The organism is Mesorhizobium newzealandense, from assembly GCF_042682145.1.
Lineage (GTDB): Bacteria > Pseudomonadota > Alphaproteobacteria > Rhizobiales > Rhizobiaceae > Mesorhizobium > Mesorhizobium newzealandense.
Window position 1 is genome coordinate 55,167 of the sequence record NZ_JBHUGZ010000029.1, and the last position, 56,636, is coordinate 111,802.

The 56,636-nt window shown below is 62.6% G+C and carries 49 protein-coding genes and 1 pseudogene (2 of these 50 cut by a window edge); 29 read left to right on the top strand and 21 right to left on the bottom strand.

The genetic code is table 11. The features are described 5' to 3' along the window. Together ACFSOZ_RS33560 and ACFSOZ_RS33565 are read right to left on the bottom strand one after the other, a co-directional pair. Nucleotides 1–518: the 5' portion of a PAS domain S-box protein gene (locus ACFSOZ_RS33560; protein WP_379105297.1), read on the bottom strand. It extends 1,570 nt beyond the left edge of the window; 518 of the gene's 2,088 nt are visible here — the first part of the coding sequence; it begins with the start codon at nt 516–518; its stop codon lies beyond the left edge, outside the window. Between the two features lie 79 nt (nt 519–597). Next, nucleotides 598–1,371, bottom strand: coding sequence for a response regulator (locus ACFSOZ_RS33565; RefSeq protein ID WP_379105299.1), 774 nt, complete (start codon nt 1,369–1,371; stop codon nt 598–600). A 45-nt stretch (nt 1,372–1,416) separates the two neighbouring features. Here ACFSOZ_RS33565 and ACFSOZ_RS33570 point away from each other — a divergent pair, with 45 nt between their 5' ends. Continuing rightward, the gene (locus ACFSOZ_RS33570) at nt 1,417–2,103 is read left to right on the top strand and encodes a winged helix-turn-helix domain-containing protein (protein ID WP_379105300.1); all 687 of its coding nucleotides are present in this window, start codon (nt 1,417–1,419) and stop codon (nt 2,101–2,103) included. Nucleotides 2,104–2,173: 70 nt separating this feature from the next. Here ACFSOZ_RS33570 and ACFSOZ_RS33575 read toward each other — a convergent pair whose 3' ends face one another. Together ACFSOZ_RS33575 and ACFSOZ_RS33580 are read right to left on the bottom strand one after the other, a co-directional pair. Next, nucleotides 2,174–2,341 carry a hypothetical protein gene (locus tag ACFSOZ_RS33575; RefSeq protein WP_379105302.1) on the bottom strand — a complete coding sequence of 56 codons (168 nt, stop codon included), beginning with the start codon at nt 2,339–2,341 and terminating at the stop codon, nt 2,174–2,176. A 64-nt stretch (nt 2,342–2,405) separates the two neighbouring features. Further along, a complete protein-coding gene (locus ACFSOZ_RS33580; protein WP_379105303.1) occupies nt 2,406–2,708 on the bottom strand; it encodes a hypothetical protein in 303 nt (100 codons plus the stop codon). Between the two features lie 352 nt (nt 2,709–3,060). Here ACFSOZ_RS33580 and ACFSOZ_RS33585 point away from each other — a divergent pair, with 352 nt between their 5' ends. Continuing rightward, nucleotides 3,061–3,522, top strand: a complete 462-nt coding sequence (locus tag ACFSOZ_RS33585) for a L,D-transpeptidase (protein ID WP_379105305.1) — start codon at nt 3,061–3,063, stop codon at nt 3,520–3,522. Between the two features lie 202 nt (nt 3,523–3,724). On the opposite strand, the gene ACFSOZ_RS33590 is transcribed toward ACFSOZ_RS33585, so the two are convergent. Both ACFSOZ_RS33590 and ACFSOZ_RS33595 read right to left on the bottom strand, forming a co-directional pair. Continuing rightward, nucleotides 3,725–6,808 carry an efflux RND transporter permease subunit gene (locus ACFSOZ_RS33590; RefSeq protein WP_379105307.1) on the bottom strand — a complete coding sequence of 1,028 codons (3,084 nt, stop codon included), beginning with the start codon at nt 6,806–6,808 and terminating at the stop codon, nt 3,725–3,727. Continuing rightward, entirely contained in the window at nt 6,805–8,157 is a 1,353-nt protein-coding gene (locus tag ACFSOZ_RS33595) for an efflux RND transporter periplasmic adaptor subunit (protein ID WP_379105309.1), read from the bottom strand. Before ACFSOZ_RS33595 ends, ACFSOZ_RS33590 begins: the two co-directional genes overlap by 4 nt. Nucleotides 8,158–8,302: 145 nt before the next feature. Here ACFSOZ_RS33595 and ACFSOZ_RS33600 point away from each other — a divergent pair, with 145 nt between their 5' ends. Further along, entirely contained in the window at nt 8,303–8,869 is a 567-nt protein-coding gene (locus ACFSOZ_RS33600) for a TetR/AcrR family transcriptional regulator (RefSeq protein ID WP_379105310.1), read from the top strand. Here ACFSOZ_RS33600 and ACFSOZ_RS33605 read toward each other — a convergent pair. The 6 genes from ACFSOZ_RS33605 to ACFSOZ_RS33630 all read right to left on the bottom strand — a co-directional run bounded on the left by ACFSOZ_RS33605 (nt 8,860) and on the right by ACFSOZ_RS33630 (nt 14,940). Further along, nucleotides 8,860–9,948 (bottom strand): ABC transporter ATP-binding protein, encoded by a 1,089-nt coding sequence (locus tag ACFSOZ_RS33605; protein WP_379105312.1) that lies wholly within the window; start codon nt 9,946–9,948, stop codon nt 8,860–8,862. The genes ACFSOZ_RS33600 and ACFSOZ_RS33605 overlap by 10 nt on opposite strands. Then, nucleotides 9,935–10,873: a PfkB family carbohydrate kinase gene (locus ACFSOZ_RS33610; protein WP_379105313.1), complete on the bottom strand. Its 939-nt coding sequence runs from the start codon at nt 10,871–10,873 to the stop codon at nt 9,935–9,937. The genes ACFSOZ_RS33605 and ACFSOZ_RS33610 overlap by 14 nt, the downstream gene beginning before the upstream one ends. Next, nucleotides 10,873–11,895, bottom strand: a complete 1,023-nt coding sequence (locus ACFSOZ_RS33615; protein WP_379105315.1) for an SIS domain-containing protein — start codon at nt 11,893–11,895, stop codon at nt 10,873–10,875. The genes ACFSOZ_RS33610 and ACFSOZ_RS33615 overlap by 1 nt, the downstream gene beginning before the upstream one ends. Continuing rightward, nucleotides 11,892–12,737, bottom strand: coding sequence for a carbohydrate ABC transporter permease (locus ACFSOZ_RS33620; RefSeq protein WP_379105317.1), 846 nt, complete (start codon nt 12,735–12,737; stop codon nt 11,892–11,894). Before ACFSOZ_RS33620 ends, ACFSOZ_RS33615 begins: the two co-directional genes overlap by 4 nt. Then, entirely contained in the window at nt 12,737–13,621 is an 885-nt protein-coding gene (locus tag ACFSOZ_RS33625) for a carbohydrate ABC transporter permease (protein ID WP_379105319.1), read from the bottom strand. The genes ACFSOZ_RS33620 and ACFSOZ_RS33625 overlap by 1 nt, the downstream gene beginning before the upstream one ends. A gap of 80 nt (nt 13,622–13,701) precedes the next feature. Then, nucleotides 13,702–14,940, bottom strand: a complete 1,239-nt coding sequence (locus tag ACFSOZ_RS33630; protein WP_379105321.1) for an extracellular solute-binding protein — start codon at nt 14,938–14,940, stop codon at nt 13,702–13,704. A gap of 210 nt (nt 14,941–15,150) precedes the next feature. Between ACFSOZ_RS33630 and ACFSOZ_RS33635 the strand changes: the two genes are divergently transcribed. From ACFSOZ_RS33635 to ACFSOZ_RS33675, 9 genes and pseudogenes are all read left to right on the top strand, one after another. Next, nucleotides 15,151–16,365: an ROK family transcriptional regulator gene (locus tag ACFSOZ_RS33635; protein WP_379105322.1), complete on the top strand. Its 1,215-nt coding sequence runs from the start codon at nt 15,151–15,153 to the stop codon at nt 16,363–16,365. A 44-nt stretch (nt 16,366–16,409) separates the two neighbouring features. Then, a pseudogene (locus ACFSOZ_RS33640) lies at nt 16,410–16,709 on the top strand (SDR family oxidoreductase); the annotation flags it as partial. 85 nt (nt 16,710–16,794) lie between these two features. After that, nucleotides 16,795–17,559, top strand: a complete 765-nt coding sequence (locus ACFSOZ_RS33645) for a phosphodiesterase (protein WP_379105324.1) — start codon at nt 16,795–16,797, stop codon at nt 17,557–17,559. A gap of 154 nt (nt 17,560–17,713) precedes the next feature. Continuing rightward, the gene (locus ACFSOZ_RS33650; RefSeq protein WP_379105326.1) at nt 17,714–20,266 is read left to right on the top strand and encodes a patatin-like phospholipase family protein; all 2,553 of its coding nucleotides are present in this window, start codon (nt 17,714–17,716) and stop codon (nt 20,264–20,266) included. 262 nt (nt 20,267–20,528) lie between these two features. Then, the gene (locus tag ACFSOZ_RS33655; protein ID WP_379105328.1) at nt 20,529–21,857 is read left to right on the top strand and encodes an NAD(P)H-dependent oxidoreductase; all 1,329 of its coding nucleotides are present in this window, start codon (nt 20,529–20,531) and stop codon (nt 21,855–21,857) included. Nucleotides 21,858–21,859: 2 nt separating this feature from the next. After that, nucleotides 21,860–22,888, top strand: coding sequence for a thiamine pyrophosphate-dependent dehydrogenase E1 component subunit alpha (locus ACFSOZ_RS33660; RefSeq protein WP_379105330.1), 1,029 nt, complete (start codon nt 21,860–21,862; stop codon nt 22,886–22,888). Then, entirely contained in the window at nt 22,888–23,886 is a 999-nt protein-coding gene (locus ACFSOZ_RS33665; RefSeq protein WP_379105332.1) for an alpha-ketoacid dehydrogenase subunit beta, read from the top strand. The genes ACFSOZ_RS33660 and ACFSOZ_RS33665 overlap by 1 nt, the downstream gene beginning before the upstream one ends. 3 nt (nt 23,887–23,889) lie before the next feature. Then, a complete protein-coding gene (locus tag ACFSOZ_RS33670; RefSeq protein WP_379105334.1) occupies nt 23,890–25,257 on the top strand; it encodes a pyruvate dehydrogenase complex dihydrolipoamide acetyltransferase in 1,368 nt (455 codons plus the stop codon). Nucleotides 25,258–25,521: 264 nt separating this feature from the next. After that, entirely contained in the window at nt 25,522–25,890 is a 369-nt protein-coding gene (locus ACFSOZ_RS33675; protein WP_379105336.1) for a hypothetical protein, read from the top strand. A 15-nt stretch (nt 25,891–25,905) separates the two neighbouring features. Here the strand turns inward: ACFSOZ_RS33675 and ACFSOZ_RS33680 are convergent, their stop codons facing one another. Beyond that, entirely contained in the window at nt 25,906–26,877 is a 972-nt protein-coding gene (locus tag ACFSOZ_RS33680; RefSeq protein ID WP_379105338.1) for a sugar-binding transcriptional regulator, read from the bottom strand. A 261-nt stretch (nt 26,878–27,138) separates the two neighbouring features. Here ACFSOZ_RS33680 and ACFSOZ_RS33685 point away from each other — a divergent pair, with 261 nt between their 5' ends. The 6 genes from ACFSOZ_RS33685 to ACFSOZ_RS33710 all read left to right on the top strand — a co-directional run bounded on the left by ACFSOZ_RS33685 (nt 27,139) and on the right by ACFSOZ_RS33710 (nt 34,365). Next, nucleotides 27,139–28,125, top strand: a complete 987-nt coding sequence (locus ACFSOZ_RS33685) for an ABC transporter substrate-binding protein (RefSeq protein WP_379105339.1) — start codon at nt 27,139–27,141, stop codon at nt 28,123–28,125. A 96-nt stretch (nt 28,126–28,221) separates the two neighbouring features. Continuing rightward, complete coding sequence (locus ACFSOZ_RS33690) at nt 28,222–29,925, top strand: ABC transporter permease (RefSeq protein ID WP_379105341.1); 1,704 nt, start codon at nt 28,222–28,224, stop codon at nt 29,923–29,925. Beyond that, nucleotides 29,913–30,992, top strand: coding sequence for an ABC transporter ATP-binding protein (locus ACFSOZ_RS33695; protein ID WP_379105343.1), 1,080 nt, complete (start codon nt 29,913–29,915; stop codon nt 30,990–30,992). The genes ACFSOZ_RS33690 and ACFSOZ_RS33695 overlap by 13 nt, the downstream gene beginning before the upstream one ends. Beyond that, complete coding sequence (locus ACFSOZ_RS33700) at nt 30,992–32,158, top strand: MBL fold metallo-hydrolase (protein WP_379105345.1); 1,167 nt, start codon at nt 30,992–30,994, stop codon at nt 32,156–32,158. The genes ACFSOZ_RS33695 and ACFSOZ_RS33700 overlap by 1 nt, the downstream gene beginning before the upstream one ends. Beyond that, nucleotides 32,155–32,910, top strand: a complete 756-nt coding sequence (locus tag ACFSOZ_RS33705) for a 5'/3'-nucleotidase SurE (protein WP_379105347.1) — start codon at nt 32,155–32,157, stop codon at nt 32,908–32,910. Before ACFSOZ_RS33700 ends, ACFSOZ_RS33705 begins: the two co-directional genes overlap by 4 nt. A 264-nt stretch (nt 32,911–33,174) precedes the next feature. Continuing rightward, nucleotides 33,175–34,365, top strand: coding sequence for a DUF930 domain-containing protein (locus ACFSOZ_RS33710; RefSeq protein ID WP_379105349.1), 1,191 nt, complete (start codon nt 33,175–33,177; stop codon nt 34,363–34,365). A 4-nt stretch (nt 34,366–34,369) separates the two neighbouring features. Here ACFSOZ_RS33710 and ACFSOZ_RS33715 read toward each other — a convergent pair whose 3' ends face one another. After that, nucleotides 34,370–35,044 carry an HAD family hydrolase gene (locus tag ACFSOZ_RS33715; protein WP_379105351.1) on the bottom strand — a complete coding sequence of 225 codons (675 nt, stop codon included), beginning with the start codon at nt 35,042–35,044 and terminating at the stop codon, nt 34,370–34,372. Nucleotides 35,045–35,123: 79 nt separating this feature from the next. Continuing rightward, on the bottom strand, nt 35,124–35,765 hold the full coding sequence (locus ACFSOZ_RS33720) for a hypothetical protein (protein WP_379105353.1): 642 nt from the start codon (nt 35,763–35,765) through the stop codon (nt 35,124–35,126). A 193-nt stretch (nt 35,766–35,958) separates the two neighbouring features. Between ACFSOZ_RS33720 and ACFSOZ_RS33725 the strand changes: the two genes are divergently transcribed. From ACFSOZ_RS33725 to ptsP, 5 genes are all read left to right on the top strand, one after another. Further along, nucleotides 35,959–36,396, top strand: coding sequence for a transcriptional regulator GutM (locus tag ACFSOZ_RS33725; RefSeq protein WP_379105355.1), 438 nt, complete (start codon nt 35,959–35,961; stop codon nt 36,394–36,396). A 52-nt stretch (nt 36,397–36,448) separates the two neighbouring features. Beyond that, the gene (srlA, locus tag ACFSOZ_RS33730; RefSeq protein ID WP_013892733.1) at nt 36,449–37,210 is read left to right on the top strand and encodes a PTS glucitol/sorbitol transporter subunit IIC; all 762 of its coding nucleotides are present in this window, start codon (nt 36,449–36,451) and stop codon (nt 37,208–37,210) included. Between the two features lie 16 nt (nt 37,211–37,226). Continuing rightward, nucleotides 37,227–38,231: a PTS glucitol/sorbitol transporter subunit IIB gene (gene srlE, locus ACFSOZ_RS33735; RefSeq protein ID WP_379105357.1), complete on the top strand. Its 1,005-nt coding sequence runs from the start codon at nt 37,227–37,229 to the stop codon at nt 38,229–38,231. 129 nt (nt 38,232–38,360) lie between these two features. Further along, the gene (locus tag ACFSOZ_RS33740) at nt 38,361–38,741 is read left to right on the top strand and encodes a PTS glucitol/sorbitol transporter subunit IIA (RefSeq protein ID WP_379105359.1); all 381 of its coding nucleotides are present in this window, start codon (nt 38,361–38,363) and stop codon (nt 38,739–38,741) included. Nucleotides 38,742–38,797: 56 nt separating this feature from the next. Beyond that, nucleotides 38,798–40,780, top strand: coding sequence for a phosphoenolpyruvate--protein phosphotransferase (gene ptsP, locus ACFSOZ_RS33745; protein WP_379105361.1), 1,983 nt, complete (start codon nt 38,798–38,800; stop codon nt 40,778–40,780). 75 nt (nt 40,781–40,855) lie between these two features. Here ptsP and ACFSOZ_RS33750 read toward each other — a convergent pair whose 3' ends face one another. Next, entirely contained in the window at nt 40,856–41,692 is an 837-nt protein-coding gene (locus ACFSOZ_RS33750) for a hypothetical protein (protein ID WP_379105362.1), read from the bottom strand. A gap of 120 nt (nt 41,693–41,812) precedes the next feature. Here ACFSOZ_RS33750 and ACFSOZ_RS33755 point away from each other — a divergent pair, with 120 nt between their 5' ends. Further along, nucleotides 41,813–42,838 (top strand): sugar-binding transcriptional regulator, encoded by a 1,026-nt coding sequence (locus ACFSOZ_RS33755; RefSeq protein WP_379105364.1) that lies wholly within the window; start codon nt 41,813–41,815, stop codon nt 42,836–42,838. 90 nt (nt 42,839–42,928) lie between these two features. Next, nucleotides 42,929–43,282: a cupin domain-containing protein gene (locus ACFSOZ_RS33760; RefSeq protein WP_379105366.1), complete on the top strand. Its 354-nt coding sequence runs from the start codon at nt 42,929–42,931 to the stop codon at nt 43,280–43,282. A 78-nt stretch (nt 43,283–43,360) separates the two neighbouring features. Here the strand turns inward: ACFSOZ_RS33760 and ACFSOZ_RS33765 are convergent, their stop codons facing one another. Beyond that, nucleotides 43,361–46,507, bottom strand: coding sequence for an efflux RND transporter permease subunit (locus ACFSOZ_RS33765; protein WP_379105368.1), 3,147 nt, complete (start codon nt 46,505–46,507; stop codon nt 43,361–43,363). After that, entirely contained in the window at nt 46,504–47,667 is a 1,164-nt protein-coding gene (locus tag ACFSOZ_RS33770; RefSeq protein WP_379105370.1) for an efflux RND transporter periplasmic adaptor subunit, read from the bottom strand. Before ACFSOZ_RS33770 ends, ACFSOZ_RS33765 begins: the two co-directional genes overlap by 4 nt. 48 nt (nt 47,668–47,715) lie before the next feature. Between ACFSOZ_RS33770 and ACFSOZ_RS33775 the strand changes: the two genes are divergently transcribed. Beyond that, nucleotides 47,716–47,946, top strand: a complete 231-nt coding sequence (locus ACFSOZ_RS33775) for a cysteine rich repeat-containing protein (RefSeq protein WP_379105372.1) — start codon at nt 47,716–47,718, stop codon at nt 47,944–47,946. 87 nt (nt 47,947–48,033) lie between these two features. On the opposite strand, the gene ACFSOZ_RS33780 is transcribed toward ACFSOZ_RS33775, so the two are convergent. Beyond that, entirely contained in the window at nt 48,034–48,648 is a 615-nt protein-coding gene (locus ACFSOZ_RS33780) for a cytochrome b (protein ID WP_379105374.1), read from the bottom strand. Nucleotides 48,649–48,809: 161 nt separating this feature from the next. On the opposite strand from ACFSOZ_RS33780, the gene ACFSOZ_RS33785 reads away from it, so the two are divergent. Beyond that, the gene (locus tag ACFSOZ_RS33785; protein ID WP_379105376.1) at nt 48,810–50,741 is read left to right on the top strand and encodes a tetratricopeptide repeat protein; all 1,932 of its coding nucleotides are present in this window, start codon (nt 48,810–48,812) and stop codon (nt 50,739–50,741) included. A gap of 134 nt (nt 50,742–50,875) precedes the next feature. Here the strand turns inward: ACFSOZ_RS33785 and ACFSOZ_RS33790 are convergent, their stop codons facing one another. Next, nucleotides 50,876–51,763 (bottom strand): metal-dependent phosphohydrolase, encoded by an 888-nt coding sequence (locus ACFSOZ_RS33790; protein ID WP_379105378.1) that lies wholly within the window; start codon nt 51,761–51,763, stop codon nt 50,876–50,878. Between the two features lie 713 nt (nt 51,764–52,476). Between ACFSOZ_RS33790 and ACFSOZ_RS33795 the strand changes: the two genes are divergently transcribed. Both ACFSOZ_RS33795 and ACFSOZ_RS33800 read left to right on the top strand, forming a co-directional pair. Next, the gene (locus ACFSOZ_RS33795) at nt 52,477–54,390 is read left to right on the top strand and encodes a B12-binding domain-containing radical SAM protein (protein ID WP_379105483.1); all 1,914 of its coding nucleotides are present in this window, start codon (nt 52,477–52,479) and stop codon (nt 54,388–54,390) included. A gap of 160 nt (nt 54,391–54,550) precedes the next feature. Next, nucleotides 54,551–56,338: a S9 family peptidase gene (locus tag ACFSOZ_RS33800; protein WP_379105485.1), complete on the top strand. Its 1,788-nt coding sequence runs from the start codon at nt 54,551–54,553 to the stop codon at nt 56,336–56,338. Nucleotides 56,339–56,382: 44 nt separating this feature from the next. Here the strand turns inward: ACFSOZ_RS33800 and ACFSOZ_RS33805 are convergent, their stop codons facing one another. Further along, nucleotides 56,383–56,636 carry the 3' portion of a SagB/ThcOx family dehydrogenase gene (locus ACFSOZ_RS33805; RefSeq protein WP_379105380.1) on the bottom strand. Its footprint extends 301 nt past the window's final position, so only the last 254 of its 555 coding nucleotides appear in the window; its start codon lies beyond the right edge, outside the window — the gene reads right to left on this strand; it ends in the stop codon at nt 56,383–56,385.

Consider the following 56,636-nt stretch of genomic DNA (forward strand, 5'->3'; position numbering starts at 1 on the left):
ATGTGCAGCGTCGCCTCTTCCTCGTCGGTCCACTCGCGCTCGTCGACGCAGTCATTGACCGCCAGCGTGCCCCACAGATTTCCGTGCGCGAAGACCGACACCGACAGGAAGGACTTGATGTTCTGCTTTTCGAAATCGGTTCTCAGGAAGCCTTCGAGGTTGCGCGTATGCCCGGCGAAGATCTTGCCTTGCCGTTCATCCTCGGCCACCCGCTCGAGCAACGGGTCCGAATTGACGACCGACTGCATGATGACGGTAGGAGATGCCAGTTCTCCGCCGAAGTCGGGGTCGATCCAGTAGGCGGCGACAGACTGGGCGAAGCCCTGTCCGGGCAGTTCGCGCAAGCGGAAGAGGATGCCGCGCTGGCATTCCATGGCACGGCACAGCGTCTCCAATATGCCTTCCATCTCGCGCTGCCAGTCGCCGGCCTCGCGCAGCCGGCGAACGACACGCACGGCCGCCATCGCCGCGCCCTGCCTGAGCCCTTGCATATCCTTGCTTGCTGCTTCAGCGGTCATCTTCTGCCGTCATTCCAGAGTCGTGCCAATTTCGATCGACGAGCAACGGCCGCGAACCGAACCCCTCTGGCCCCGGTGCTCAGTTGCCGTCGCCGGTCGGCAGCGAGAAGATATAGCCTTCGCCGCGCACCGTGCGCAGGAATTTCGGGTTGGCCGGGTCCGTCTCGATCTTCTTGCGCAGCCGCATGATGCGAATGTCGACCGCGCGCGACGATTCCGGGTCTTCGGTGAAGCCGATCGCCTCGGAGATCGCGGCGCGGGTCAGCAGCCGGTTGGCGCGGGTCAGGAAAACCTCCAGCACGTCGAATTCGCTCTTGGCCATGTCGATCACGGCGCCATTGACGCCGGTGACCAGCCTGCCGTCGAGATCAGCCTGGAAAGGGCCGAAGGCAACGGAGCGGCGATCCGTCGAGGCCTTCTTACCCTGCGGCTCCTGCGGCTGAGGGACCCGGCGCAACACGCTGCGGACCCTCGCCAGCACCTCGCGCAATTCGTAGGGCTTGACGATGTAGTCGTCGGCGCCAAGTTCCAGCCCGACGATGCGGTCGAGTGCAGTGCCCGCAGCGGTCGCATAGATGATGCCGATCGGCAGCCGCGACCGCAGCCAGCGGCCGAGCGAGAGGCCATCCTCGCCCGGCATGGCGATGTCGAGGATGGCGAGATGGAACGACTGCGTTTCAACGAGGCTGCGCGCGGCGGCGGCACTTTCGGCGGTGACCACGTCATAGCCGGCGGCGCCCAGATATTCGGCGACCGCGTCCCTCAGGTCGGGCTCATCCTCGACGATGACAATTCTTGCCCGCACGATGCTTTCGCTCCCACTTTCAGTGGAAAGTAGATTGGGTATAAACATGATGTCCAGCACTCATATCCGGTTGCCAGGGAACGGTTGAAAAATATGGCCGCACGATCCGTCATTGCGCTCGTTTCCGTCGCCGAAGTGGTCGCGACCGAACTCGCCGACCATCTCGATCGGCGTGGCCACGATGTGCGCCAGGCGCGGCAGCCATGGGAGGCCGAATCGCTGCTGTCGGGAAAGGGCATCGACGTCGTCGTCGTCGGCGACAGCGTCAGCCAGGCGGAGGGGCGGGACCTGCTCAGGCGCCATGGCGGCGAGGGCGGGCCAGATTTCATCCTGATCTGCCGGCCGGCCGATCTCGTCGACAAGGTGCTGGCGCTCGAGCTCGGTGCGGCCGACGTCGTCGAGAGCCCGCTCAATGTCAGGGAACTCGCCGCCCGTGTCGGCGGCCTGCTTTCGCGGCGCGGCAGGGGCACCCAGGAGTTGATCGTGCTGGAGAACGCGACCGTCGATCTGAGATCGGCCATGGTCATGCATCGCTCCGGGACGGAAGAGCAGCTTTCGCCCGGTCAGGTGGCGCTGCTCAGGCTGTTCCTGGCCAGTCCGCGCAAGGTGCTGACGCGTGACGACATCATCGCCGCGGCACCGGCCGAAAACGCCGACGCCTTCGATCGCTCGATCGATTCGCGCATCGTGCGGCTGCGCCGCAAGCTCGACACCGACACCATCACCACAATACGCGGCGCCGGTTATCGGTTCGATCCGCCGCAGCAATTCGCCGACTGACGACCGGGCGCTGAGGCCATCTCTTCCGTTGAGCATCGGATTCTCCACCTGGATCCGATGCCCCCGACGCTCAGCGCACCACCAGCAGCGATGGCCCCGAAGGCATGTCATTGCCCATGGTGAGTTCGCTCGCATGGGCGCGGTCCCTGAGCAGCACGGTGACAACGCCGGCAAAGCCGAGCAGGCCCTGCGCGTAAAGCAGTGCGGAAAGCACCGAAGCGGCAAATTTCGTTTTCATCGTACCAGTTCCCCAAATGTGTGTTGCAGGGTTCTTCAGGATACTCCCGAAGAGCCCGCGCCGCTCAGGAGCCCCCCGTCGCGGCGCGGGCCTTCGGTCCTCTCGGCAGCAAGTTGCCGGAGGGGCCGCGCATTCTCGTCAGCCTAAGACCGACCCGCCAGAGGGCCTTGAGCCGAGCGATGCGCAGGCTGGAAACAATCCAGACCGTGGCGAAAAACAGTGCGGCATGCAGCGTCGAAATCTCGCCGGACGTCATCGCGCCGAGCCTTGTCAGCGGGTTGCCGGCAACCGTGCCGACGCCGCCGATGACAGTTGCCGCGATGCTGATCCTGAGAACCCAGGACAGTGCGTTCGATTTCGTTTCCATTTTCGTTACCGGCTGTTTTCGTTGCGTCAACTTTGCTGGCGGCCCGTATCCGGATCATGCCGCTCGAAGCTGTGCTTTGTTGCAGATTGGTTTCGGGATTGATGGCTCTTCTTTCGTATGTAGGAAATTTGCATTTAGTTTAGGGACAAATACTCATGTTTTTGGGGATCACGGTCTCGCCAGCAGGCTGCGTCTGGTCCCTATTTCGGGTCCGTGGACGGCACTGCTTGTTAACCAGGGGAAACAGATTCGAAACACAAACGCGCATTTCGCGAAATCTGCTTGAAACATGATGTTGGGATAAGCGGCCATCGAATTGGAGCCGGCCAGCCCGGCAGAGAGAGGGGACATCATGAACACCGCCATTTCCGCCAAGCTCATCAACATCACGGCCGCCGCCCTGACGGGTGCAGCACTTCTGCTCGGCGCCGGCTCAGGCGCTGCCCATGCCGCCAACAAGATCGTGGCGCGGGTTTCGCTCTCGCAGCAGATCATGGAAGTCTCGGTCGACGGCCGGCCGGCCTTCGCCTGGAAGGTTTCCACCGGCGACGGAGCGCATGTGACGCCGACCGGCTCGTTCAAGCCGACGCGCATGCATGCGATGTGGTATTCGAAGAAGTACGACAACGCGCCGATGCCGCATTCGGTCTTCTTCAGCGGCGGCTATGCGGTGCATGCCACCAATGCGATCAAGCGCCTTGGCCAGCCGGCTTCGCATGGCTGCGTGCGGCTGCATCCCGACAATGCCGCCGATTTCTATCAGCTTGTCGAAATGTTCGGGCCAACCAACACCAGCATCCTCATCGTCAAGTAGCAGGCTGTGGAACGGGCCGGCCAACTGCCGTACCTCGTTCGAGACTCCCGCAGGAAAGCTTCTCGGGTATTGAGTGCAGCTTAAACCGACGGTATTGAGCCCAGCCCAAAAAAAGAGGCCGGAATTTTCCGGCCTCTTTTTTGTCATCTGCCTTTACGCAATTCCCGACGGAAAACCGCGACACACTTTTCCTGGAATTGCTTCAGTCCTGCAGTGCCGGCATCAGCTTGGGATCCGGCTTCTCGGCATGGTGCGGCAGGTCCTTGCTGGCGATGAAGGTGTAGAACATGGGCACGACGAAGAGCGTGAACATGGTGCCGACTAGGATGCCGGTGAAGATCACCAGGCCCATCGAGTAGCGGGCCGCTGCACCAGCGCCGCTGGATGTGATCAGCGGCACCACGCCGAGCGCCATGGCCGCCGTCGTCATCAGGATCGGCCGCAGGCGCACCTTGGCCGAGGCGATGATGGCGTCACGCCGCCGCATGCCATGTGCCTCGCGCTGCTGGTTGGCGAACTCGACCAGAAGGATGCCGTGCTTGGTGATCAGGCCGATCAGCGTGATCAGGCCGACCTGCGTATAGATGTTGAGCGTGCCGAGGCCCAGATTGAGCGGCACGATGGCGCCGAAGATGGACAGCGGCACCGCCATCATGATGATCAGCGGGTCACGGAAGCTTTCAAACTGCGCCGCCAGCACCAGATAAATGACGATGACGGCCGCCGCAAAGGCGATCAGGATGGTGTTGCCCTGTTCCTTTTCCTGCCGGGACTGACCGGAGTAGTCGATGAAGAAGCTATCGGGCAGGTTCTCCTTGGCTATATCCTCCAGCGCCTTCAGCCCGTCGCCGGTGGTGACGCCGGGCAGTGGGAGCGCGGAAATCGTCGCCGAATTCAGCTGGTTGAACTGCTCGATGGCGGCCGGTGCTGCATTGTTAGAGATCTTCACCACGGCCGACAGCGGCACCATCTCGCCGGTTACGCTGCGCACGAAGTACTCGCCGAGCTTTTCGGGATTGTCGCGGAATTCCTGCGGCACCTGCGGGATGATGTCGTAGCTGTTGGAGTCGCGATCGAACTGCGCCACTTCGGCACCGCCGACCAGCAGCGTCAGCGTCCGGCCGATATCGGCAATCGGCAGGTTGAGCGCCGCGGCGCGGTCGCGATCGATGGTCACCGTCACCTGCGGTGCGTCATAGGCCATCGAATTCTGCACGACGATGAAGCGGCCGGAGGCCTGCGCCTTGTTCTTGATCTGCTCGGCCACCTCGTACACTTCCGAGGAATCGCCGGTCGATCGCACCACCATGGCGATGGGCAGGCCGCCACCGGAGCCCGGCAGCGTCGGCGGCGCAAAGACGAAGGCCTGGACACCCGCCACCTTGGCGAGACGGGCCGTAATGTCGGCCTGCAATTCCTTGGAATTACGCTTGCGTTCGGCCCAGTCCTTGAAGGCAAAGCCGACGAAGGCGCTGTTTGTCTCGCCGCTGAAGGCGACGGCCGAGAACTGTGCCCGCGTCTCGGGAATATCCTTCACCAGGCCGAGCATCTGGTTGACGTATGTCTCGGTGTAATCGGACGTCGCATAGCGTGGCCCTGTCACAATCGAGAGCAGAAAGCCCTGGTCCTCTTCCGGCGCCAGTTCGCTCGAGGTCTTGGTGAACATGAAGCCGGTGACGCCGACAAGCGCAAGCACGATGATCAGCGTCAGCGGACGATAGTTCAGCGAACCGGTGACCGCCCTCTCGTAGACGTGCTCGACCCGCGCGAAAGTGCCGTCGACAATGCGCTGGAAACGGCCGGGCGTGCCGGACTTCAGGAGGCGCGCCGACATCATCGGGGTGATGGTGACGGCGATGACACCTGACAGCACCACCGAGCCGGCGAGTGTGACGGCGAATTCACGGAACAGCGCGCCGGTCAGGCCGCCGGTGAAGGCCAGCGGCGCGAACACGGCGGCCAGCGTCATGGTCATGGCGACGATGGCCGAGGCGATTTCGCGCATGCCACTGAACGCCGCCTGCATCGGCGTCATATGGTCTTCTTCCATGTGGCGATGGATATTCTCCACCACCACGATGGCATCGTCGACAACAAGGCCGATCGCCAGCACCATGGCCAGCAGCGACAGAAGGTTGATCGAATAGCCGACCGCAAACAATAGGAAGCAGACGCCGATGAGCGACAGCGGGATGGTGACGATCGGCATCATCACCGAACGGAAAGAGCCAAGGAACAAAAGTATCACTACGATGACGATGGCAACCGCCTCGGCGATGGTCTTGAACACCTCTTCGATCGAGGCGCTGATCTGCCCGGTCGCATCGTAGACGACTTCGATCGTCATGCCCTTCGGCAGCGTCTCCTGAATCTGCGGCACGAGCTTGGTGAGCGCGGCCGCCGTGGTCAGCGGGTTGGCCGCGGGTGTCGGGAAGATGGCGAGGAAGGTGCCGGGCTTGCCATTGAAGCTGACCCTGGTGTCGGTATTCTCGGCGCCGAGTTCGACGCGGGCCACGTCGCGCAGCCGCACCACATTGCCGTCGGTCGAGCGCAGCGGCAGCTCGGCGAACGCTTCCGGCGTCTGCAGCGTCGAGCGTACGGTGATCGACGAGACGACATACTCGTTCTGCGTATTGCCGGGCGCCGACAGGAAGTTGGAATTGTTGATCGCCGTCAGCACGTCCGAGGCCGTCACGCCGCGCGCGGCAAGCTTGATCGGGTCGATCCAGACGCGCATCGAATATTCCTGGGCGCCGAAGATCTGCACGTCGGCGACTCCTTCGACCGTCGACATGCGTGGCCGGATGACGCGCTCGATATACTCCGTCAGCTGCTCCTTCGTCATGTTCGGATTCTGCATCGAGATGTACATCATCGCGAACTGCTGGCCGGTGCCCTTGACGATGACCGGATCCTTGGAGGCATCCGGCAAGGTGCCGCGCACCCCCTGGACCTTGGACAGCACTTCGGTCAGCGCGACGTCGGGGTTGGAGCCGAGCTTCATCTGCACCGTCACGGTGCTGGAGGAAGGACGGCTCGACGAGGTGACGTAGTCGATGTTTTCGGTCGAGGCGACGGCGCGGGCGATCGGGGCGGAAATGAAGCCCTGGATCAGGTCGGCGCTGGCGCCCGGATACGCTGTCGTGATGGTGATCGCGGTTTCGTCAACCTTCGGATACTGACGGATCGACAGGTTGAAGATGCCCTGGAAACCCAGGAGCAGGATCATGCAGGCCAGGACGGTCGAAAGGACAGGCCGGCGAATGAAGATATCGGAAAAACTCATTGCGAGTCGGCCTGCTTGTTCGCCGATTTGGTCGGGTCGATGGTGTTGTCGACGGCTACGGACATGCCATTGAAGAGCCGGTTCTGACCGGCGGTAACGACCTCGTCACCGGCCTTCAGCCCCTCGACGATCTCGACCATACCTTGATTGCGGCGGCCTGGCTTGACGAAGACCTGCGACAGCACCAGCCCAGGCTTGTCGCCTTCCGCCGCCGGCTTGGCCGGATCGGTAGGCTTGTCCGCTGGCTTTGCCGCATCGGCGGCAGGCTTGGTTGCATCAGCCGCCGGCTTCATGGCATCAGCCGGCTTGGCATCAGCCGCCTTGGTGTCTGCAGGCTTGGCGTCCGCCGGTTTTTCGGTTGCCGACGCAGCGGGCTTTTCTTCCGGCTTGGCTGTCTGCGCGGGGGGCGCTTCGGCGGGCTTCGCCGGCTGCACCACGAATATGTAGTCGCCATAGAGGCTGGTGGTCAGCGCCGTCTGCGGCAGCGTCAGCACATTCTGCTCTTCAGGCAGTTCGACACGAACCTGCACGAACTGGCCGGGGGTCAATTTGCCTTCGGTGTTGGCGACCTCGGCCCGCACGTTTACCAGCCGGCTCGAAGGGTCGATTTTCGGGTCGATGCCGCGAATGGTGCCGGCGTAGGGCATCTCGCCGCCGCCGATTCCCAGCCGCACCGTTTGACCGATCTTCAGCGAAGGCAGCTGTTGTTCCGGTACCGTGAAATCGACCCGCATCGTGTCGAGATCCTGTAGCGTCACCACTACGGTGCCGGGCGCCAGGTATTGGCCGAGGTCGATTTTCGGGATACCCACCGTGCCGCTGAAAGGCGCCGTCAGCTGCTTCTGGTCGAGCACTGCCTGCAGTTTGTTCACTTGCGCGGCGGTTGCCGATGCGGTTGCCCGCGCCGTGTCGAGCGTAGCTTCTGCGTTAACGCCGCGCCTCTGCAGTTCAATGGCGCGCGTCAGCGCCATCTGGACGAGCGCCACTTGCGCCTTCGTCGCTTCTAGATCTGCGCGCTCGACCGCACCGTCGAGCTGCAGCAGGACCGCGCCGTCCGCAACCTTCTGATTGGCGTGAAACAGGATCTCCTTGACGATGCCGGTGGTTTCAACCGTCAGATCGACACCACGCACCGCCCTGACCGTACCGATCGCCTCGACTCCCGGTGTCCAGTTCGACGGCTTGGCGATCGTCGTCGACACGGTCGCCGCCGGTGGCTTCATCGAGGCGAAATACTGCTTGATGCCGTTGTCGCGCAGGAAGTTGAAGCCGACAATGCCGCCGACCACGACGACGAGGACGAGCAGAACCAGGGCGATGATGACGATACGAAGGATGCGCTTGAACAAGAAAGTCCCCTCAGTCGAAATCCGGCGCGAAGCTCGGACATCGGGACACATATCGACTGCAGGTCCCGATTTCAAATAATGGCGGTCTTACTGTACCGTCTGGACGGTCTTGTCAATTGGGCCTAAGCTTGCGATGGGAGGAGCCATGAAAGCTCCAAGATCGAATTCGCGCGAGAAAATTCTCGCCGCGGCGGCCGATGTCGCACGAGAAACCGGGCCCGGCAGCCTGTCGCTGGAAGCGGTCGCCAGCCGTGCCGGCGTATCGAAGGGCGGCTTGCTCTACAATTTCCCGACCAAGGCCAAGTTGATGCAGGGACTGGTCGAGGGCTATTTGCGCGAGTTCGGGCAGGCGCTCGAATCCGCCAACAGCAACGACAAAGGCGAAAACCCGCTCGCCGTTTACATCAGGCTGTCGGCGGATGATTGCGAGGACAAGCAGCCATCGGCATCCTGGATCTTTTCGGCGATCGCCGAGGATCCCGATTTCATGACGCCGATAAAGACATTCAAGCGGCAGCTTTTCGAACGGCTGAAGGGCGAGACGCAGGATCTGAAATCGCTGCTGGTCTGTTATCTCGCCATCGAGGGGCTTCGCAGCATGAACCTCTTCGATGCGGATGTCCTGTCGAAAAACGAGCGCCGGCTGCTGGTGTCGTCCCTTCTCGAGATTGCGGCATTGCCACAGACTCCCAAGGACACCCGTCAGGGCTGATCCAGGCAGGCTTTGCCGGTCTCGGGGTCAAACAAGCGAAGTGCAGCGTCGTCGAAGGCGAAGCTGCATGTTTCGCCTTTGGCAAGCCGGGTCCGTGGCGGCAGGCAGGCCGTCAGCCGCTGCGCGCCGATGCGAGCCGTGGTGACCAGTTCGGGTCCGGTCAGCTCAGTCACCTCGATCTCCACGGGCAACGACAACTCCGTTGCAGCACTGGTCGCCACGCGAAGCGCTTCAGGGCGGATACCAACGACTACCTGTGCGCCGTCGCGGGCCGAGTTCCGATAGCGTGCGGGCAAGGGTATCCGCACGTTGGAATCGGCAATGGCCAGCTTTCCGACGGCGATGGCCGCCTGCAGCATGTTCATCGATGGCGCGCCGACAAAACCGGCGACATAGAGCGTTGCCGGTTGATTGTAGATCTCTTCGGGCGTGCCGAGCTGCTCGATCCTGCCGTCGCGCATCACTGCAATCCTGGTCGCCAGCGTCATCGCCTCGATCTGGTCGTGGGTGACATAGACGACCGTTGTCTGCAGCATCTGGTGAAGGCGCTTCAGCTCGGTGCGCATTTCCAGGCGCAGCTTGGCGTCGAGGTTGGACAGCGGTTCGTCGAACAGGAAGACCTGCGGCTTGCGCACCAGCGCCCGGCCGATGGCGACGCGCTGGCGCTGGCCGCCGGAAAGCTGGCTCGGCTTGCGGTCGAGCAAGGTCTCGATCTGCAGCAGTCTTGCCGCGTCGCGCACCGCCTTGTCGCGCTCGTCGGCGGCAACCCCGCGCATCTCCAGCCCGAAGCCGATGTTACGCTGGACGGTCAGGTTCGGATAAAGCGCATAGGACTGAAAGACCATGGCGATGTCGCGGTTCTTGGGATGAACGCCAAGGATCGAGCGGCCGCCGATCAGCACATCGCCGCTTGTCGCTTCGGCCAGCCCTGCGATGATGTTGAGCAGCGTCGATTTTCCGCAGCCCGACGAGCCGAGCAGCACCAGGAACTCGCCGCTCTGCAACGCGATGTCGATGCCTTTCAGCGTCTCGACACTGCCGTAGCTCTTGCGGATGTCGCGGATTTCAAGCGCGCTCATGTATGGGTTCCCCAAACTGCATCGGCCCGCCATAGTTGCGGGGCAAGGTGGAAATCGCGCGCGAGGCGACATGCGTCGCGGCGGAGAGACAGGCCGATAGCGGCTGTTGCTGGGCCAATGCCGCCAGGAAAGCGGCGTTGAAGACATCGCCGGCGCCGATCGTGTCGACAACCCGGACATCGGGCGCGACGGATTCGACGAGCGCTCCATCCGGGCCGATGGCGATGGCGCCCAGCGGCCCGCGCTTGACGACGAAGGTCGCGCCTTGCCTCATGCTCGACCGGATTTCGCGTGCGGCCTCCACAGGGCTCTGCCTTCCCGCCAAGGTTACTGTCTCGACCTCGTTGAACAGCGCCAGTTCGCAGCGCGACAGCCATGCGCGCGTCGCGGCGCAATTGGCCTCGGTCCAGCCATCGATCGGCCAGCCGGTGTCGAGCGCGACGGCAATGTCGTGGCTGTCCGCCCAGTCGAAAAACGCGTCGTAGTCGCGCGTCAGATCGTCGGTCAGGAAGGAGCCGCACAACAGCGAGTAGCCACCGGAGAGCGCCCTGCCGTCGAGAACGGAAAACACATCGGCAAGACTGAAGCGCGGCAGATGTCCGCGCGTGGTGAAGAAGGTCCGTTCACCGTCAGGGTGGGTCATGCCGACGGACAGCGTCGTGCCTTCGGGGCGGACCGGCCATTTCTCGGCGTGGCGGCCGAAGGCCTCGCGAAGCCAGCGGCCGAACTGGTCGTCGCCGACATTGGCGGCAACGGCGAAATCGACGCCCAATGCCTGCCATGCCAGCGCGCTGTTGCCGGCCTGGCCGCCAACGCGCAATTCGTCATGGTCGACGACGGTCTCCGTTCCGGCGACAGGCCACGGCGCGACCGGGCCGACAATCAAGTCGACATTGACGTTGCCGATCACCGCAAGCGGACGCATCACTCGCTCCTGGTGATCTTGGTGGAGCGGACAGGCGTGCCGGCATTGTCGACGCGAGCATCGGCAAACGCGATCATCAGGCGCTGCGCCAGAGGCAGCATGGCGAAGATCGCTGCGAGGCCGGAAGCTGGTTTGAACGAAAGCGTGACGGCGCCCGCAACAGGCGTTTGCCCGGACGAATCGAAGACGACCAGCGGCGCGCCGGCCTCGACCACCGACATGGCCATGGCGGTCACCAGCTCCGTTGTCGGGTCATTGCCACGAAACAGGATGACGCCGATGTGCAGGCCGAGCATCTCCATCGGTCCGTGGCGCAACTGGCCGCCCTCGAGCGAAAAGCACGGCAGCCGCGACAGTTCGGTAAGGCCAAGCGCCAGGGCTTCGGCGAGACCTTGCAGCCGGCGGCCCGAGGTGACGATGGCCGTCACCTTGTCCAGTACCGTGAGCGCCTGCGTGATGTCGTTGTCTTGTGGCTGATCAAGTGCACCGAGCGCGGCACTTGGGTCTTCGCCGAGGGCGGCCAGGATCGCCAGATGCAGCGCGAAGGTCACGGTCAGGCTGCGGGTGGCGGCGAAGGCCAGTTCGGTGCCGCCGTCGCCGACCAGGCAAGGCACGGTGCGAGCCAGGAACGAGGCGCTTTCGAGTGTCAGGCCGAAAACATCGGCTGTGCCGCCAGCCTCCGTGAACCACCTGACGACCTCGGCGCTCTCGCCCGACTGCGAGGTGACCAGCACGGTTCTGCCTGCCAGCGGCAGTGGCTGGCCGAGCTGTTCGGAAAGCGGCAGCGCCAGGGCATCGATGCCATGCGCGCGATAGAGCGGTTCGACGGCACGCCCGACGGCGTGCGAGCCGCCCATGCCGAGCAGCAGCAGGCGCCCGGTCTGCCGGATCGAGGCGGCGATCTTTGCCGCCATGGCCGCGTTGTGCTTGAACGAGGCGATCGCATCCGCGCGCTGGCGTGCCATTTCGCGGTCGATGGCAACCAGCCCCGCCGGCCGGGGTTTTGCTGCAGTCATCATCATCCTTTCACACCGCCGCTGGTCAGGCCCGAGATCAGCGCGCGCTGCATGACCAGGCCAATCAGCACCGGCGGCAAGGCGGCCAGCACGCCGGCTGTGGCGATCAATCCGTAATCGGAAACACGGCCGCCGGCCAAATCGGCGATGGCGACGGTCAAGGTCTTGGCGCGCTGGTCCGAAGTGAACAGCAGCGCGTAGAAGAATTCGTCCCAGGCAAGCAGCACGGCAAACAGCGCCGATGTCGCCATCACGGGCGCGGCCAACGGCAGCGTGATGATGCGCAAAGTCTGGAACAGACCGGCACCGTCGATCATCGCCGCCGCCTCGATCTCGCGCGGGATCGAGTCAAAGCCCGACTTCATCAGCCAGGTGGTGAAGGGTGCCAGAATGGTCAGATAGACCAGTGCCAGGCCGAAGACATTGTTGAGCAGGCCGAGATATGACAGGCCCATATAGAGCGGTACGGCCAGCGCCACCGGCGGCAGCATGTAGGTGGCGATGACCATCGACAGCGACCAGCCGATCGACGGCGTGCGCGAGACGGCCCAGCCGGCGGGGATCGCCAGCGCCAGGGCTGCGATGGTCGCCATGCCGGCAATCTCGAGGCTGTTGCGCAGCGACGAGGTGAAGGCAGCGCCTGCGCTGTTTTCAGCCGTCGACAGCAATTGCTGGTAACGGGAGAAATCGGCACTTTGCGGCCACCAGCGCAGCGGCTTGGCGGCAAGGTCGGCGGCCGGCGATATGCTCATGATGAACAGCCAGGCAATGGGCGCCAGGATGATGGCTGCGAGCAGCAAAGCGCAGACATGGATGAAGATGGTGAAGGCAGGGCTCTGGCGTTCCATCAGGCGGCACTCCCGGCGGTCTTCCGCACCAGCGCCGCATAGGCGACAGCCAGCACGGTGACGAGCAAGGTGACGATCAGCGCCAGCGACGCGCCGGAGCCGGCGCGCTGGAAGGAGAAGGCTTCCTGGTAGACGAGGATCGACAGGGTGCGCGTGCTGTTGGCCGGGCCGCCGCGGGTCATCACCCAGATGATGTCGAAGACCTTGAAGGCCTCGATGGTGCGCAGCACCAGCGCCACCATCAGCGGGCCGGCGAGATAGGGCAGGATGACGAAGCGGAAGCGGTTGAACGGCCCGGCGCCATCGACGAGCGAGGCGGCGGTGATGTCGCGCGGCACCGCCTGCAGCGCGGCCAGTGCGATCAGCGCCACCAGCGGAAAATTCTTCCAGCAGTCGGCGACGATCAGCGCCGCCAGCGCCGTGCCCGGCTCGCCGAGCCAGGAGCGATAGGCATCGAGAAGATGCAGCTGGGTCAGCGCGGCGTTCAGCGCGCCATATTCGGGATTGTAGATGAGCCGCCACAGCGTGGCGTTGACCACCGTCGGCAGTGCCCAGGGCAGGATCATCAAGGCGCGCAGGATGGCGCGGCCATGAAACTGTTGATTGAGCAGCAGCGCCGCGAGAACGCCGATCACCATTTCGGCGGCGACCGAAATCACCGCGAAGAGTGTCGTGGTGACCAGCGTGCGCGAGAAGTTCGAGCTGGACAGCATATTGGCATAGTTGTCGAAGCCGACGAAATTGCCGCCCGTGCCGACCAACTTGGCGTCGGTGAAGGAAAGCCCGACCGTATCGACCAGCGGCCAGCCAATGACGGCGACCATGACCACGAGCAGCGGCAGCATCAGCAGCCACGCACGGGTTGTCATCCAGGTGCCCGACATCGGAGCAGCCCCTCTTCATCCATGGTGATTTCAGACATAGCACGGGCGGCACTGGGCCGCCCGTGCTTGGAAGCAACGTCTCAGAGGCCGCTATTTTGCGCGGCGGTCTTCAAGGCGTCCTCCGGCGAAGACTGGCCGAGAAGCGATTCCTGGATCGCCTGCTGCAAGGCAGTCGACAGTTCCTGGTACTTCGGCGTGGTCGGGCGCGGATACATGGCGGCCAGACCGAGTTTGGCGGCGGCGATCAGCTCTTCCTGGCCCTTGGTGACGGCCGGGTCGTCATAGGACGAGGCCCAGATCGGCAGCGAGAGCTTGGCATACTGGTTTTGCGTCGCCTGCGAGGTCATGAATTCAATGTATTTCCAGGCTTCGTCCGGATGCTTTGAGACCGCCGTGACGCCGAGGCCCATCGAGCCGTTGACGGCCGACACCTCGCTGGTGCCAGTAACGCCTGGCGCCGGCACAACGCCGACCTTGCCCGCCACTTTGCTGTCCTTCGGATCGTTGGCCATGTTGTACATATAGGTCCAGTTCAGCGCGAAGGCGGCGTCACCGTTTTGGAAGACCTTGCGCACGTCCTCTTCCAGGAACTCCTTGGAATTGGGATTGGTGAGGCCCGACTTGTAGCTGTCGACCATATACTTCAGCGCCGCGAGGCCGCCGCCATTCTGGAAGTCCGGCTTGCCGTCCTTGAGGAAGTCGCCGCCATAGGCGCTGACCAGCGTGGCGTAGTCGCAGATCGCGGCCTCGGCTTGCGACCAGCTCCAGGCGATCGGCGTCTTCAGCAGGCCCTTGTCCTTGATGATCTTGGCCTGTTCGCCGAGTTCTTCCCAGGTCTTCGGCGGCGTCTTGATGCCGGCCTTTTCCAGGATCTCCTTGTTGTAGAACAGGTATTTGGTGTCGAGGATCCACGGCATGCCGTAGTACTTGCCGTCGTACTGGACCGTGGTCCAGGCGCCGGGCAGCACGCCCTTCTTCATGTCGTCGGTGATCTTCGACGACTCATCGACCAGCACCTTGTTGGTGGCGTATTCGGCCGGCCAGATGACGTCGAACAGCACGACGTCGTAGCCGCCGCCCGAGCCCTGCGCGAGCACGGTCTTGTCGTGCAAGCCTTCATAGGGGACGAATTCGAGATTGACCTTGATGTCGGGATTGGCCTTGGTGAAGGCCTCCGTCATGGCGCGCACGTCGGCCTCGCTGTAGGCGGCCTGCGCCATGAAAAGCGCATTGAGCGATGTTTCGGCGAAGGCATGGGGAACCAACAGCCCCCCGACAAAGACTGCACCCAAAAGGGTCTTACCGATCGATTTCAGCATCTTCTTCTCCCATTTCCGATGTTGGCGGGCCGGCGATTTGCGTGGCCTTCCCGGGTTGATGTCACGTGACCCAATGTTTCCCCGACCGGTGGGCGGCGACAGGTCCAAAAGCCCTGGCCGTCTTGTTTTGCGGTCGGTTTCGCTATTAAGTCAATTCGCTTGACTTAATTAGTCGATCAATATCCTAATGGAGTCAAGAGGGAAACGCCGGTGGACGATCTCAGCCCGATCCGCGCGAAAAGCGGCACCAATCAGGAAGGCACGAGTGCGCACAACCGCCGTGTCATGATCGAGGCGCTGCGTCTCAACGGCGCCCTGTCTCGGGCTGATCTGGCACGGGCGACGCAGCTCACCAAACAGGCGGTCTCCAACATCATCGAGGATCTCGAAAGCGATGGCCTTGTCGTGGCCCTCGATGCGGTGCGCAGGGGCAGGGGTCAACCGTCGACCCCTTACAGGCTGGTTCCCGAAGGCGCCTTCGCCATCGGCCTGCAGATCGACCGCTACCTGACACGGGCGGTCGCCGTCGACCTGATGGGCAGCGTGCTGGCTCGCGCCGAGGCCAATCTGCCATTTGATGAGCCATCGAAGGGCGTCGAGGTCATCCTCGGCCTGATCAGAGGCGTCCGACGCGAACTGGCCGAGATATCCGCCCAATCCGAACAGAGGCTGGTCGGCCTCGGCGTCGCCATGCCGGGTCCTTTCGGGCTGAAGAATTCGGACGACAAATGGATGATGCCGGCCTGGCAGAAATTTCCGCTGCTGGAGACGCTGGCTGAAGGCACAGGCCTGAATGTCGGCCTGCAGAACGACTCCGCCGCCTGCGCGACGGCGGAACGCATCGTCGGCGCGGCGCACGGCGTCGATCACGCGGTCTGCCTCTACGTCGGCTACGGCATCGGCACCGGGCTGATCCTGAATGGCGAACTCTACAGCGGCGGCCATGGCAATGCCGGCGAGATCGGCATGGCACTCCTGTCGCCGGCCGGCCCCGGCTCGACGCCGCTCGAACATCGCGCGTCGCTGGCCTCGCTTTACCAGCATCTCGATCTCAATCCGGCCGACAACGATATCTACCATCAGATGAACGCCCTGGTCATCGCCGAGGATCCCAAGATGATGGCCTGGATCGATGGTGCGGCGCATGATCTGCGCTGGAGCGTGCATCTCATCGAAACGATCTTCGATCCGCAGACCGTCATCCTGACCAGCGGAGCGCCGGAAGCGCTGGCCCGCCGGCTGGTCGAGGCGATGCATCCGCTGCTGCCGTCCATCGCCGACCGGCCAGGCCGGAATTTGCCGCGCCTGCAGCTTGGCACCACCGATCCCTGGTCGATCGCGCTCGGTGCTGCCGCGGCGCCGATCAGCCGCGCCTTCGATCCGCTGTTTTCGGCGATCCTGAAGACGCGATCCGGCGGCGCCTGAAAGGGCCGGCCGCCAGGCTTTTCGCCCTGAGACATCCGCAGAGTGGCATTGCGGGCCTGACCAAGACGGTGGCGCTGGAGGCAGCGCTTGACGGCGTCACCGTCAATGCGATCGCTCCGGGCTATGTCTGGACACCGCTGGTCGAAAGGCAGATTCCCGACACGATGAAGGCGCGCGGCACCGAGGAACAGGTCAAGTACGATGTGCTTCTCGCAGCGCAGCCGGCGAAGGAGTTCGTCGCTGTCGACGAGCTTACCGCGCTGACGCTGTTCCTGTGCTCGGACTCAGCCAAGCAGATCACCGGCACGACCTTGCCGATGGACGGCGGCTGGACGGCGCAGTAGAGGTTAGCCAAGGCGTTCCGTTGCCGGCTGGTGGCGCCAGGTGCCAACAGGAAAGCCGCCAGCAGTAAGCATCCCGGTCAGGTCGATGAAAGTCATCCAGATATCCGATCCGCATCTGATGACGCCGGGCGGTCTTCTGTACGGCTCCAATCCGCTCTCCAGGTTGCAAGCCTGCCTTGCCGACATCGGCAGCAACCATGCCGATGCCGAATTGGTGGTGATTTCCGGTGACCTGACCAATGACGGCGAGCGCCCGGCCTATGCGGCGTTGAGGGAGAGCCTAGCAAAGTTCAGCCTGCCCTGCCGGCTGGTGCTCGGCAACCATGACGACCGGGCACTGTTTCTTGAGATGTTCCCGCAAGCCACCGCCGAGCGCGGCTTTGTCCAGAGCGTCGTCGACGGCCGCGAAGGCCGCCTGATCCTGCTCGATACGCTGGACAGCGGACATGTCGAAGGCAAACTATGCGCGGCGCGTCTTGGCTGGCTCGATGAGCGACTGCAAGAGGCTCGCGATCGGCCGGCCTTCCTCTTCATGCACCATCCGCCGTTCCGGATTCACATCCCCGAACTCGACCGTGTCAGGCTCGCCGACGCCGATGCCTTGCACGAGGTTCTGCTGCGCCACGGCAATGTCCGCCATATCTTCGCCGGACACGTCCACCGTCTGATCGCCGGCAGCTGGCGCGGCATTCCCGTCAGCACGCTGCGCAGCACCAACCATCAGACCGCGCTCGATTTCTCGCAAAGCTGGCGCCTGGGGCACGAGCCGCCAGCCTATGCCGTGATCCTGATCGATGCGGATGGGGTGATCGTGCATTTTCACGATTTTCTGGACAGCGCTGCCGCCTGATTTGGCTGGCCCGGCATGAATCAAATGCGCCGGCCCGCCGCCCATCGATCGAGTGAAACAGAAATCGAGTTCATGGGGCTATCGCACCATGTCATTTTTCGCGTTTCCGGAGCATCTTCTCAGTCGGAAAGTTCCCTTGCCACCCGAGAATGTCATGTCTGGAGACGCTGAAACACTCCCGATTTCGTTCTACGATGTGATGATCGCCGAGGCTTCCGTTGTCAGTCGTCGCCGAGAACTGATCGCCGCCAGACGTGCGTCGGACGAAAAGGGCGGGAAGAGACCGCCGAATGCGCCGTCCGTGGCGGCGAGCCGTGCGGCCCGGGTCCAAGTGGTGACATCGGGGACGGCGGATGAGCGCGGCAACCCTTATCCCAGAACCGAGGCGGAGCGCGACCTGACAGGCCTTGCGTGTTCAGGCGGAGGCGTTCGTTCGGCGGCATTTTGCATGGGCGTTCTGCAGGCGCTGGAGTCCATCACCGAAGAGGACCAGCCGAAGGTGTTCGACAATGTCGATTACCTATCGACGGTTTCCGGAGGCGGCTACATCGGAACGTCGCTGGTCGCCGGGCTGATGCAGACGGACGGTGTTTTTCCGTTCACAAGCACACTCGGCGGCCCGGAGTCCCTCGAGACCCAGCACATTCGGCATTATTCCAACTATCTGGCGCCACATGGATTTATCGACGTCATTGTCGGCCTCGTGGTGCTGCTGCGTGGGCTGCTGGTCAACGCGATGATTTTCCTTGCGGGTCTTGTGACGCTTGCCTGGCTGACCATCCTGATCAACCCGACGGAAGCATCACTGCGGCTGCCCATCTTCGAAAAATTGACCGGGAATTCGCAAAGCGTCTTCTTTTGGTCGATCGTTCTGCTGACTGCATTCGGCATTATCCAGATTGGCTATTCGATAGTTGCTTTTTGGCCTTCGAAGCGGGCTGATCGCATGACCACGCTTGTAGAGCGAGAAACGACCAGCCGGGTTTTTGCATTCGTCTTTATCGTGTGCCTGCTGATCGCCTTCTTCGAGTTTCAGGCTTACGTTCTCGCCGGCCTCTTCGATGCGGCGAACCCACCAAAGGATTGCAAAGCGATTAACTGGGTCGGGTGCGCCTTGATCCATATGCCGAACTCACTGAGCGGGCTCTGGAGTGTCCTTGTCGGCATGTCGGCCGGGCTTGCCGCCTTCGGCAACAAGCTTATCGCCGTCGTGGTTGCCTCGAAGAGCGACAATTCGTGGACCGGAACCGCTAAACATCTGGCTTCCAAGGTCCTGTTGTACTGCCTGTCTGTGGTGGTGCCGATATTCCTGTGGGTGGTTTATCAAAGCCTGTCCTATGCGGGAATTAGCGGTGTCGACGCGGCAGCTGCCGCCGAAAATGCACGCCAGAACTATGCAATAGTGGCCGGCCTGCTTATTGTTTTCTCATTGCTGGTCACGCCAAATGCGAATTCGCTCCACGGCTACTACCGGGACCGTCTGAGCAGGGCATTCCTTTGGCGGCTGGACAAGTTGAGAGACGGCGCCAAGAGCGAACTTGTTGAAAAAAAGCGCGTGCTCGCTCCCTTGAAACGATGGATCAAAGATCGGAAAGCGCGAAAACGGGAGATCGATGTCGACCAGTTCAAATTGACGTCGCTGAAGCCCGGCTCACCAGGAAACTGGGCTGATTCCGTTTGGTTCTCGCCGTATCTGATCATAAACACCACGGTCAATCTGGAGGGGTCGCCCTTTCTCGGCAGGCGCGGTCGCAGTGCCGATGCCTTCTTTCTCAGCCCCCTCTATACCGGCAGCCAGGCTACGGGCTACGTCGCGACGGAGTCAGTCGAGCAGGCCGACCGCAATCTCAATCTCGGCACGGCAATGGCTATCTCGGGAGCGGCGGCATCCGCAAATATGGGGGCGAACACCATCCGCGCCCTGACTTTCAGCTTGGCTGCGCTGAACGTACGCCTGGGGTACTGGCTTCCAAACCCGCGGTTCCTCGGTGACCGGTCGGGCCTGCGGGGATGGCTGGCCCATGTCGCGCCCTGGTACTTTGCCAAGGAAGCGATGGGCAGAGTCGATGAACTGACAAGCAATGTCTACCTGACTGATGGAGGCCATTTCGACAATCTTGGCCTTTATGAGCTGCTGAAAAGGCGCTGCAAGGTTATCGTCGTGGCCGACGCCGAGGCCGACCCGACGCTCGATTTCAACTCGCTCATTCGGGTCGAGCGCTATGCACGAATTGATCTCGGCATTCTGATAGATCTGCCTTGGGCCGAGCTTCGACGCTCGAATGCGCAGGCAACCGAGGAGAAGCTGAACGACAGCCCTACCGATGAGGAGCCGTTCCATGGCCCCCACGTCGCGATCGGTAGAATTGACTATGGAGAAGACGAGCACGGTGTGCTGATCTACATCAAGTCATGCATGAGCGGCGACGAAAGCGACATGATACGCGACTATCGTCGGCGTTACCCGCAATTCCCCCATCAAACGACCTTGGATCAGTTCTTCAATGAAGAGCAGTTCGAGGTCTATCGGGCGCTCGGCTTCCATGCGACGCGTAATTTCTTCATCGGTAAAGATCGTTTTGCCGGCTTAAAGAGCTGCCCGATACAGGATTGGCCAAGCCTCGTGAGAAGGGCGCTGGCGCAGCTCAACGTGCCGCAAGACGCCGTGGAGAAAATAGTGCAACGCCAGCAGGATGCGATGATCTAGGCGATTTGCCGTTGGCGGCTGCGATCCTGGATCAGCGTCGTTCCACACATCGCGAGCCACATATGGCGGCCGCTAGCCGCCGTTGAAGCGGACCGGCCGACTGCATGGGCTGCAGCCCTCCAAGTCTCTTTTTCGACACAACACGTCTTCCGGCAGGCGCCTTAAAAGCATGCGAATTCTGGACATTAGTCTTGACAGAAATACATATGTTCAATACCCGTCAGGCGATTGAACAGCCTGCACTATGGGAGGAACGAGCGGTATGGCTTCCAATGTTTCGTTGACTGGCCTTGCCCGCGATCTCGAGGAGCGCGCCAGATCGGGCAAGCCCATTCGCATCGGCCTGATCGGCTCCGGCGAGATGGGCACCGACATCGTCACCCGGGTCGCGCATATGTCCGGCATCGAGATCGGCGCCATCTCCGAGCTGAACCTGCCCGCCGCCAGCAAGGCAGTCGATATCGCCTTCCAGGAAACCGGCCACGCGCGCGAAGTGTCGAACGCTTCGGCGATGACGGCGGCGATGGAGGCCGGCAAGGTGGCGGTGACCAACGACGCCAGCCTGGTCATCGACAACGATCTCATCGACGTCGTCATCGACGCCACCGGCGTTCCGGCCGTCGGCGCCGAGATTGGGCTGCGCGCCATGGAGCATGGCAAGCATCTGGTGATGATGAATGTCGAAGCCGACGTCACCATCGGTGCCTATCTGAAGAGCGAGGCCGACCGGCTGGGAGTCACCTATTCGCTGGGCGCCGGCGACGAGCCGTCCTCCTGTATGGAGCTGATCGAATTCGTCTCGGCGATGGGTCATCCGATCGTCGCCGCCGGCAAGGGCAAGAACAATCCGCTCAACATCGATGCCACCCCTCCCGATTATGAGGAGGAGGCCAAGCGCCGGCATATGAATGTGCGCATGCTGGTCGAATTCGTCGATGGCTCCAAGACCATGGTCGAGATGGCGGCGATCGCCAACGCCACCGGGCTGGTTCCCGACAAGCCCGGCATGCACGGGCCGGCGGCGACGCTTGGCGAACTGTCCAAGGTCCTGGTGCCGCAAAAGGACGGCGGCGTGCTGTCGAAGGTCGGCGTCGTCGATTACTCGATCGGCAAGGGAGTCGCGCCCGGTGTCTTCGTCGTCGCCGACATGTCGCACCCGCGCATTTCGGAGCGCATGGAAGATCTGAAGATGGGCAAGGGCCCGTACTTCACCTTCCACCGCCCCTATCATTTGACCTCGCTCGAAGTGCCGCTGACCTGCGCCCGCGTCGTGCTCTACGGCAAGGCGGACATGGTGCCGCTGGCCAAGCCGACCGCCGAAGTCTGCGCGGTGGCCAAGAAGGACATGAAGCCGGGCGAGAAGCTCGATGCGATCGGCGAATATTGCTACCGCGCCTGGATCATGACGGCGCCGGAGGCGCGCGCCGCCAAGGCCGTTCCCTGCGGCCTGCTGCAAGGCGGTTCGGTGACCGCGCCGATCAAGAAGGGCGAACTCATCACCTATGCGAATGCCGCTCCCGCGCCGGGCTCCAAAATCGCCGAATTGCGCGCCCGCCAGGACAAGCTCGTCTACGGGTCCGTGGGAGCCTGATCATGGCCGGAGCCAGCAAAGCCGTCGCCGACAGTCGCGCCAACCTGCCCTTCGTCTATCGCCAGTACAGCGCCGAGCAGCTCAGAGAGGTGCTGTACAAGATGTACCTCATCCGCCGCTTCGAAGAGGGCGCGGAGGAGTGCTACACGCGCGGCCTCATCCACGGCACTATGCATCTGTCGATCGGCCAGGAAGCCAGCGCCATGGGCATCTGCATGCCGCTTGCCGAAGATGATCAGATCACCTCGACGCATCGCGGCCATGGCCACTGCATTGCCAAGGGCGCCGAGGTCAAGCGCATGTTCGCCGAGTTCTTCGGCAAGACCACCGGTTATTGCAAGGGCCGTGGCGGCTCGATGCACATTGCCGATGTCGGCAAGGGCAATCTCGGCGCCAATGGCATCGTCGGCGGCGGCATCCCGATCGCCGTCGGGGCGGCACTGTCCTCCAAGATGATGAAGACCGGCAAGGTCGTGGTGTCGTTCTTCGGCGACGGCGCCAACAATGAAGGCGCCTTCCACGAAGCGCTGAACATGGCGGCGATCTGGAAGCTGCCGGTGATCTTCGTCTGCGAGAACAACGGCTACGGCATGTCGACATCGACGGCCCGATCGACCGCCGTCAAGAACATCGCCGAACGCGCCGCCGCCTATTCGATGCCGGGCGTCATCGTCAACGGCAACATCTTCTCCGAGGTCGCCGAGGCATCGCACCAGGCTGTCGAGCGAGCCCGCGCGGGCGAAGGGCCGACGCTGATCGAATCCAAGACCTATCGCCATCGCGGTCATTCCAAGAGCGATCGCAACCGCTACCGCACCAAGGAGGAGATCGAGGACTGGATGTCGAACCGCGATCCGATCACCCTGTTCGAAAGCGAGCTGCGCGAATTCGGCTTCATCGACGACAAGGGCATCGAGGCCATTCGCGGTGCGGTGGCGCAAGAGATCGCCGACGGAATCGAGTTCGCCAAGGCGAGCCCGTCTCCGGACGTCCGCGACACCGGCAATTATGTCTACACGGAGCAGGCTTGATGGACGCGATGGTGCGTGAACTGAGTTACGCCCAGGCGATCCAGGAAGCCATGGCGATCGCCATGGACATGGACGAACGCGTCTTCCTGATGGGCGAGGATATCGGTGTCTATGGCGGCGCCTTCCAGGTCACCGGCGATCTGGTCGATCGTTTCGGCTCCGAGCGGGTCATCGACACGCCGATTTCAGAATTGGGTGGCGCTGGCGTGGCGGTCGGTGCCGCCCTCACCGGCATGCGGCCGATCTTCGAGTTCCAGTTTTCCGACTTCGCCACGCTGGCGATGGAGCAGATCGTCAACCAGGCGGCCAAGATGCGCTTCATGCTCGGCGGCGAGGTTTCGGTTCCCGTGGTGATGCGCTTTCCGGCCGGATCCGGCACTGGTGCCGCCGCACAGCACAGCCAGAGCCTCGAGGCCTGGCTCGGCCATGTGCCTGGCTTGAAGGTCATCCAGCCGGCGACGCCATACGATGCCAAGGGCATGCTGCTGGCGGCGGTCGCCGATCCCGATCCGGTGATGATCTTCGAACACAAGCTGCTCTACAAAATGAAGGGGCCGGTGCCCGAAGGCTATTACACGGTGCCGATCGGCAAGGCCGACATCCGCCGCGAGGGCCGCGACCTGACCATCGTCGCCACCTCGATCATGGTGCACAAGTCGCTCGATGCCGCGGCCGTGCTGGAAGCCGAAGGCATTGACATCGAAGTCGTCGATCTCAGGACGATCCGGCCGATGGACAAGCAGACCGTCATCGACAGCGTCAAGAAGACGTCGCGGCTGATGTGCGTCTACGAAGCGGTCAAGACGCTGGGCATCGGCGCCGAGGTCAGCGCGATGATCGCCGAGAGCGAGGCGTTCGATTATCTCGATGCGCCGATCGTGCGGCTGGGCGGCGCCGAGACGCCGATCCCCTACAATCCGGAGCTGGAAAAGGCTGCTGTGCCGCAGGTTCCCGACATCATCGCGGCCGCGCGCGACCTCGTGAAAGGGGTTCGCTGAGCGATGCCGACCGAAGTCATTCTTCCCAAGGTCGACATGGACATGGCGACCGGACAGATCTCGCGCTGGTTTGCCGAGGAAGGCGCCAGGGTCAAGAAGGGCGACGTGCTGTTCGAGATCGAGACCGACAAGGCGGCGATGGAGATCGATGCGCCGGCCAGCGGCGTCTTGCGCGATGTCACCGGCAAGGAGGGGGTCGATATCGCGGTCGGCGCGGCGGTTGCCTGGATCTATGCCGACGATGAGGCCTATGGGGACAAGGCGGAACAAGGCAAGGCGCCAAGCTCCCCACCCGTGGGGGAGATGTCGACAAAGTTGACAGAGGGGCGCGCCGTCCCGCCTGCGTCTCAGCCTGTCTCGCCCCCCTCTGCCCTGCCGGGCATCTCCCCCACACGGGAGGAGATCGGCCAATCGCCGTCAGTTGCCCGCGCAACGCCTTTGGCTCGCCGTCTTGCCCGTGAAGCGGGTCTTGCGCTTTCTGATGTTGCAGGCACCGGTCCGCACGGCCGCGTGGTGAAGGCCGATGTCGATGCGGCGATTGCCGGTGGCGGCGCCAAGCCTGCCGCCAAGGCGGCACCTGCCGGGGCTCCGGCTGCTGCTCCCGCCGCGCCGGTGAAGGCGATGTCGGACGATCAGGTGCTGAAACTGTTCGAGCAAGGCTCCTACGAACTGGTCCCGCATGACAACATGCGCAAGACCATCGCGCGCCGCCTGGTCGAGGCCAAGACCACCATCCCGCATTTCTACCTGACGCTCGATTGCGAACTCGATGCGCTGTTGGCATTGCGCACGCAGATCAACGCCGCAGCCCCCGTGAAGAAGACCGACAAGGGCGATGCACCAGCCTACAAGCTGTCGGTCAACGACATGGTCATCAAGGCGATGGCGCTGGCGCTGAAGGCGGTGCCGGATGCCAATGCCTCATGGACCGAAAGCGCCATGGTCAAGCACAAGCATGCCGATGTCGGCGTTGCCGTGTCGATCCCGGGTGGCCTGATCACGCCGATCATCCGCAAGGCGGACGAAAAGACGCTGTCCACGATCTCCAACGAGATGAAGGACCTGGCCAGCCGGGCGCGCAGCCGCAAGCTGAAGCCGGAAGAGTATCAGGGCGGCACCACGGCGGTGTCGAACCTCGGCATGTTCGGCATCAAGGACTTTGCCGCCGTCATCAACCCGCCGCATGCGACAATCCTGGCGGTCGGCGCCGGTGAGGAGCGGGCGGTGGTGAAGAATGGCGAGATCAAAATAGCCACCGTGATGTCGGTGACGCTGTCGACCGACCATCGCGCCGTCGACGGGGCGCTGGGTGCCGAACTGCTTGTCGCCTTCAAGCGGCTGATCGAGAACCCGATGGGCATGCTTGTGTAGGGTCTGCTGATATTCAGGTGAGGCCGGCACCTGCGAATGGCGGTCTTCTGCGCTTCCGGTGCTTACGCACCCGAAAGTACGCTGCGCTTCGGTTCTCGAAGACAACCATTCTCGACTCGGCCTGACCTCAATCTCAACACGCCCTCGGGCGTGGCGACATAAGGCAAGGCCGCCCTGCGAAGCCGGCTTATATCAGAAACGACTTGTCAGGCGCCAACCCCTGACCCATGTTGTAAGTGGATTTCGATCCAAAGGGAGGCCAGCATGCCCGCATTCGACCCATCGGACGTCAAAACCTTGTTCAGCAAGGTGATGGGCGCGTCGCCGTCCGACATCAAGCTGGTGGCGCAGCGCCTGCACGATCACGCTTTCGAGCCGCGCATGTCGGCGGAGGAAACCAAGCAACTGGTCGTGAGCCTCGGCTATGGCAGTCTGGACGCGTTCTGCGCCGACATCGGCCTGCCGGTGCATATCGCCGAGCGGTGGAGCCGTTTTGGTGTTTCCGGCGAGATGAAACAGGTGTTCACGCTGCTGGCGGCCCAGCGCAAACGGGTGGCTGAAGCCGTGGCCGAATTCGAATCCATGACCCATGTCGGCGTCGAGGATTTTCTGCGCGAGCGTGGGCTTATCTAGCTACAGCGCCGAGTTTCAACCGCCCCTCGCCAGCAGTGCCGCGGCCGTGTCGCTGTCGGTGATCAGCACATTGGTGCTGACGGCTTTCAGCGCGGCGAGGATCGCCGGAACCTTGCGCTTGCCGCCAGCGGCAAGAACGACGTTCGGCACCTGGCCGACCACATCGAGATCGATGGCCATGACGCGACCGTTGACCTCGTGGTCGACCAGTCTGCCTGCGGCGTCGACGAAATAGCACAGGATGTTGGCGACCGCGCCCTTCGCCTTCAGCGAAGCGATCAGCGACGACGGCACGATGCCGTGCCGGAATATGGTGGCGTCGGGCGACATGTCGCCGACGGTCAGCAGCGCGATGTCGGCGGCGGCAGCGCGCTGGCGCACGTCCTGCAGGGTCGGCTGCGCCCACAAGAGATCGCGAAGCGAGGGGTCGTCGACCGTCACCGGCGCGGTGATCTGGTAGTTGTCGACTTCGAAAACATCGGCGACCTTGGCGGCGACGATCGACGGGTTGATCCATTGCGAGTGCGGCAGGCTGCCGACGAGCGCCACCACCGAGGCGCGCTTCAATTGCCGGCGGGCGAGGAAGCCGAGGCTCGCATGCAGCGTCGCACCACCGCCGATGGCCAACGTCATGCCATCCCGCATCTGCTCGCCGAGATAAGCCGCGACGGCATGGCCGATCGCCTTTTCCAGATGATCGTGCGCCGAGGGCGTCGGGATGACGACGGCGGCGTTGAGGCCCCAACGCTTTTCGAGCGCGCGCTCGAGGGCCACCTGCTCGGCGGTCGGCGCATTGATCATGGTGACGACAATGCCCTCGGCGGTGCAAGCGGCAAGGGTGCGCATCACCTTTACCCGGCTGACATCGAGCTTTTCGGCGATCTGCTCCTGCGTGAAGCCTTCGACATAGTAGAGCCAGGCCGTCTTGACGTTGAGGTCAGACGACACCATCGGCAGGCGAGCCGGTCTGGGTTTTTCCGTGCGCATCGGTCCTCGTCCTCATGAGCCATCACCTGGCCGCATTGTCCTCATCGGAGGAACGCCGGCCGGATGTCAACTGATGCCGGTCCGCCGGCCCGTCGATCGTCGCACAATTCTGTTCATTTGTAATTGACATTGTACATATGAACATATTTTGTGGGTTTCACGCGCTGTGTCATCCACCAGTCATATGCGCCGTGCAGGGAGGAAGAGACGGGAACTGGCCAGGGGCCAGACCGGTCGTGCACAGACAAGACAGGAGGTCTCATGAAGACGCTATTCATCAAGCTGCTGGCCAGCCAGCTCGCGCTCGCGGCAACTTTGTTTGCCGGCGTGGCCGGCGCCGAAACACTGACGCTCTATACATCCCAGCCGGAAGCCGATGCCGCCAAGACCGTGGATGCCTTCAAGAAGGCGCAGCCCGGTATCGACGTGACCATCTACCGCTCCGGAACGAGCGACATCCTGACCAAGATGGCAGCCGAATTCGCCGCCGGCAGTCCGCAGCCCGATGTGCTGTTGATCGCCGACGCGGTCAGCATGGAGCTGTTGAAGAAGGACAACCGGCTGCTGCCTTATCCCGAGGCGAAGCTCGACGGCATCGAGGCGGATGCCTATGACGCCGACAAGACCTATTTCGGCAGCAAGCTCATCACCACCGGCATCGTCTACAACACGGCGGCCGCCGAAAAGCCGCAGCATTGGGCCGATCTCGCCAAGCCGGCCTATGCCGATGGCCTGGTCATGCCGAGCCCGCTCTATTCGGGCGCTGCCGCCTACCTGCTTTCGGGCTTCGTCGGCGATGCCACCTATGGCTGGGATTTCTTCCAGAAGCTGAAGACCAACAACACCGTCAGCGTGCGTGGCAATGGGGCGGTGCTGAAGTCGGTGGCGAGCGGCGAGAAGCCCTATGGCATCCTGGTCGACTTCATGGCGATGAACGCCAAGAAGAAGGGCTCACCGGTCGAGTTCGTGTTCCCTAGCGAAGGCGTGCCGGCGGTGACTGAACCGGTCGCCATCATGAAGACGGCCAAGAATGTCGATGGCGCCAAGAAGTTCGTCGACTTCATTCTTTCAGACGAAGGCCAGAAGCTGGCGCTGTCCATGGGCTACCTGCCGGCGCGCGCCTCGGTCGGTCGCCCCGAATGGATGCCGGAAGGCGTCAAGGTCAAGGTGATGCCATTCGACACCAAGGCAATCGTCGCCAAGACCGACGCCGACAAGGCGAAGTTCTCGGAACTGTTCGGCGGCTGAGCCCGACAATCGCGGCGGTATGCCGTCTCGACGGCATACCGGACCGCTTCGGGCGAACCCGACCGCATCGACCGATCGATCCCAGGGAAAGCAATCATGTCACCAAGGATCAGGGAAAGTCGGGGCCAGGAAATGGCCCTGACGGCGGCGGTGGCCGTGGTCATCGTCCTGCTTTCAGTGCTGCCGATGCTGCGTCTCATCAAGGAGATCGTCGCACCCGGCGGCACCTTGTCCAGCGTGGCGATAGAGGCCGGATTGAGAAACCCGGCAACCTGGATCGCGACCTGGCACACGCTGGTCGTCGGCACCGGCGGCACCATGCTTGCGGTGCTGTCGGGAACGCTGGTGGCTGTCCTCGTCACGCTGACCGACATTCGTGGCCGCAGCGCCCTCGTGCTTTGCTATGTCATGCCGCTGATGATCGCGCCGCAGGTGACGGCGCTGGCCTGGCTGCAACTGTTCGGCCCTGCAAGTCCGTTCCTCAAGCTGTTCGGCGCAGCACCGCCGCTCGGCACCAAAAACCCGCTCTATTCCACCTCGGGCATCATCCTGCTGCTCGGCGTGCAGTACGGCCCGCTGGTCTTCCTGCTGGTGCGCGCCGGCCTACGCAAGCTGCCGCGCGAGCTGGTCGAGGCGGCGCGGGCCGGCGGCGCCGGCTGGTTCACCGTGCTGATCACCATCGTGCTGCCGCTGATGACGCCGTCGATCATGGCAGCCGCTGCACTCGCTTTCGTGTCCTGTGTCGGCAATTTTGGCATTCCCGCCTTTCTTGGCATTCCCGCCAATTATCTCGTGCTGCCGACGCTGATCTACCAGCGGCTGGCCGGCGGCGGCCCGGCGGTGCTCGGCGAAACCGCGTTCCTGTCGGTGCTGATCGGCGTCATCGCCATGGCTGGTATTCTCGTCCAGGAGATCATGAGCCGCCGCCGCGACTATCGCATCAGCTCCACCTCGCTAGCGGCTGAACCCTACGAGCTCGGCCGCTGGCGGCCTGCCGTCCAGGCCGCCATGTGGCTGCTGATCGTGGCTGTGCTGTTCCTGCCGCTGTTCGGACTGGTGCTGACGTCGCTGGTGCCGGGCTACGGCATCGCACTCAATGCCAGGACGGCAACGCTCGACAATTATCGCTTCGTGCTGTTCGAGCATGATGCGGCCAGCCGCGCCTTCTTCAACAGTTTCTGGCTGTCGATCGCGGCTGCCGTCTTCGCGGTCCTGGTCGCCGTGCCGATCGGCTACCTCATTGCCTGGGGCAAACAGCGCTGGGTGCGGCTGCTCAACCTGTCGGTCGAACTGCCCTACGCCTTGCCTGGCGTGGTGCTGGCGATCGCCTCGCTGCTGCTGTTCCTGCGGCCGATCCCGCTGACCGGCATCCAGCTCTACAACACGGTCTGGATCATTCTTTACGCCTATCTCGCCCGCTTCCTGGTGCTGGCGCTGCGGCCGACCATCAGCGGCTATCACCAGATCGACAGGGCGCTGGAGGAAGCAGCCCAGGTGGCGGGCGCCGGGCTGTTCACGCGCATGCGCACGATCATCTTTCCGCTCGTGGCACCGGCGGCGATCGCCGGCGGCTTGCTGATCTTCATGACGGCGCTCAGCGAGCTCACGGTTTCGGCGCTGTTGTGGTCATCGGGGTCGGAAACGATCGGCGTGGTGATGTTTTCCTTCGAGCAGGGCGGCGATTCCAACTACGCGGCAGCGATGTCCGTCATCACCGTGGCAGTCACCTTCGTGCTGATGCTGGTAACCAATCTGCTTGCCCCTCATCTTCCCAGCGGAGTGCTGCCATGGCGCGATTGACCCTGGACCACGTGACCAAGAGTTTTGCCGACTTCGACGCGGTCAAGGATGTGTCGATCGATGTCGGCGACGGCGAGTTCCTGGCGGTCCTCGGGCCCTCCGGTTGCGGCAAGACGACGTTGCTGCGCCTCGTAGCCGGATTCGAGAAGGTGACATCCGGCGAGATTCGCATCGGCAGCGATGTCGTGTCGGGCAAGGGCGGCAGCGTTGCGCCGGAGAAGCGGCGCGTCGGCATCGTCTTCCAGAACTATGCGCTGTGGCCGCACATGACGGTCGCCGAGAACATCGGCTATTCGCTGAAGGTGGCGAAGCTGGACAAGGCGGTCGCGCGCCGGAAGGTCGAAGATGCGCTCGCTTTGGTCAATCTGCAGGGATTGGGCGACCGCAGGCCGGCTAATCTGTCTGGCGGCCAGCGCCAGCGCGTGGCGCTGGCCCGCTGCCTGGTGGCCGCGCCCTCGCTTGTCCTGTTCGACGAGCCGCTCGCCAATCTCGATGTGCATCTGAGGGCCTCGATGGAGGATGAGTTCGCCGCCTTTCACAAACGCACGGGTACGACCATCGTCTACATCACCCATGATCAGGCCGAAGCGATGGCGCTCGCTGACCGCATTGCCGTGATGGACGGCGGGCGTCTGGCCCAGCTGGCGACGCCGCGCGAACTCTATCATGAGCCGGCAAACGAAATGGTGGCGTCCTTCATTTCGCAAGGCATCCTGCTTCCCGCCGACGTGCTGAGCGCGGAGCAGGCCGGTCACTGCAAGGTCCGGGTGCTCGGCACCGAGCTGGTCGTCCGCTGCCGGGCGGGCGAACGGCCGCGCGCCGGCGCAAAAATCTGCTGCCGGGCATCCGATCTCGACGTGTCGCCGGATGGTCCTGGCTTCGACGGCCTCGTCAAGCGGGTGATCTACCAAGGCGGCGCGGCGCGCATCGAATTTACGCCTGTCGCCGGCGCGGATCTCATCTTGCATTTCGAACAGCCCGATCCGGTGGTGCTGGAGAGCGGCGCACAGGCGCGGCTGCGGATAAGGTCCGGCTGGCTCATCCCGGCGGCAGGGGGAGCATGGTGATGATGCTCGACCTGCTCGGTGGCTTTGGGGAAAAGGGCCGCACCAGTCTCACTGTCAGCAGCGGAAACGACCGCATCCTGCTCGACGTCGGCATCAAGGTTGGCGCGTCTGGCGCCGAGTACTATCCGGCTCTCGACGGTCTGGTCGCCGACATCGACGCGCTGTTTGTCTCGCATGCGCACGAGGATCATGTCGGCGCACTGAGTTGGCTGTTGTCGCAAGGGTATGCCGGTCCGATTTTCATGACGGTCGAGACCCGCAACGAGGCTCCGGCCACACTCGCCGGCTATGCCGAGCCCGGGGATCTGCAGCGGTTTCCCTTTCCCAGCGATCGCATCGAACTCTTTGAGCCCGGCGATACGCTGAAGAGCGGCAATCTCACGATCCGGACGGGGCGGTCGGGACATGTCGTCGGCGGTGTCTGGTTTGTCGTCGACGACGGCGAGTGCCGCGTCGCCTATTCGGGCGACGTGGTGCCGGACAGCAACGTGTTCGTCATGGACACGATCCCGCACTGCGATCTGCTTGTTCTCGACGCTTCCTATGGTGCCGATCCGGTGCCGGGGGCGACGCGCGCGCGTGCAATTTCGGAGTGGGTGACCAGACATTCAGACGGATGCCTTTTGCCGACGCCACTGTCGGGCCGATCGCTGGAATTGATTGCGGCGTTGCCGGGGCCGTTTGCCATTCATGCCGGGATGCGTTCATCGCTCCAGGCGCAGATCGGTGCTACCGCAGCCTTGTTGCCCGGTGTTTCAGACTTCTTGCTTGGCCGCTTGCGAGGCGCGGCGGACTGGGCCGATGCCGACCCGTTGCCGTCAATGCCTTTGCTGGCGGACGACGGCATGGGTGAGGCCGGTCCCTCGTCGCGGTTGCTGCCGCGCGCAGAAGAGGCCGGTTTTCCGGTGCTGCTCACCGGGCATCTGCCATCAGGCTCCCCGGGCGATGTCCTGCACAAGGCCGGTCGGGCCGACTGGGTGCGCATGCCCACCCATCCAACGCTGTCGGGCAATGTCGATATTTGGGAGAAGGCTGGGCGCCCTGCAGCGCTCGGTCATTCCTGTGCGGCGGATCTCCTTGGCGACCTACAAAACCACATCCCGTCGCTGCGCGCACAATGCCGCACCGGCCAGCGCGTCACTGTGCCGGAGGCAAGAAAAAGATGAGAATCCTGATCTGCAACGACGACGGCATCGAAGCGCCGGGGCTTGCCCGGCTCGTCACTGCCGCAAACGGATTGAGCGACGATGTCTGGGTGGTCGCACCCGATGGCAAACGCACCGCCGCCGGCTCGTCACTGACGATCGCCAAGCCGTTGACGATGCGGCGCACCAGGCCTGGCTGGTATTCCTGTTCCGGTACTCCGGCCGATTGCGTGGTGAGCGCGATGACGTGGCTGTTTGCCGATGCAAAGACGCCGGACCTCGTGCTGTCGGGGGTCAATGACGGTCGCAACGTTGCCGAGGACCTTGCCTATTCCGGGACGCTCGGCATTGCCCGGGAAGCGACCTTCTGGGGCGTGCCTGCCATCGGCTTCTCGCGCGTGAAAAATCCGGATTTTGCCGATGCCGATGACCAGTGGCTGGGTGCGCTGATCGCCTCGCTTTGGCAATCGCGTGCCGACTGGGCAACCGAGGGCCATTGGCTGAGCATCAACCTGCCGGCCTCGCTGCCGGCTGAACTCCGGCAGCCGCGCATCGGCCGCGACAAGATCGGCCGCAAGGCCGAGATCGTGGAAAGCGATGGCGAGCGAACCGTCATCACCGTCCCGCGCGGCCGCGACCATGCCAGCCAGCCGGGCGACGAAAACGGGGCCATCGATGCCGGCTTCGTGAGTATCAACCGGCTGAACTGGTTTGGCGAAACGCGGCTGGACGACCGGTTTCTGGACAGGATCCTGCGCCAGCGGCAAAGCTAGCTGATCACAGGTCTTGATGGAATCGGATCGTGGAACGCTTGCACCGTTGTGTCCGATTTCGTCAAAAGATGTCCCCCCGAGGTCGTAGATACCGAGTCGTCGCGAATGTCGGACGGGACAGGTGCTCGTGGAGTCGCGCCAACGCCTCGGTGGTGCGGCCCCTGCGCGTAGTCATGCAAATCATCATCCTCTCCCGCGGTTAAAATTGCGCCAATTCAGTGCCTATGCTTGAAGCCGCCGCTATTTCATTCCACATCGGTCAGGATGAAGGACGAGGAACGAGAACGGCGTCGGAATTTGCTGTGGGGCTTGCCCGCCTCGCTGATCCTGCATGCGCTCATCGTCGCGCTCGTGGTCTACAGCCTGCCGAGGCCTCCCCAACAGCCGCAGCAGGAGCAAACGGTAAATGTCGCGCTCGCGCCTCCGCCCGCTCAGCCAAAACCGAAGCCTGCTCCTGCACCGCCTCCAAAGGATCGCAAAGCCGAAAAGCCACCTGAACCGAAGGTTGAAAAACCGCCCGAGCAGAACGTCGAAAAGCCGCAACCAGCGGAAAAGCAGCTGCGCAAGCCCCCGCCAATCGAGGTTCTGAAGCCTGTTTTTCAGTTCGGCGACAAGGATACCGGCCCCAGGAAATCCCTGGATGGGGCCAGCGCTCAAGACAACTCACCCTCGCCGGCCAAGGATGACGCTTCGAAGCCGCCTGTCGTGCCGAAGCCTGCAGAAAACCAACCTGCAGCGCCGGCAGATTCCGATCAGCCGCCAGATTCAACCAAGGCCGCCGAGAAACCGGTAATCGCGACGAAGGACGCTGAGCCCGCTCAGGAGAAGCAGGCAACGTCAACCCAGGAACTGGACAAACAGCAGGCAGACAAACAAGAGGCAGGAGCGCGAGACGCCGAAAAGCAAACAGAAGCGGCACCAACGCCGTTGGCTGCCGACGGCGGCGACGGTGAGATCGAGCTTCCCATGTCGGCCGAAACGCCGAAGCCCAAACCCGCAAATGCGCCGAAGCCTGGCCCTTCAAAGGTCTCGAAGTCCGGAAGCGAGAGCGCCAAGAGGCCAAGTTCCACCGCCGCCACCGCTGATGCATCGCGGGTTTATTCGGGCCTTCCGGGTGTTCGCAAGCTCAACTCGCAGAGCGCTACTGGCGATGTGTTGGCCACGACCTCGATGAGCGGCGTGCCTCGCGATCAGCGCGCTGGCAAACTTTGCGCCAGCGTGTTGCAACAGCAACTGCTGGACGCCTCTTATCTTCCCGTCTTGTTGCCATTTGTTCGGCTGAAGGCGGGCAACATCCTTGACGCCCCGGATGTCGCATTCCGCACAACGACAGGATGGTACCATCTGAGCTTCCGGTGCGAGGTCGACACTGATGCGACGAGGGTCTCGTCCTTCGCCTACCGTGTCGGAACTGTGGTTTCGCCCGAAGAAGCGGCTCGCTTTGGACTTCGCTGATAAACTAGGCGGGGACACCGAGCCTGGACAATTGCCGGCTAACGTCATGCCAGTCAGCGCAGACGAAATCGGCACCGGCCGCTGTCAGCCGCGCGCTATGCTCCGCATAGGTATGGCCACCGCCGGTGTAGCCGATCGCCGTCATGCCGGCGGCAACCGCGCCCTGGATGCCGAAGGGTGAATCCTCGATGACAATGCAATCGGCAGGGTTGGCGTCCATCTTGTCGGCGGCGAACAGGAAGATGTCCGGCGCCGGCTTGCCGTTCTTGACCATCGAGGAGCTGTAGATCGCGTCGCCGAAGTACCCCGCCAGCCCGGTGACGGCCAGGCTGTGGTTTATGCGCTCGACGGAAGATGACGAGGCGACGCAGCGGTCGCCCGCAAGCGTCTGCAGAAATGCGGTGATGCCGGGTGTCGGCTTCAACTCCTGGGAAAACAGGATCTTGGTCTCGGCCCAGATGTCGCCGTCTGATGCTGCCGGAAACTGGTGGCCGGTCAATTCCCTGATCTTGGCGATGATATCGGCCTGCTTCATGCCGATGCACTGGGCGATGATGCTGGTGTTGACGCCAGGCATGCCGTGCTTGTCATAGACGCGTTCATAGGCCTGGGCGGCCAGCGGCTCGCTGTCGACAAGAACGCCGTCGCAATCGAAAATGATAGGCCTTGGTCGCGCCACGCGCTTCTCCCCCGAGTCGATTTCGCACATCGCTATCGGCAAAAAGTCAAATGTTCAATAGTGCGCGTCGAGGCCGTGCTCATAGCTGGCGGATGGCATCGCTCGCACGCGAGGATCCGAGCGCCCTTTGCATGGCTTGCCGGGACTGGGCGCGATCGGGCGTGATCCAGTTCGGCTCGGCGCCGAGAAAGCGGTCGAGGAAAGCCACCGCATAGGCAGGCATCTCGGTCACGTTCTCGCGATAGGACCACCATGTGCGCAGGTCGTCGGCGCATTTGTCGATGCTCGGCGCGCTGCCGAATTCCTGCTCGTGGATCGCCGAAATCACGGAGACGCAGTAGTTGGTGTAGAGGAATCCTTCCGGCCAGAAGCGGATGATTTCCAGCGTGCCGGCATTCTTATCCGTCTCGATGAGCTGGGTGAGGCCGGAGATCTCCCTGGCCGGCGCCTGCTTGATCATCTCACGCAAAACGAGGCCGGCGGCAAAGACGATGAAGTCGGCGCGGTCGATCGCGGCGAAGCGTTTCTGCGCCTCCATGATCTCGACCCAGTCGAGAAAGGCCCTGGTGAGCTTGGCTTCGTCGATTTCAAAGCGCACGCCGAATGTGTCCGAGACCACCTTGGCGCTGCCGCGAAAGGTGGCGCGGAACCAGCGCAACTGCCGCAACCGGTGGCGAAGGTCGGGCATCAGGGCCAGTTCGTCCCTAAAGGGGAGATCCATGTTCCGCATATCCTGTTCCCGGTCAGGCTAGCACAACGGCGCCGCCACCGAAATCGGTTGACGGCCTGTGGATGACCGTGGCCAAGGCTAATATCATACATATTGACATTCTCGGAAACAAATGTTCTCACTTTGCTGTTGTCACGCGCCGGTCCAAGGTGCGGTTCAACACAGGCTTCGGGAGGAGAACCGAATGGCGATTTGGCAGTGGGGACTGCTTCTTCTGGTTATTGTGTGGGCGCTTCAGTCGCTCGGCGTCTGGCTGCAGATGCGGCACTATTCGGATGTCTTCAGGGGCGTCACCGACCAATACAAGGACGGCTTCGTCGGAGCCGGCAATTTTCGCGGTCGATTGGCCAAGGGTACCATCGCGCTCGTCGTGGTGACGCCTGATCTGGTCGTGCGCCGCCTGATGGTGATGAGCGGACGCTCTGTCTTCACCAAGTTCAAAAGACATGAAGAATTCGAGGGCGTTCCCCTCGATCGACTCCGGTCCAACCCTGCAGTCATGGGGGAGGGGGAACCCGGTGTGGCCGAGGCCGTGAAGCGGGCGATCGAACAGATCGACAAAACACGGTCGGAGCCGGGGAAGAAGCCGGGTCTGTCCGGTTTGAACGTAGCAAGGGCCTAGAGGACGCCGCGCACCGACTGGGATCAACCGGCGGGCGGCATAAGGAGGAGAAATGTCTGTATTTTCGTTGTTGGCGCAGCATGCCGACATGGCCGTGCACAATCTGCATGTCGCAGGTGCCATGGTCTCGGATGCTGCATTGCATGGCAAGCTCGCCGTCGAGCATGCTTCCGACCATCTCGTTGTCCTCGCACAGGCGGACAGCGGACCGATCACCGTCGATCAGTTCAAGGAAAAGCTGAAGGAAGTCCAGCAGGAAGAGCAACTCGGCTGGCTGACCGCCATCGGCAAATATTTTATCGGTATCTTCCAGAAGGGTGGCGAGGTCTTCGCCGGCTTCGTCACCGGCATCATTCCGACGCTGGTCGTGCTGATGACAGCCTTCTACGCCGTCACCGAGCTGGTCGGCGAAGAGCGCGTGCATGGTCTGGCGCGCGGCGCCGGCCGGATCGCGCTGACCCGCTATACGCTGCTGCCGCTGCTGGCGGTGTTCTTCCTCACCAATCCGATGGCCTATACGTTCGGATCGTTCCTGGAAGAAAAGCACAAGCCGGCCTTTTATGACGCGGCCGTGTCCTACGTGCACCCACCACTCGGCCTGTTCCCGCACATCAATCCCGGCGAATATTTCGTCTGGGGCGGCATTCTCGTCGCTTTGCTGGAGCTGGAAAAGAAGGGCGCCGTCGTCGCCGGCTACCACGTCAAGGTGGCGATCTGGTACGCCATCGTCGGCCTCGTCGTCATCCTGCTCAAGGGCATGCTGACCGAACGCATCACCGCCATCATGGCACGCCGCCAGGGCGTCGAGCTGTAAGGGCGGGGAGGACATCATGGCCAAGACATACAAAGCCGTACACATCTCCCGGGGCAAAACCGGTTGGGGCGGTCCGCTCGTGATCGAACCGACCGAACAGCGCAGCAAGGTTGTTTCCGTCACCGGTGGCGGCATTCATCCGGTGGCGCAGCTCATTGCCGACATGACCGGCGCCGAAGCCGTCGACGGTTTCAAGGCGCCGCCGATCGAAAGTGAGATGGCGGTTGTCGTCGTCGATTGCGGTGGCACCGCACGATGCGGCGTCTATCCGCGCAAGCGCATCCCGACCGTCAATCTGACGCCGGTCGGCCAGTCTGGGCCGCTTGCCCAGTTCATCACCGAGGACATCTACGTTTCGGGCGTGAAGCCGGCCAACGTCACAATGGCGGACGGATCCGAAGCGGTCACCACTGCCGGGGGAGCAGCATCGATGAGCTCAAGCAACAACAACGCGGCCGCGGCGCCGCAGCCGCTGCCAAGCGAAGGCGGTGTGATCGGCCTGATCAGCTCGATCGGCCGCGTCATGGGCCGTGTCGTCGGCATCTTCTTCAATGCCGGCCGCCGCACGATCGACCAGGTCGTCCGCAACGTGCTGCCGTTCATGGCCTTCGTGACCATGCTCATCGGTCTGATCCTGTACACCGGCATCGGTGACGTGCTGGCGCAGCCGATGGGTCCACTGGCCAACAACATCGTCGGCCTGCTGATCATCTCGGCGATCTGCGGCCTGCCGTTCCTGTCGCCCATCCTCGGGCCAGGCGCGGTCATCGCGCAGGTCATCGGCGTGGCCATCATCGGTCCGCAGATCGCCAACGGCACGATCTCGCCGGCAATGGCACTGCCGGCGCTGTTTGCCTACAATACCCAGGTGGGCTGCGACTTCGTTCCTGTCGGACTGGCGCTCGGTGAGGCCAAGCCGAAGACGATCGAGATCGGTGTTCCGGCGGTGCTCATCAGCCGCCAGATCATGGGTCCGGTCTCGGTGCTGATCGCCTGGATCGTCAGCCTGATCGTGTTCTGAAGCAATTCCGGGAAAAGTGTGAAACGGTTTTCCATCCGGAATTGCGTCAAAACAAAGAGATAGAGCGGTTCGCCGTTTCCGTGAAACGCTGAACTGCTCGCAGGGAAAATAGCAAATGAGGTTCGCCACATGACGGTTCTGTTGAGAACACGGGTCACTGCCATCGGACCCGAAGTGGCGGACCTTGCCGAAGGGGGCGTGGTCATCCTGTTTGCCGATGGCTCGCCGCCGGAGCTTGCCGAGGTTTCCGTGCTCCACAAGACGGAGCACGGACCCAGCGACGGCGCGCCTCAGAAGGGCGCGTCGATCACGCTTGGTCCCGTTGCCGCGACCATAACCGCGGTCGGGTCCAGCGCCTGGAGCAAGGTGCTGGAAATGGGCCATGTCGTCATCTCGTTCAACGGCGCCACCGAGGCCGAGAGGCCGGGCGAGATCTGCGCCTCGCAAGTCGATGGGCAAGCGCTCGTGGCTGCGCTCAAGACCGGCGCGATCATCACCATCGCCGCCTGACAGCATTCGCGCCGCGGCCTATGTTGGGAGCGGCGCTCAAAACCAGAGTATTTGCCATGGAACGCTCGACCATCGTCAGAGTGCATGAAGGTCTGCACGCCCGTCCCGCGACGCGGTTCGTCAAGCTCGCCAAGGGCTTCGAGTCCGATGTCGAACTGGTCAAGGACGGCAAGGCGGTCAGCGCCAAGAGTTCGGTCAAACTGATGCTGCTGGCGGTCAAGGAAAACCAGGAAGTCACCGTGCGGGCGAACGGCGCCGACGCCATCGAGGCCATCGAGGCCCTGATCGGCTATCTCGAAAACCCAAAGGCCGGCCTCGATGATGAAGCCGCCGAGACGCAGAGCCCGGCGAATGATGCCGGGCAGGACGGGGCGGCTGCGCCGGCGCCCGAACCCGCGGCATCTGGTGGAGCAAACGGCTTGCGTGGTGTTGCCGCAAGCGAGGGCGTCGCCATCGGGCCGGCCTTCGCGCATTTCCCGCCCGATATCGCCGGACAAGGCCGGATGTTGCAGGCCGAGGAGATCGCCGGCGAGATCGGCAGGTTCCGCGCCGCCGTCAGCGCCGTCCAGGCGCGCATGAACCGGGCATTGGCGCAGGACACTCTATCGGCCGGAGACCGCGGCATCATCGCCGCGCTCAGGGACATCGCCGCCGACGACAGCCTGACCGGGGAGGCCGAGGGCCTGATCAAGGGTGGCAACGACGCGGTTTCGGCCGTCATCACCGCCGCCTCCACCATCGCCGCCGATTTCAGCGCGGTCGACGATCACTATCTCAACGCGCGGGCGGACGACGTCCATGCGGTCGGGCGGCAAATCTGCCTGGTGTTGCTTGGGCAGGACGACGTCAGCCTCGAAACCATCCCTGAAGGCGCTGTCCTCATCGCCGACGACATCGGCGCCTGGGACCTGGCGCGCGCGCCGCTGAAGCGCATTGGCGGGGTGGTGTGCGGCCATGGCGGCGCCACCTCGCACATCGCCATCATCGCCCGCTCGCACGGCATTCCGGCGGTGCTCGGCCTCGGCGACCAGATCAATGCTCTGCGCACGGCGCGCGAAGTGGCGCTCGATGGCAACAGCGGCCGCGTGATCATCGACCCCGATGCGGCGACCCGCGCCGAATTCGCCGGCCGTGTCGAAGCGGCGGCAAAGGAGCGCGCCGGGCTGACCGTCTTCAAGAACGTGACGCCGAAGCTCGCCGATGGCACCGTGATCGAAGTTGCCGCCAATATCGGCTCGCTGGAGGAAATCGAGGCAGCGCAGGAGGCTGGTGCGATGGGCGTCGGCCTGTTCCGAACCGAGCTTCTGTTCATGCGCCATATGCACCTTCCCTCCGAAGACATGCAGGCCGAAACCTATGCGGCGCTGGCCAAGGCATTTGCGCCGTACCCGGTCATCGTGCGCACGCTCGACATCGGCGGCGACAAGCCGATCGCCGGCATCGAATTCCCCGACGAGGAAAACCCCTTTCTCGGCTGGCGCGGCATTCGCATGTGCCTCGACCGGCCCAACATCTTCAAGCGCCAGCTCAGGGCGCTGCTGCGGGCGGCCGTGCATGGCAACATCAAGGTCATGCTGCCGATGGTGGCCGACATCGGCGAAGTGAGGCAGACGCGGGTTCTGGTCGCGGAATGCGCGGCCGAGCTGAAAGCCGAGGGCGTGCCGCATGCGCCGTTCGACCTCGGGGTGATGATCGAAACCCCGGCCGCCGTGCTGATCGCCCCGGCTTTGGCAAAAGAGGTGGCGTTCTTCTCGATCGGCACCAACGACCTGACCCAGTACATCATGGCCGCCGACCGGCTCAACCCGACGGTGGCGAAGCTCAACGACGTCACCAATCCGGCCGTCATGATGGCGATCGAGCTGACGGCGAAAGCCGGCGTCGCCGCCGGCATCATGGTCGGCATGTGCGGCGAGGCGGCCGGCCGGCCCGATCTCATTGCGACGTTCGTGAAGATGGGGTTGACCGAGCTCAGCATGAGCCCGGCCTCGATCCAGCGCGCCAAGAAGACGATCATGGCCCTGGCGGCTGGGGAATAGATCTCCGCTGCCGCTTTGTTTTGTTTTGCGCAGCTCCGGAAGGAAATTCGCTTTCCTGGAATTGCTCGAGCGGGTTTACGGCAAGTGGGCAAGCAAGGTGGCGAAGACAGGTGTCAGTTCATCGAGGGCGTTCGCCTTGGCGCAGGCCTGAACAATGCGATCATGACGAATATCGGCTGCCAGGATCGCAATCTCCAGCATATCCGGCTCCGGCAACCCGTCCCTGCCGGTGGTTGCCAGGCCGCAGGCCAGAACGAGCGGCGCCAGGCAGTTGATGTCGAGCGCCCGGTCGCCAATCGCCGGCGTTTCCGGCGCCGTTTCGGCAAAGCGGACGGGACGCTGGGCGAGACACTCGACCAGCAGCGCCGAACAGGTGGCCGCGATCGCCTCCAGTCCAGCACCCGGCGCGGTCAAGGCCGCCAGCAGATCGCCATGCCGTTTGCGCATCGTGGCATGGACCGCGGCGAAATCGGCTTCGTGGATGCGGGCGTTTTCGATCTTCAGGCCTGCAAGCACCGCCTTGGTCAGATAGTACATGTCGCGCCGGAACAGGCGCTCCGCGCTCAACTGCCGCTCTTGGTTCCCGGCCGGGAAATAGGTCCCAAGGCCTTTTACGGTCGTACCGTCGACCTTTATCGGGCGTTCACGCGGAACAAAGGATTCGGCGATCGACAGCGCTTCGTCGACGGCGCTCGCGGCATGGCTGAGCAGCTCTTCGATGCCTTTGCCGGGAAACGGCGGCAGATGGCTGGTGGCTTCGCGCAAGACACTGGCGTCGCCAGTGCCGTCATGGCGGCTCTGGCGGATCACATCGCGGACTTCCCGCAACCGGTCCTTCAGATTGACGCGGACGTCTTCGGAGATTTGTCGCAGCATGGCGATCGCCTCGAAATTCGTGCGGGTGGCCGCCAACAGGGCTCCGGCCACCACCTCTACATTGTTCCTATCGATTGGTAGATCAATAGGGGATATTAGACCAGCAGGCAGAATCGGCGACAGCGCGCTCGTCCATCGCCGCGGGGGAGGGATAGATTGGGCAGGCGACGACAGGGCGAAACCGAAAACAGTCGCGGTAGAAGCGAGACGCCCGAGCAGGTCGCGAGCGAAAGCCGGACGGATCGCCTCAGGATTCGCGCCGCCTGGATGTATTTCGTAGAGCAGATGACGCAGAACGAGATCGCCGACGTGCTCGGCGTTGGCCGCGTGACCATCGTGCGCATGCTGGCGGATGCCCGTTCACGCAACGAGGTGAAGATCAGCATCGAAAGCGAATTGTCGGAGATCGTGCGGCTGGAGCGCGCGCTTGAAAAGACCTTCGGGCTGCAGCAGGCGCTGGTGGCGCCGCTTTCCACGCCAGACGCCGATCCGGTACCGGCAATCAGTGCCAAGACCGGCAGTTTCCTGTCCGACACGATGAAATCCGGCATGCGCGTCGGCGTCGGCTGGGGTCGGACGCTGTTTTCGAGCCTGCCCTTCATCAGCGCCAAGTCGCTCAGCGACTTCAAGGTCATTTCGCTGCTCGGCGGTGTCGGCGTCGTGCGTCGATTCAACCCGGCCGAGTTCGCCTGGCGCTTCGCCCAAATCTTCCAGGGCGACGGCTATCTGATCCCGACGCCGGCCGTCGTCGACAGCGTCGAGACCAAGATCGCGCTGGTCGAGCGCTGCGGCCTGCAGGAGGTTTTTGAAATGGCCAACGTGCTGGATGCCGTTCTGCTGAGCGTCGGCGGCATCGCCTCGGCCACCACCTTCTCTCGCGGCGGCTTTCTCAAGGAAGCGGATCGGGAGGCCCTGCTTGCGCGTGGCGCCGTTGGCGACCTTCTGTTCCATTTCTTCGACCGCAATGGCGATCTGGTCGACCATCCCGTCAACAGCCACGTGATGTCGGTGGATGTCGACCGTCTGCGCAAGGCGCCGATCCGCATCCTCACCTCCGGCGGTGCGGAGAAGACCGAGGCGCTGCTCGGCGCCATGACCCTGATCGCGCCGACGATCCTGATCACCGACGAGGAAAGCGCGCGGCGCATGCTTGAGGCTCACGCGGCGCAAGGCTCGCCATGAGCCCGCGCCGGTTGCCCGGACCAGGGCCATCGGCTATCTGACCGTCCAGACACCTGACGCCTGAACGACCAATCAAACGGAGCCACAGATATGACCGACAAGACGATCCTCAAATTCGGCGCCGTCGAAAACGCGGAAGCCGGCGATCTGGCCGGCTGGGTCGTGGTCGAAGGCAAGCCGACCATGAAAACCGCCGTCCAGCACACGACCGAAGACGGCAAGGTGCTGTCGGGCACGTGGCAGGCGACGCCCGGCACCTATCATGCGACCTACTCCGACTACGAGTTCGTGCACATGATCGCCGGCCGCATCATCATCACCCCCGACGGCGGCGCACCGGTCGAGGTCGGTCCCGGCGATGCCTTCGTGGTGGAAGCCGATTTCAAGGGAACGTGGAAGATCATCGAGCCGGTGACCAAGCATTTTGTCGTCAGGGTCGGCTGAGGCTGCCGGTTCGCGTGGGCCGTTGGTGGTTGACGCCTAGGCATGCCGGCGCGCCACCTGGCTTTGATTGTACCGCCACTAGAGGAGCGTTGGAGTAGCCTCGTTCTTCTTCTGGCGTCTGGAGCGCAGTTCCTCCAATCGTTGCAGGATGACGAAAAAGGATGGCACGAAAAGAATTGCCAGGCAGGTCGAAGCGAGCATGCCTGAAAAGACCGTGATACCGATCGACTTCCGCGCGCTGGCACCGGCGCCGGTTGCAAATACCAGCGGCGCCACGCCGAGGATGAAGGCAAACGATGTCATTAGAATGGGCCGGAAGCGGGCACGTGCGGCATCGATCGCCGATTCGACGATAGGTGCGCCGGCGGCACGCAATTCGCGTGCGACCTCGACGATCAGAATCGCATTCTTGGCTGACAGCGCGATGAGCAAGATAAGGCCGATCTGGACATAGAGATTGTTGTCGATGCCAAGGCCATTGAGTACCAGGACTGGCCCCACCAGAGACAGCGGCGCGGCTAGCAGGATTGAGATCGGAGCGAGCCAGCTCTCGTATTGGCCGGCAAGGACCAGGTAGACAAGCAACAGCGCCATTCCGAACACCAGGTAAATCTGATTGGCAACAAGCTTCTCCTGGAAAGACAGGGCAGTCCAATCGAAGCCAGTACCGGGCGGAAGGCTATCCGCTACGATCTCCTCCATCAGCTTGATCGAATCACCTGACGAAAAGCCCGCGGCGGGCACGCCCACGATCGACGCGGCGGGGTAGAGATTGTACAGGCTGATCAGCGATGGACCGACGCTGGGTTCAATCGTCAACACGGTTCCGAGTGGGATCATGTCTCCGTTATTGTTGCGGACGGTAAGGCGGCCGATTTCCTCCGGCGTCAACCGGAACTGGGCGTCAGCCTGCACATAGATCTGGAAGACACGCCCGAACTTGTTGAACTGGCTGACGTAGCTCGAGCCGAGATAACCGGCGAGCGTCTGGAACACCTGGTCCGTGGTCAGGCCGAGGGCCTGCACCTTGTCGCGGTCGATCTCGGCCTTGTACTGCGGGACGTTGGCGCGGAACGATGACGAGACCCGTTGGATGCCCGATTGCGTCTCAGCCTTGCTTACCACCGCCCTGACGGTGCTTTGGAGCTTCGAGAGGTCGAAACTGCCATCGCGGAGTTCGATCTGCAGTGTGAAGCCGGCGGCGTTGCCGATGCCCTGGATGGGTGGCGGGGGAAGCACCAGAACAAGCCCGTCGGCCATGGCCGACAGATTCTTGTTGAGAGCGGCGTAGAGCGAAGCGAGGTCCTCGCTCTTGCCGCGTAGACCCCAGTCCTTGAGAATGATGTAAGCAACGCCTGCGTTGGCGAGCGTTGAATTGTTGTCGAGGGCCGAAAGCCCGGCGATGGTGACCACCGTCTCCACGCCAGGTGTGGCCTTGGCGATCTTTGAAACCTGCTGCAGCGTTTCCTGGGTGCGGCCAAGCGAGGCGCCGTCAGGCAGTTGAACCGCGGCCAGCAGATAACCCTGGTCTTCGATAGGGATGAAACCGGTGGCTACGCGCGACATGCCGTAGCCAGCCGCGCCGATGATCATGAGTGCGATCACGCCCGTTACGGCGCTATGACGCGCCATCATTCCGATCAACCGGGCGTAGGCATTCTCGGCACGCTGGTAGGCCGCATTGAAGCCGCGCGCGAGGACATTGCGCTGGTCCGGTGGTACGGGACGCCTAAGCCATGTCGCGCATTGCGTTGGCTTCAATGTCGCGGCGTTGACCGCGCTGATCAACGCGGTCGCCGCGATCACGAGCGCGAATTGCGCGTACATCCGGCCCGTAAGGCCGGGAAGGAAGGCCGCCGGCAGGAACACCGCCAGCAGCACCAGCGTGATACCGATGATCGGCGCAAACAGTGTCTTCATGGCGGCAATGGCGGCATCGTGGCTCGACATGCCGCGTTCCATGTTGTGGGCGGCCCCCTCGACCACGACTATGGCGTCATCGACGACGATGCCTATGGCGAGCACGATGGCGAACAAGGTGGAAAGGTTGACCGAGAAGCCGAGCGCCGCCATCGCAGCGAACGCGCCAATGATGGTGACCGGTACGGTCGTGGCCGGAACCAGCATCGCCCGCCAATCCTGCAGGAAGACGAGGATGACGATCAAGACCAGCACCGCCGCCTCAAACAAAGTCTTGTAGACCTCGTTGATCGCCTGGCTGACGAAATTCGTAGTGTTGAACGGTATCGCGTAAACTATGCCTTGCGGGAAGGCACGCGCCAGTTCCTCCATCCTGGACGCGACCCTCTTGGCCACATCGAGCGCGTTCGCGCCGGGTGCCAGAAAGATAGCCATGCCGGCGGCCTGCTGGCCGTCGAGGTTGAAGAACTGTCCGTAGGTCTGCGCACCGAGCTCAACCCGCCCGACATCGCGAACACGCGTCAGGTCACCATTGGCGCCCGTCTTGACCACGACGGCGCCGAACTGGTCCGGATCGTCAAGGCGGCTGGACACTTCGATCGAGTATTGGAAGGACTGGTTGTCGGGCGCCGGCGGGGCGCCGATCTGACCTGCTGTGACCTGTTCGCTCTGCTGTTGAAGTGCTTGAACGATATCTTGCGTGGTCAGGCTGCGCGCCAACATCTTTTCGGGATCGAGCCAGACCCGCATGGAATATTGACCCGCGCCGAATACGCTGACATTGCCGACGCCAGGCAACCGCGAGATTTCGTCTCTAAGGCTGATCGTCGCGTAGTTGCTGAGATAGAGGCTGCCATATTTCCCGTCAGGCGAGGTCAACGTCACGATCTCGAGGATGGAGGTCGACTTCTTCTGCACGTTGACGCCCTGCACCTGCACTGGTTGGGGTAGCCCGGCCATGGCGGCAGAGACCCGGTTCTGAACAAGCACCTGGGCAAGGTCGAGATCTGTACCGATGGCAAAAGTTACGGTCAGGTTGTAGCTGCCGTCGGAGGCGGCGAAGGACTGCATGTAGAGCATGTTCTCGACGCCGTTGACTTGCTGCTCGATCGGCAGGGCTACGGTGTCGATGACCGTGCGCGCGCTGGCGCCCGGATAACGGGTGGTAACCGAAACGGTCGGTGGAACCACATCGGGATACTGCGCTACCGGCAACGTAAAGAGCGAGACGACGCCAATGACGACCATAAGAACGGCTATGACGTTCGCCAGGACGGGCCGTTCGATGAAGAACTTGGAGATCATTGGCCAGCGCCGTTGGCCGGAGTTGCCTCGAGGGTCTTCACCGTCGGTTCGATCTTCTGGCCGGGCACGGCCGTCAACATGCCAGATATGACGACGCGGTCATCCGCTGTCAGGCCGGAGGTAATGACGCGCAACTCGCCGACCAGTTGGCCGATCTCGACGCTACGCTGCTCGATTGTGTCGTCCTTTCCGGCGACGAGCACGTAGCGGCCGCTCTGGTCGCTGCTGATCGCACGATCCGGTACGAGCAGCATGTCCGGCTGCTCGCCGAGTGGAATGCGCAGTCGGACGAAATAACCAGGCAGCAGCGTATTGTCCTTGTTTTCCAAAACGGCGCGAACCAGAAGCGTACCCGTGGAGGAAGATACCTGAGGCGCCGCATAGTCGAGCGTTCCCTTGTGCGGATATCCGGTCTCGGTCTGCAGTCCGACATCCACCGCTATCTTCTTGAGATTCTGCATTGTCAGACCACGCTTGGCCATTTCGACCCTGATCCGCTGCACGTCCTGCTCACTGACATTGAAATTGACGTATATCGGATCCATCTGGACGATCGTTGCGAGGTCGGAAACGCTGCCAGTGGCCACGAACTGCCCGACGGATACCTGGCGGGCGGTGACGATGCCGTCGAATGGCGCCTTGACTTCGGTGTAGCTCAGGTTGAGCTGGGCTTGCTTGACGTCAACGGCGTTCTGCTGCTGCTTGGCCACGTCGACCGCAGCGGCAGCGGCGGCCTGGTCCGCCGTCGAAGCCGAAATCACCTTCTGCGCGAGCAACTCCTGCTGTCGCTTCAGGTCGGCGCTTGACTGTTTGACCGAGGCGTCGGCCGACGTCTGTCCTGCCTGTGCCTGTTCAAGTGCCAATTGGTAAGGTTCAGGCTCGATGAGGAACAGTCGGGTGCCCGCTTTGACGCTGTCGCCGTCCTTGTAGTCTATTTCTTGAATGAAGCCCGCTACCCGGGCAACCAATGGCGTCAAATTGACGGCGGCCGTGTTCCCCGTCGCGTTGAGATAAGGCGTTACCGCCTGCTTGAGCGGTAGCGCCACGTCAACCTTGGGCGGCGGCGGCGGAACATAGGCATTTTGCTTGTTGCATGCTGAAAGCAGCGCCGTCACCGTAAGCAAGGTTACGGCCAACGCAATGCGCGATACCAAAAGCATTTGACCCCTCTCAACACTTCACGGTATTTTGATTGGAGGTTAGCTATTTTGGAGGGATTTGTCATGCGAATTGCCTTGAGCGTGGTTTTCCTAGCCGTTCAGGTGGTTGCGGCTCAGGCGCAGACAGCGGCCGAACGTGAGGCTTGCCAGGCAAACTTCGAAAAGTTCTGCAAAGGCGTGGTGCCAGGTGGCGGCCGCGTCATTCAATGTCTGACGGAGCATTTCAGCGAGCTGACGCCGGAATGCCAAAAGGTCGTCAAGGCGAACACACCTGGTTAGGAACGCGCGGTGCTCTCCTCCGAGGTGAACTGACGAGCGATGGGCGAAATGACCAGAAAGGTCACATCAGGTCCATTTGTGGGAGGGTCATGGGAGGTTGCGTGAGCTGCCGGCATCATCGTCGACCGCAAACTGTGCTTTCTCATCCCGCGAAGCGATGTCCTGCCGTCCAAAGACCATGGTGCGCATGACACCGTCGCGCAGCAGCACGAAATGCACAAGCGCTGCCAAGGTGTGAACGCCGACCAATCCAAGCATGATCCAGACCAGCTTTGCGTGGACGAACGCGAAACCCCTAGCCGACAGCGCGCCGACGGATGGCGCCAACGGGACAGGCAAGCTCCCGAAAAGCCGTGCCGGAGGCATGAAAGGCATTGGCCGGTAGCCTAGCCATCCCGTTGTGAGCACAGCAAGAATCATGACGTAGAGCAACATGTGGAAGAAAGTCGTCGCAAACCGCACGGACCGTGAGGTTTGCCTGACAGGGGGCTGGGTGAAGATGCGCCAGCAAAGCCTGAGCACGATGATGGCAAGGATCGTCACGCCGATCGACATGTGGAGCGGAAGCCAGTTCATCATCGCCATCCCCGGCCGGTTCATCGGTCCGAAGGCAACAGTAATCTGCGCCGCGAGTGCGATCACGGTCAGCCAGTGCAACAGACGAACGCCGAAATGCCAGCGCAGGCGAGGGCTCTCTCTCACCTCTGAGGCCCGACAGCTATGGAATGCGCGCGCGAGGGTGTGATGGTTTCGTGCTCTCCAACGACCTGATAGCCGGTATTCTTCCTCTGGTCGGCGAAAAGCTGCTTGCGACGCGGGGAAACTGCTAAGGTATGCCTCCGAAACAAGCGGGGCAACCGAGTATGGAACGCCGCCTGACCGCAATTTTGGCCGCCGACGTGGTCGGCTATTCCAAGCTGATGGGGCTTGACGAAGCCGGCACGCTGTCGGCGCTCAAGACGCATCGGCGCGAGATGGCCGACGGCAAGATCGCCGAACACCAGGGTCGCATCGTCAAGCTCACCGGCGACGGGATGCTTGTCGAGTTCCCCAGCGTGGTGAACGCGGTGGCGTGCGCCGCTGACATCCAGCGCCGAATGCGCGAGCGCAATGTCGACGTGCCGGAGGAGCGCCGCATCGAATTCCGCATCGGCGTCCATCTCGGCGACATCATCTTCGAGGACAACGACATCTATGGCGACGGCGTCAACATCGCGGCGCGCATCGAAAGCATCGCCAAGCCCGGCGGCGTCGCGGTGTCCGGCTCGGTCCGCGATAATGTCGGCAACCGGCTCGATCTCTCCTTCGAGGACACCGGCGAGCAGATGCTGAAGAACATCGACCGGCCGGTTCGAGTCTACAATGTTGACCTCTTCGCCGGCGCTCCGCCGCCGCGCGTGACGAACGGCGCGGCGTCGCCCAAGCCAGCGCCGGCGAAGGAAAAACCGTCGATCGCTGTGCTGCCGTTCAACAACATGAGCGGCGACCCGGAGCAGGAGTATTTCTCCGACGGCATCACCGAAGACATCATCACCGACCTGTCGAAGATCTCCGGCCTGTCGGTGATCGCCCGCAATTCGGTGTTCACCTACAAGGGCAAGTCCGTCGACGTGCAGGAGGTCAGCCGGCGCTTCAATGTCGCAACGGTGCTTGAAGGCAGCGTCCGCAAGGCCGGCCAGCGCGTGCGCATCACCGCGCAGCTGATCGACGGCAAGGACGGCACGCATCTGTGGGCCGATCGTTACGACCGCGACCTGACTGACATCTTCGCGATTCAGGACGAGATCACAAAAACGATCGTCGACCAGCTCAAGGTCAGGCTGCTGCCGGAAGAGAAGAAGGCGATCGAGGCGTCGCCGACCGAGAGTGTCGAGGCTTACACCTACTATCTGAGAGGCCGTGAGTTTTTCCACCGCGGCACAAAGCTGAACTACCGGCTCGCCAGACGGATGTTCACGATGGCGCTCGAGCTCGACCCGCTCTATGCGCGCGCCTATGCCGGCAGCGCCGATTGCGACTCCTTTCTGTTCCTCGACTACAGCGAGGAGGTGTCGCTCGACGGCATACTGGCCAACGCCGCCAAGGCGCTCGAGATCGAAAGCGGACTGGCCGAAGCGCATGCCTCGCGCGGACTGGCCCTCTCGGTCGGCCAGCGGTACGACGAAGCGGACCGAGAATTCGAGCAGGCGATCGCGGGCAATCCCAACCTGTTCGAAGCCCACTATTTCTACGCCCGCAGCTGTTATGCGCGGGGAAAGCTCGAAAAGGCCGCCGTCCACTGGGAGCGCGCCGCCGAGATAGACCCCAACGATTACCAATCCATGCTTCTGCTGATTCAGATCTATCGCACGTTGGGACGGCATGAGGAACAAGGGGAGACGGCTCGCAGGGGTGTTGAACGAGCCGAGCGCGAGTTTGCAAGGAATCCGGAAAATCCCCGGCCTGCCTACCTCGGCGCCAATGCGCTCGCCGGACTTGGCGAGTTCGATCGGGCGAAGGAGTGGGCCGCGCGCGCTTTCGCGATCGACCCCGACGATGTCCTGACCCAATACAACCTTGCTTGCTTCCACTGCTTCCTCGGTGATTTCGACCGGGTATTCGACATGCTCGAAAGGGTGATGCCGCGCGCCAACCACGAAATGAAAGCGTGGGTTCTGCAAGACTCGGATTTTGATCTGCTGCACAGCCTTCCGCGCTGGCAGACGGTGCGGGAGCTTGCGAGTAGCAATGGAACGCCGCCTGACCGCAGTATTGGCCGCCGACGTGGTCGGCTATTCCAGGCTGATGGGGCTTGACGAAGCCGGAACGCTATCGGCGCTCAAGACGACGGCGAGACCCACTCCCAGTCCATCGCTGGTTCGCTGCATGCCTGGTGAATGCAACCTCTGCCCGCTTGGCATTGGCGGAAAGAGGAAACAATCCCGGGCTCTTAAGTTACCACCGAAAGGCTCGCCGAGGTCGGCTGTGACACGCCGGGGAACGGCCCGATCCTGGCCGAGCGATGCCCGGACTGGAAGAGGTTGCTGTGGAGGTTGGCGATCCACTGCTTGCCTTCCGTCGTCAGCTCCAGATAGCGGATCGCGTCGCCGATATAGGGCTCGACCTGCAGCGTGAAGAAATCAGTGAAGATGGCGCCGAGATCGGCGGCGGTCTTGCAGCCGAGCTTTTCCACCATCCCGATCTCAGAGAACTCGGCAAACAGCGCCGGCAGCTTGCGGTGGTAGAAGGGATCAGCGAGCTGGCCGATCAGGTCCGCGGCCCTGACCAGCGCCGGCTCGGTGTTGGTGACCTGGTAGGCCGGATCGTTCGGCACCGGAAAGCGCGTCATCTCGATCGCCTCGACAATGCGCTCCTCGTTGATGAACTTCGAGGAAGCAAAACGTTGGCGCGCATAGATCTTGGCGCGCTCGATATGATAGGGCGCAAGCACCGCGTCGGAGGTGCCGCGCGGTGGCGTATAGCGGTCGCCGGCCTCGTTAATGACGAAGCTATCCTCGGTGTCGCCCGGGCACACGCCGTGCACCATGCCAATGTCGTGGACAAGCAGCGCGCAGGTATAATGCAGCCAGTCATCGGGGGTCAGGGATTCCGAAAGCAGCCGGCCGCGGATGATCTGCTGGCCCGCGAGCGTAACCATCAGCGTGTGCTCGATGTTGTGATAGAGGGCGTTCGAATTGCCGATGCGCTCCAGGACAAGGCGGGCCGCCCCGCCTATGTAGCTCGCATATTCCGGATTGCGATGCGAGAAATACTGGAGATAGAGTTCTGACAGATGATCGCCGAGCCGGTCGGCCATGATGGAGATTGGATTGAGCATGACAATCGTTCCTGACCGCTTTGAAGCATGACAAGTCGCGCCGCGCGGCGGCCATCCTAGCACGTTTCCGGCGTGGATTTTATCTTAGGACCAAAGGCCACCCACCGCCGGTCCGCTGCATGCCTGGTCGATCTTTCTTGGTATTGGAACGGTGACCTGACTTTGGAAAAATCTCGGGGCCAGAACTACGGTTCACCGTTTCTCCTCGAAACGAGGCATGATGAGATAGACTGCAATGCTCAAGGACTGGCATCGCATCGCAACCTCTACGATCGATGTGCACACCTGTGTTTGGCGCCGTCGTCTGAGTGGTGCACTAGAAAGTTTTAAAGAAAAATTGAGACAATTATTATTTGCGTCTTTGGATATAATCTCGACATCACCTTGGAATTATTTGACCAGAGATCGAGTCTAATATAAGGTTATATTTCAAGATTAAAGTAGCGATATTGCGCTCGCTTTCGACGACCAATTCGGATCGCCCATGGCGATTGCGTCCGTTACTGCGCTGAGATGACAAGTAAGAAATTGGTCGGGCCGGACCTTGCGAAGTGGGGCCGGTGCGATTGTGCCTGAAGTGAAGCCGTCATTGCTCGTGGCTTGCGCGGATGAAAATACTCCTGACGTCGATCTCCATAGAGTTCCCCCTTGCGACCTATGGCCTTGCCGCCGAATTGCGGGGTAACAGCCAGCTCGGCGCCTGCCAGGTGGAAATGATCGACCTCGATTGGGCGCGCCTTTCCCACTACGAGCGCAAGAACTCGGAAATCTGGCGCTACCTGGCGAAAATCGATGCCGTGAAGCCCGACATAATCTGCTTCTCGATCTATCTGTGGAACAACCTCGCCTACCGCGAGCTTGCCGCGATCACCCGAAGGCTGTTTCCGGCGATCAAGATCGTCGCCGGCGGGCCTGAATTGGCGACGCCCGAGGCGGCGGAGCCCTGGCTTGCCTCCCGCGACGTGGACGTGGTGGTGCGGGGTGAGGGCGAACGGACCCTCGGCGAGGTTGTCTTGCGAACTGCGGAGAAAGACTCTCCGCGCGGTATCCCAGGCACGAGTTTTCTCGGCGGCGGTCTCGTCGTACACGAAAAACCAAGCGCACCCATCCGGGCACTGGACGAGCTTGAATCGCCCTTCCTATCGGGCACTGTTCCAATCCAGCTGTTTGACCGGTCGGGTGCCTCGCTGGCGCGCTATCCCAGAGTTCTGCTGGAGACTTATCGCGGCTGCTACATGAAGTGCGCCTATTGCCAATGGGGCAACGGATCAAACACGCGCTTTGCCTTTCCAATGGATCGCCTGCACCGAGAGCTCACCTGGCTTCTCTTGCACAATGTCGGCGCCATTTTCATCATTGACGCCATGTTCGGATACAAGAAGCAAGGCGCGATCGAGCTGCTCGAATATATCGTTCAGGAGAAAAAGCGGCTCGGAGCCTCGACAAAATTCAACGTCTATCACAATCAGGATTTTTTCGACGACCGGCTGTTCGACCTCTACCGCGAAGCTGACGTCCATGTGGAGATCGACCTCCAGAGCACCAATCCGGATGTGCTCGAAAAGCTTGGGCGCGGACGTTGGAAGACCGACAGCTTCGAGCGCCACTTGGCGGCGATCCAGAAAAAGAATGTTCCGACGACGGGTGCGGCGGACCTCATCATCGGCATACCGGGCGACAATCTGAAATCGTTCGAGGATTCCGTGGACTACCTGTTGGGCAAGCACATGCGGGTCAATCTCTACCAGGCCTCCATTCTGCCCGACACGGACTGGGCGCGGCGGGCAGGCGATCGCAAGACGGTGCACTCGCCCTTGCCGCCGCGCGCGATCTTCAAGAGCGGCGACTTCCCCCTCCACGATATGATCGCGGCGCGGCTGATCGGCCACGGGACCGATTTCTTCAACAGCTTTCCCCACACTGCCGCGCTGCTCTCGAAAGGCTGGTTCGAGCGTCCCGTCGATCTTTGCAGAGCGCTGGGCGCTCTTGTCTTCAGAAACCACGACCTCATGTATGGCGAGAGCCATCAATACGAGGGCGTGATGCAGACCTATCTTTCAAGTTTGCCCGACACCATTAGGTCACTGTGCCCTGACGAACGAAAGGCCGAGATCCTGGTTGAACTTGCCAGCTTCGAAGGCATCCTCGCGGCTCTGAAATGGAAGCGGGGCGGCATCGTCCTGTCCCCAGTCCGAGGCTGGCATGTCGAAGCGGACCAATGGCTGGCGCAGACGCCGCTCTATCGACGGGAGGGCGTGACAGAAATGGAATTCCGCTTCGCCGTCGGCCAGCTTGCCATGGACTGCGACCGGCTGCCCGACCCGGCGCTCCTGGATTCGGTCGCAGAGCGGCGCCACGCGCTCCTGTTCTTCAACGATGGTCGGCCACGCCATTTCATGATCGACACCGGTTTCACCGCACCCTTGCTACGCCGCCTCAATGGCTATTTCACCGTCGCGGAGGCGCTCGCGAATCTCGCGGTTCCCCTTCCGGACATGGCGCCTGTCTGGACGATCCTGTCGCTGCTGTCGGAGGCGGGCCTGATCGTACCCGGTCATCCGGAGACCCAGATCGGGCACAGGGCGCCTAAGGCCGGTCCGGTACTTGCCCTGGCGGCGACCGCGTAGCGTGGCCAACAAAGGCGAAATTGCTCCAGGTCATAGGCGACGGACCGGTTTGCTGGCGCGAAAGGTCGTGTTTGCCGATCCACTCCGATCGCATCTGCGACTGAGCGACGACGGCACCCGGATCGCTTGGCTCCAGAACGAAGGAGGGATGTTGAGCGTGATGGTAGCGGAGGCCCTTGATACGGCTTCCGCCAGACGACTGACCGGCGGACCTGTCGGTCCCGTTTCGCCGGCGCTGTTTTGGGCGGCGGACGGACGGCATGTCGTCGTCTTTCGCGATTCTGCCGGTGATGAGAACTACCAGGCATTCAGCATCGACGTGGACACGGGAGCGGAGGTCGCGCTGACGCCTGGTGGCGGTACGCGAACGCTTTTCAATCGCACCTCGCCACGTATTCCTTCCGACGTCCTGTTCAGTGTCAACGACAGGAATCGGCAAAGCTTTGACCTCGTTAGCGCCAACGCAACGACCGGTCAGCGGATGACAGTGTTCGAGAATCCCGGTTTCAGCCGGCTGCATGCCGACGCCGGCCTCGCTGTGCGCTTTGGCGAGCGGGTGCGGCAGGACGGATCGATCGAAGTCCTCAAGCGACAAGCGGATGGAGAATGGGTTCCCTTTCTTGAAATCCCTGCAGAGGATTCCTTGGCCACGCATATAGATGGCTTGAGCGCCGACGGTGAGGTGGTGTTCCTGCTCGATTCGCGCGGCCGCGATCGCACTGCCCTCGTCGCGATCGATGCACGAACTGCAGTATCGACGGTTCTGGCTACCGACAGCGAGGCCGATATCGCGGAAGTCGTCTACGATCCCGATACAGGCTGGCCTCTTGCCGCAGCTGCCCTCGCCGCAAGACGCCGCTGGCATCCTGTCGATGAAACATTCGCCGCCGACCTCGCGCGGCAGCTTGAGGACGCTGCCGGCCTCGATCTGGTGATTGTGGGCGTCAGCACCGGGAGACGGCGCATGGTGATCCGCCTCGAGGCGAGCGACGCGCCCGCACAGTTGCGCGTGTTCGATCGCGGCAGGCGGCGCACGCTTCAGCTCTTCCCCGAGCGGGACGATCTCGAAGGCATGCCGCTGAGGGCGATGCTGCCCGTTGCGATACGGTCGAGAGATGGTCTGACGCTGCCCGCCTATGTCACCCTTCCGGCCGGCCGCGCGCGCCGCTCGCCGCTGGTTGTCGTCGTCCATGGCGGGCCCTACGACCGAGACGCCTGGGGTTTTTCGCCCCTGCATCAATGGCTGGCGAGCCGCGGCTATGCCGTACTGAGCGTCAATTTCCGCGGGTCGACCGGCTTCGGCAAAGCCTTCACCAATGCGGCTGATCGCGAGTGGGGCGGCCGCATGCAGGATGATCTGGACGATGGCGTGGCATGGGCGGTGAAGGAGGGCATTGCCGATCCTGACCGGGTCGGGCTTTTTGGAGCCAGCTATGGCGGCTACGCCGCCCTGATGGCTGCGGCGAGGAGCCCCGGTCTCTACAACTGCTTCATCGATGTCTGCGGCCCTTCGGACCTTCTGTCCTTCATCGCGCGAATACCGCCTTACTGGCACAGCTGGTTTGCCATGATCCTACGCCGGCTGGCGGACCCCGCGACCACGGAGGGACGAAAATGGCTCCAGGAACGCTCGCCGCTTGCGCATGTCGAGCAGATGATCCGTCCGATGTTGATTGCGCAAGGACTGCGCGACGTTCGCGTCAATCCTGCCGAGTCAAGGAACGTCGCGCACGCCCTAGCGCGAAGGAACGTGCCGGTGACCTTGGTCACTTTTCCCGATGAAGGCCATTTCCTGGTAGGCCAGCGCAATCGTATCGCTTTGATGGCCGTCGTGGAACAATTCCTGGCCTGTCATCTCGGTGGCTCACACGAGCTGTTGGGTGATGATCTGCAAGGGTCAAGTCTCACAGTCGAGATCGGCGGCGAGTGGCTACGGCCGCTTTCCTAAATGCGAAAACAGCTCGAAGGGCCTGAAACAACAGATGGCGATGTTCAGCCGCCGATCGTGTCGAGCGAGCCGATGAGCGCAGCGTAGAGGACCGCTTCCTCGACGCCGTCAACGTCAAGCAGATCATTCATCTCGTCGTCGACGAAACCACCCACGGGACATACGCCAAGGCGAAGCGCGGTCGCCGCGAGGCAGATATTCTGCATGACGTGACCCGCTTCCAACAACGAAAAGCGATAAGCCCGCTCACCGTATTTGATCTTCGAGCGGCCGAATACCGCCGTCAGGACGAAGACGG

Excerpts from the sequence above, each read along its gene's own strand:
- ACFSOZ_RS33720 (WP_379105353.1), bottom strand. The coding sequence starts at position 35,765 with ATGGATCTCCCCTTTAGGGACGAACTGGCCCTGATGCCCGACCTTCGC.
- ACFSOZ_RS33570 (WP_379105300.1), top strand. The coding sequence starts at position 1,417 with ATGGCCGCACGATCCGTCATTGCGCTCGTTTCCGTCGCCGAAGTGGTC.
- srlA (WP_013892733.1), top strand. The coding sequence starts at position 36,449 with ATGTCTGTATTTTCGTTGTTGGCGCAGCATGCCGACATGGCCGTGCAC.
- ACFSOZ_RS33740 (WP_379105359.1), top strand. The coding sequence starts at position 38,361 with ATGACGGTTCTGTTGAGAACACGGGTCACTGCCATCGGACCCGAAGTG.
- ACFSOZ_RS33790 (WP_379105378.1), bottom strand. The coding sequence starts at position 51,763 with ATGCTCAATCCAATCTCCATCATGGCCGACCGGCTCGGCGATCATCTG.
- ACFSOZ_RS33770 (WP_379105370.1), bottom strand. The coding sequence starts at position 47,667 with ATGCTTTTGGTATCGCGCATTGCGTTGGCCGTAACCTTGCTTACGGTG.
- ACFSOZ_RS33655 (WP_379105328.1), top strand. The coding sequence starts at position 20,529 with ATGGCTTCCAATGTTTCGTTGACTGGCCTTGCCCGCGATCTCGAGGAG.
- ACFSOZ_RS33620 (WP_379105317.1), bottom strand. The coding sequence starts at position 12,737 with ATGGAACGCCAGAGCCCTGCCTTCACCATCTTCATCCATGTCTGCGCT.
- ACFSOZ_RS33725 (WP_379105355.1), top strand. The coding sequence starts at position 35,959 with ATGGCGATTTGGCAGTGGGGACTGCTTCTTCTGGTTATTGTGTGGGCG.
- ACFSOZ_RS33610 (WP_379105313.1), bottom strand. The coding sequence starts at position 10,873 with ATGCGTCCGCTTGCGGTGATCGGCAACGTCAATGTCGACTTGATTGTC.
- ACFSOZ_RS33575 (WP_379105302.1), bottom strand. The coding sequence starts at position 2,341 with ATGAAAACGAAATTTGCCGCTTCGGTGCTTTCCGCACTGCTTTACGCG.
- ACFSOZ_RS33705 (WP_379105347.1), top strand. The coding sequence starts at position 32,155 with ATGAGAATCCTGATCTGCAACGACGACGGCATCGAAGCGCCGGGGCTT.
- ACFSOZ_RS33710 (WP_379105349.1), top strand. The coding sequence starts at position 33,175 with ATGAAGGACGAGGAACGAGAACGGCGTCGGAATTTGCTGTGGGGCTTG.
- ACFSOZ_RS33690 (WP_379105341.1), top strand. The coding sequence starts at position 28,222 with ATGTCACCAAGGATCAGGGAAAGTCGGGGCCAGGAAATGGCCCTGACG.
- ACFSOZ_RS33665 (WP_379105332.1), top strand. The coding sequence starts at position 22,888 with ATGGACGCGATGGTGCGTGAACTGAGTTACGCCCAGGCGATCCAGGAA.
- ACFSOZ_RS33800 (WP_379105485.1), top strand. The coding sequence starts at position 54,551 with ATGGTAGCGGAGGCCCTTGATACGGCTTCCGCCAGACGACTGACCGGC.
- ACFSOZ_RS33670 (WP_379105334.1), top strand. The coding sequence starts at position 23,890 with ATGCCGACCGAAGTCATTCTTCCCAAGGTCGACATGGACATGGCGACC.
- ACFSOZ_RS33660 (WP_379105330.1), top strand. The coding sequence starts at position 21,860 with ATGGCCGGAGCCAGCAAAGCCGTCGCCGACAGTCGCGCCAACCTGCCC.
- ACFSOZ_RS33695 (WP_379105343.1), top strand. The coding sequence starts at position 29,913 with ATGGCGCGATTGACCCTGGACCACGTGACCAAGAGTTTTGCCGACTTC.
- ACFSOZ_RS33615 (WP_379105315.1), bottom strand. The coding sequence starts at position 11,895 with ATGATGATGACTGCAGCAAAACCCCGGCCGGCGGGGCTGGTTGCCATC.
- ACFSOZ_RS33760 (WP_379105366.1), top strand. The coding sequence starts at position 42,929 with ATGACCGACAAGACGATCCTCAAATTCGGCGCCGTCGAAAACGCGGAA.
- srlE (WP_379105357.1), top strand. The coding sequence starts at position 37,227 with ATGGCCAAGACATACAAAGCCGTACACATCTCCCGGGGCAAAACCGGT.
- ACFSOZ_RS33795 (WP_379105483.1), top strand. The coding sequence starts at position 52,477 with ATGATCGACCTCGATTGGGCGCGCCTTTCCCACTACGAGCGCAAGAAC.
- ACFSOZ_RS33680 (WP_379105338.1), bottom strand. The coding sequence starts at position 26,877 with ATGCGCACGGAAAAACCCAGACCGGCTCGCCTGCCGATGGTGTCGTCT.
- ACFSOZ_RS33625 (WP_379105319.1), bottom strand. The coding sequence starts at position 13,621 with ATGTCGGGCACCTGGATGACAACCCGTGCGTGGCTGCTGATGCTGCCG.
- ACFSOZ_RS33605 (WP_379105312.1), bottom strand. The coding sequence starts at position 9,948 with ATGAGCGCGCTTGAAATCCGCGACATCCGCAAGAGCTACGGCAGTGTC.
- ACFSOZ_RS33565 (WP_379105299.1), bottom strand. The coding sequence starts at position 1,371 with ATGTTTATACCCAATCTACTTTCCACTGAAAGTGGGAGCGAAAGCATC.
- ACFSOZ_RS33650 (WP_379105326.1), top strand. The coding sequence starts at position 17,714 with ATGTCTGGAGACGCTGAAACACTCCCGATTTCGTTCTACGATGTGATG.
- ACFSOZ_RS33630 (WP_379105321.1), bottom strand. The coding sequence starts at position 14,940 with ATGCTGAAATCGATCGGTAAGACCCTTTTGGGTGCAGTCTTTGTCGGG.
- ACFSOZ_RS33590 (WP_379105307.1), bottom strand. The coding sequence starts at position 6,808 with ATGAGTTTTTCCGATATCTTCATTCGCCGGCCTGTCCTTTCGACCGTC.
- ACFSOZ_RS33675 (WP_379105336.1), top strand. The coding sequence starts at position 25,522 with ATGCCCGCATTCGACCCATCGGACGTCAAAACCTTGTTCAGCAAGGTG.
- ACFSOZ_RS33700 (WP_379105345.1), top strand. The coding sequence starts at position 30,992 with ATGATGCTCGACCTGCTCGGTGGCTTTGGGGAAAAGGGCCGCACCAGT.
- ACFSOZ_RS33580 (WP_379105303.1), bottom strand. The coding sequence starts at position 2,708 with ATGGAAACGAAATCGAACGCACTGTCCTGGGTTCTCAGGATCAGCATC.
- ACFSOZ_RS33785 (WP_379105376.1), top strand. The coding sequence starts at position 48,810 with ATGGAACGCCGCCTGACCGCAATTTTGGCCGCCGACGTGGTCGGCTAT.
- ACFSOZ_RS33600 (WP_379105310.1), top strand. The coding sequence starts at position 8,303 with ATGAAAGCTCCAAGATCGAATTCGCGCGAGAAAATTCTCGCCGCGGCG.
- ptsP (WP_379105361.1), top strand. The coding sequence starts at position 38,798 with ATGGAACGCTCGACCATCGTCAGAGTGCATGAAGGTCTGCACGCCCGT.
- ACFSOZ_RS33585 (WP_379105305.1), top strand. The coding sequence starts at position 3,061 with ATGAACACCGCCATTTCCGCCAAGCTCATCAACATCACGGCCGCCGCC.
- ACFSOZ_RS33685 (WP_379105339.1), top strand. The coding sequence starts at position 27,139 with ATGAAGACGCTATTCATCAAGCTGCTGGCCAGCCAGCTCGCGCTCGCG.
- ACFSOZ_RS33645 (WP_379105324.1), top strand. The coding sequence starts at position 16,795 with ATGAAAGTCATCCAGATATCCGATCCGCATCTGATGACGCCGGGCGGT.
- ACFSOZ_RS33765 (WP_379105368.1), bottom strand. The coding sequence starts at position 46,507 with ATGATCTCCAAGTTCTTCATCGAACGGCCCGTCCTGGCGAACGTCATA.